We start from the raw sequence: 55,725 nt of genomic DNA, 5'->3' as shown, positions 1-55,725 counted from the left end.
GGACACCTCCTACACCGCCAAGCTGTTCCACCGTGGCACCGCCAAAATCGCCCAGAAGGTGGGCGAGGAAGCGGTGGAGACGGTCATCGAGGCGGTGCGCGGCGACAAGGCGGCGATGGCCTCGGAATCGGCGGACCTGCTCTATCACCTGACGGTGCTGTGGGCCGACGCCGGGCTGGAACCCGCCGAGGTGTGGGAGAAGCTGGCCCAGCGCGAAGGCACCAGCGGCATCGCCGAGAAAAAGGCGCGCAAGGCTTAAATCCGATCAAGGCGGAAGGGGAAACGACGCGATGGCCAAGACCTACGATCCGAACAACGTCTTCGCCCGCATCCTGCGCGGCGAAATCCCGTGCAAGAAAGTTCTGGAGACCGAGCACGCGTTGGCCTTCCACGACATCAACCCGCAAGCCCCGACGCACATCCTGGTGATCCCGAAGGGCGCCTACGTCGATATGGATGATTTCAGCGCCCGCGCGACCGAGGCCGAGATCGCCGGCCTGGTCCGCGCGGTCGGCGAGGTGGCGCGCGGCGCCGGTGCCGCGGAGCCCGGCTACCGCATCCTGTCCAACTGCGGCGAGGACGCGAACCAGGAGGTTCCGCACCTGCACATTCACGTCTTCGCCGGGCGGCGCCTGGGGCCCATGATCACCAAGGGGTGATCGCCCCCGCTGGTGATCCACGTGAAACAAAAGGGCGCCGGGGGAAACCCTCGGCGCCCTTTTGTTTTGGCCCGGCAGCGGGCTCAGGCCATGGCGCGGATCTGGCGCTCCGCCGCCTTGCCGTCGATGCGGCGGTAGACGGCTTCGACGACGCTGAAGGCACCGAAGGCGAACAGCCCGGCTGCCACCACCCCGAGAAGCCAGGGGCCATAGGGCTGCTGCTGCAGGAACTGGAGCGCCTTGAGAAGCCCCCCGGACTCCGACGAGTCCGATTGCCACGCGGCCACCATGAAGAAGCTGCCGACCACCATGAAGACCAGACCCTTTGCGGCGAAGCCGAACCGCCCGATGGGGCAGATGACCTTCATGGTGTCCGGATCGGCGGCGAGATGACGGCGGAAGCTCGCCTTGTAGGCCTTGACGATGTGGGCGATGGCCGCACCGATGATGGCGGCCCCGACCGCGGCGACCAGCACCCGGCCCATGGGCTTGGCGAGCAGCCACGCCGTCCAGTCATGCGCCGCCGTTTCGCCGTCGCCGCTACCCCCACCGCGCCCGGACAGAAGCTTGACGGCGAAGACCGCCAGACCGCCGTGGATCACCCCGGCGACGAAGAACCCGGCACGGACCACCACCCCCTTGGCCGAGGTTCCGTAATGGTCCACGTCGAGCGCCGCCTGCATGACCCGCCACAGCGCGTAGCCCGCCAGACCGAGCGCGGTGAGGGCGAGCAGGACCGAACCGAACGGATTCTGGAACAGTTCGACCAGCGCACCCTTGGTGTCGGTCGGCCGGTTGCTTCCATAGGCCGCCGTGACGGCGAACCAGCCGACGATCAGATAGACGAGGCCCCGCGCGGCGTAACCGAGCCGCGCCAGCCCTTCGATTTCGTTGAGTCTGTCGATTTGGCGTTCGAGCGGGGTCATGGCCCCCTCCCCCCGTGTGTCAACCAGAGCCGCCGTCATCGGCGCTGGTTGACACAACCGAAGCCGCTGCGCTTCGGTTCCTCATCCGGAAGAAGGGCGGCCCCTGCGCCCTCTCAGCTCGCCGGAGCGACGGTCTTCGGCAGCAGGATGTAATATTCCCCGGCGCTCTTCATCACGCCGGCCTTCTCTTCCGCCTCCGGCCCATGGCCCCAGAAGACGTCGCCGCGGACCGGCCCACGGATGGCGCCGCCGGTGTCCTGGGCGATCAGCAGGCGGCGCAGCCGCGTCTGGGCGTCCAGCGGGTCTTCCGCGTCCAGCCAGACCGGCACCCCGTAGGGCAGGAACTTGGAATCGATGGCGAGGCTGCGTCCGGGCGTCAGGGCGACGTTCTGGGCGCCGTTCGGCCCCTCCCCCTTCAGCTCCTGGAAGAAGACGTAGGAGGGGTTCTTGTTCATCAGGGCCGCGGCCTCGCCGGGGTTGGCGCGCAGCCAGGCGCGGATGGTCTGGAGGGAGACCTCCTCCCGTTTCAGGGCGCCGCGCTCGATCAACTCCCGCCCGATGGCGACGTATTTGTGGCCGTTCTGGGCGGCGTAGCCGACGCGCGTTTCCGTCCCGTCCGGGAAGCTCACGCGGCCCGATCCCTGGATGTGAAGGAAGAAGGTGGCGATGGGGTCCTGAAGCCAAACCAGCTCCAGCCCCTTCCCGCCCAGCGCCCCGGCTTCGATGGCCGCGCGGTCCTCGAAGGGCTTCAGGCGGCCCGCGGTGACCCGCCCGGCGATGCGCTCGCCCCGCCAGCGGTCGGCGAATTCGCCCAGATCGACCATCACCAGATCGGCGGGGCGCTTGTAGAGCGGCACCGGGAAGGCCGGGTCCGGGTTGCGGCTGCCCTTCAGCTCCACCTCGTAATAGCCGGTGAAGAGGCCGCGCCGCTCGGCGTTGTTGGCGGCGGCGTAGGGGGTGAACCAGGTCTCGAAATAGGCGCGCGCCGCCGCGTCGTCGCCGGGCGGCAGCTTGGACAGCTCGGCGCAAGGCGCCTGCCAGTCCGCCGCCTTGCCGCCCACCCCGTCGGGGCCGATGGAGCGGTCGGGGGCCAGCGCCTTGACCTTCGCGCAGGAGCGCTGGAAGGCCGGCACCGCTTCCGCCACGCGGTCGGCGCTCCAACCGGGCAGCGCCGTGAAGGCGACGGGGGTGAGGACCAGCTTTTCGGGCGGTGGGGACGGCGGGGTCTTGGCCTCCTCCTCCTTCCGCTCGCAGCCAACGAGAAACGCCGCGGCAAGGACTGCCGCGGCGCTGAGACGAACCACCGGATGAGAGAGCATCAGAACCGATCGGTCATTGAGGGGTGCGGGTTTCGACGAGCGCCCAGTTCGGATCGCTGGCGCGGGTGTTGCGGGCGAAGGTCCAGACGTCCACGGCCTCGACCACGGCGTTCGGATCGCCGTCCACCACGGCGCCGGCGCTGTTGCGCACGACGTTCATCTGCTCCGACACGAACTTCACCGTGACCAGCGCGGTGCGGCCGTCCATGCGGGCCTCCACCACGTCGGCGTCGGTGATGGTGTCGATGCGGGTTTCCAGAACCTCCCCCGCCGACTGGCGCTCGCGCACGGCGCGGGCGAAGTTGTCGTAGACCTCGTCCGACAGCAGCGGGCGCAGCGTCGCCGTGTCGCCCTTGGCGAAGGCCTCCACGATCATCTGGAAGGCGCCGCGGGCGCCCTGCAGGAAATACTTCTCGTCGAAGCTGGGATCGGCGGCCTTGATCTGCTCCAGCGCGGTGGCCAGAGACACCGGCTCGTCCGGCGACGGGGCGGCGTTGGGAAGGGGCCGCTCGCGGCCCGGCATCGGCACCACGTTGTCCGGCTGGTTGTTGGGGCGGGCCGTGAACGGGTTGGGCCGCTGCCGTTCCTCACCGGTGCGGCGGCCGAGAACGCTGCGCAGCCGGTACACGAGAAACGCCGCGATCATCGCGAAGATCAGAATCTCGACGAACACAAACCCATCTCCCATCATCCATCCTTCCGGGTGACTGAAGGCCGGCCCCGAAATCACCGGCCCCGCTTGATCCACTACTGGACCCTCCGGCGGGTGAGCATTAAGTGTACCGAAACGGCACAGCGACCAGAACCCCGCTCAACGACTCCGCCGAGGATTCCACCCGATGACCCGTGCCGGAGCTATTCTTCCAACAAAGATCGGGTGTCGTACCCAGGTGTAGATAGGCCCTTGGGGTTGAAAGAGCAAGGACGGCCATGAATCCACTGTTGCTGTTGTTCCTTCTGCTGCCGATCGCGGAGATCGCGACCTTCATCGAGGTCGGCGACTGGATCGGCGCCGGTCCCACGATCGGGCTGGTGATCCTGTCGGTCATCCTCGGCTCCGTGCTGATCCGCTGGCAGGGCCTGTCCGTCCTGAAACGCGCGCAGGAAGCGGCGGAGCGTGGCGAAAGCCCGGTCGGCGCGGTGTTCGAGGGGTTCTGCGTCGTCGCCGCCGGCCTGCTGCTCATCATCCCCGGATTCCTGACCGACATCGTCGGGCTTCTGCTGTTCGTGCGTCCGGTCCGCAACGCCCTGGGCCGCTGGCTGTTCGAACGTATGAAGGGGGCCGGTTCCTTCCGGATGCATGGCCGCATGGGCGGCCATAGCTGGAGCAGCGGCGATCCCGCCGGCCCGTCCGGTCCCGCGCGCAACCGTCCGCCTCCGGGCGTGATCGACGTCGAATACCAGGAGGTCGATCCCGACGGCAGCCGTCCCGGAACCGCCGGTCCGGCGGACCGCGGCGGGCCGGACGACCCGCCCAAGCTCGGTGACTCCCGCTGGGCGCCGCCCGGTTCGCCCTACCGCAACGACCGCGGGTGAATCGCACCGGTTTCACTTTGTGGAGCCAGCGGTTCCGTGCTAGCCAGCGGGTCTTGAAGACCTTTCCATCGTGATGCCGCCCCGCGGCCAGGAGTTGTTCCATGTCCGATCAGCAGACCAACGGTCAAGACCAGGAAGCCACCTCGTCGCTGCCGATGCATGTGTTGGCGCAGTATGTGAAGGACCTGTCCTTCGAGAACCCCAACGCCCCGCAGAGCCTGCTGCCCGGCCAGCCGCAGCCGCAGGTCAACATCGGCGTGGACGTCCAGGTTCAGCCGATGGGCGAGGATGTCTACGAGGTCGTGCTGAAGCTGCATTGCGAGGCCAAGCAGGCCGAGGCGACCGCCTTCCTGGTCGAGGTCGCCTACGGCGGCCTGTTCCAGCTTCCGGGCCTGCCGCAGGAGCATCACCGCCCGGTTCTGCTGATCGAGGCGCCGCGCATGCTGTTCCCGTTCGCCCGCGCCATCGTGGCCGGCTGCACCCAGGACGGCGGCTTCCCGCCGCTGATGATCAACCCGATCGACTTCGTGGACCTGTACCGCCGCCAGACCGCCGGCCAGCAGCAGGCCGCGTCGGAAGAGGCGCCGCAGTCCCCGTTCTGATGGCGCCGTTCTGATAGGGCCGGCCGCAAGGGCCGAAAAGAAAAGGCGGGAGGCTCCACCGGGGCCTCCCGCCTTTTTTCATGCCACCTCCCCCGCCCTTGGACCGGACGGGGGCTGAGCGGTTCCGAACTGCTGATTTCCAACTACTGATTCATGGATTCGAAGAACTCCGAGTTCGACTTGGTGTGCTTCAGCTTGTCGACCAGGAAGTCCACCGCATCGGTCACGCCCATCGGCATCAGGATGCGGCGCAGAATCCACATCTTGGAGATGGTGCCCTTGTCCACCAGCAGCTCTTCCTTGCGGGTGCCCGACTTGGAGATGTCGATGGCCGGGAAGGTGCGCTTGTCCGAGAGCTTGCGGTCCAGCACGATCTCCGAGTTGCCGGTGCCCTTGAACTCTTCGAAGATCACCTCGTCCATGCGGCTGCCGGTGTCGATCAGCGCGGTCGCGATGATGGTCAGCGAACCGCCTTCCTCGATGTTGCGGGCCGCACCGAAGAAGCGCTTCGGGCGTTGCAGCGCGTTGGCGTCCACACCGCCGGTCAGCACCTTGCCCGAGGAGGGAACGACGGTGTTGTAGGCGCGGGCCAGACGGGTGATGGAGTCCAGAAGGATCACCACGTCGCGCTTGTGCTCGACCAGCCGCTTGGCCTTCTCGATGACCATCTCGGCGACCTGGACGTGGCGCGTCGCCGGCTCGTCGAAGGTGGAGCTGATGACCTCGCCCCGCACGGAGCGGGCCATGTCGGTCACCTCTTCCGGACGCTCGTCGATCAGCAGGACGATCAGATAGGCTTCCGGATGATTCGTGGCGATGGAATGGGCGATGTTCTGGAGCATCACGGTCTTGCCGGTGCGCGGCGGCGCGACGATCAGCCCGCGCTGGCCCTTGCCCAGCGGCGCCACGAGGTCGATGATGCGGCCCGTGAAGTTCTTCTTGGTCGGGTCGTCGACTTCCATGCGCAGCCGCTCTTCCGGATAGAGCGGGGTCAGGTTGTCGAAGTTGATGCGGTGGCGGACCTTGTCCGGCGCATCGAAATTGATGGTGTTGACCTTCAGGAGGGCGAAATAGCGCTCGCCGTCCTTGGGCGCGCGGATCTGGCCTTCCACCGTGTCGCCCGTGCGCAGGCTGAAGCGGCGCACTTGGCTGGGGCTGACGTAGATGTCGTCGGGGCCGGGAAGATAATTGGCTTCCGGCGAGCGCAGGAACCCGAAACCGTCCTGAAGAACCTCGAGCACGCCATCGCCGTAGATCGGAACGTCGTTTTCCGCCAACTGCTTCAGGATGGCGAACATCATGTCCTGCTTGCGCAGCGTGCTGGCGTTCTCGATCTGCAGTTCCTCCGCGAACGCCAGCAGTTCGGCGGGGCTCTTGCACTTCAGCTCTTGGAGATGCATGGGGGTGCCTTAGGGAATCGTCATGCGAGGGGGGAGTGCCAGAGGTCCCGGGCCGGCGCAGGGTGCGTCGGTTGAGCGTCGGACGGCGCTGAAGGCGGGGGAATGCCTGTCGGACGTCGCGCCCAGATCGTTGGGGAGGGACGGAACGGCGGATGTGGGATGGGTGTCCGCGAGGCTTGCCGCCCCGTGGTAAAAAAGATGGTTAGCGGATCGCCGGCTGCAAGTCAAATGAAAGCGAATTCTTGGACACGGACGACTTCCGGCGCGTCTTCCCGCGGGTCATGATGCCGCATCCCCTGTTATCCAGGCAACCGGGGCACGACCTGGACAGTCTGGACAGAAACGGTTTGGTTGAGATCATGAGCCCGCATGACCGTTCCGGAGCCGGAACCATCGTTGCTCCCGAAGCCTCCACCGATGCCCTTCCCTGGCATGCCCAGCCGCCGGACCAGGCCCTCGCCGCCCTGGACAGCCCCGACGACGGCCTGTCGCCGGACGAGGCGGCGGCCCGTCTGACCCGGTACGGTCCCAACCGGCTGACGCCGCCGCCCCGGCGGTCGGCGCTGATGCGCTTCCTGGCGCAGTTCGACAACCTGCTGATCTATGTGCTGATCGCCGCGGGCGTGGTGACGGTGCTGCTGGGCGAGTATGTGGACGCCGCGGTCATCGCCGGCGTGGTGCTCATCAACGCGGCCATCGGCTATGTCCAGGAGGGCAAGGCGGAGCAGGCGCTGGACGCCATCCGCAACATGCTGTCCCCGCACGCGGTGGTGCTGCGCGGCGGGCGGCAGGTGACCGTCCCGGCGGAGGAGCTTGTGCCCGGCGACCGGGTGCTTCTCGCCTCGGGCGACCGGGTGCCGGCGGACCTGCGGCTGGTCCGGGTCAAGGGGCTGCGCGTGCAGGAAGCGGCGCTGACCGGGGAATCCCTGCCGGTCGCCAAGAGCGCCGACGCGGTGGGCGCCGACGCCCCCCTGGCGGAGCGCGGCGGCATGGCCTATTCCGGGACGCTGGTGGCCCAGGGACAGGCCGCGGGCGTCGTGGTGGCCACGGGGGACGCGACGGAGCTGGGCCGCATCGGCACCCTTCTGGCGGGCGTGGAGGAGCTGACCACGCCCCTGCTCGCCCAGATGGCCGTCTTCGGGCGCTGGCTGACCATCGGCATCCTGGCGCTGACCGCTCTGACCTTCCTCTATGGCACGTTGGTCCAGGGGGAACGCTGGTCGGACATGGTCATGGCCGCGGTCGGGCTGGCGGTGGCGGCGATTCCGGAAGGGTTGCCGGCGGTGATGACCATCACGCTGGCCATCGGCGTCACCCGCATGGCCCGGCGCAACGCCATCATCCGCCGCCTGCCGGCGGTGGAGACTCTGGGCTCGGTCGGGATCATCTGCTCCGACAAGACCGGCACGCTGACCCGCAACGAGCTGGTCGTGCAGACCGTGGTCACCGCGGCGGGCGACTGCGTGGTGACCGGCTCGGGCTACCGTCCGGAGGGCGAGTTCCGGCGCGACGGCAAGGCTCTGGACCCCGCCGCCGATCCCGTGCTGACCGAGCTGGCCCGCGCCGCCCTGCTGTGCAACGACGCCCAGCTTCAGCGCGGCGAGGACGAGGGGGACGGCGGTGGCGGCTGGACCGTCGCCGGCGACCCGACCGACGGGGCGCTTCTGGCGCTGGGCATCAAGGCCGGGCTGGACGCGCGGGAGGAATCCGCCCGCCACCCGCGCACCGACGTAATCCCCTTCGAATCCGAACACAAATTCATGGCGACCCTGCACCACGACCACGAAGGCCACGGTCTGCTGTACGTCAAGGGCGCGCCGGAGCGCGTGCTGTCCATGTGCGCACACGTACGGGGACCGGACGGCGCCGCCCCGCTCGACGCCGCCCACTGGTACGCGCGGGTGGAGGAGCTGGCGGTGCAGGGCCAGCGCGTCCTGGCGCTCGCCGTCCGCCCCGCCCTGCACGGCCAGACCGTGCTGGACATGAGCGACGTGCAGGAGGGGCTGACCCTGATCGGCCTGTGCGGCTTCATCGACCCGGCGCGCGAGGAGGCCGTCGCGGCGGTCGCCCAGTGCCAGGCGGCGGGCATCCGGGTGAAGATGATCACCGGCGACCACGCCGGCACCGCCCAGGCCATCGGGCGCCGGTTCAACCTGTCCGGCGATGCCGTGTCCGGGACCGAGCTGGACCGGCTGGACGACGAGGCGCTGGTGGCCGTGGCGCGCGACGCCGACGTCTTCGCCCGCACCACGCCGGAGCACAAGCTGCGCCTCGTCCGCGCGCTCCAGAAGGCCGGCCATACGGTCGCCATGACCGGCGACGGGGTGAACGACGCCCCCGCCCTGAAGCGCGCCGACGTCGGCGTCGCCATGGGCTGCAAGGGCACGGAGGCCGCGAAGGAGGCCGCCAGCATGGTGCTGGCCGACGACAACTTCGCCTCCATCGCCCACGCCGTCGAGGAAGGCCGGACCGTCTACGACAATCTGCGCAAGACGATCCTGTTCATGCTGCCGACCAACGGCGCCCAGGCGCTGGTGATCCTGGTCGCGGTGCTGGCCGGCTACACCCTGCCGATCACGCCGGTCCAGATTCTGTGGGTCAACATGGTGACGGCGGTGACTCTGGGCCTGGCGCTCGCCTTCGAACCCCCGGAGGCGGAGGTGATGAAACGCCCGCCCCGTCCGCAGGACGAGTCGATCCTGCCGGGCTTCCTGATCGGGCGCATGGTGCTGGTCATGGCGCTTCTGGTCTCCACCAGCTTCGGGTTCTTCCTGCTGCACGAAGGGCACCTCGACCCCACCCCGGTCGCCCGCACCATGGCCGTCAACGCGCTGGTGATGGGGGAAATCTTCTTCCTGCTGAACGCTCGGGCGGTCACCGCCTCGGTCATGAACCGGCGGGGCCTGTTCGGCAGCCGCCCGGTCTGGATCTCCATCGGATTGATGCTGGTCTTCCAGTTGGCCTTCACCTACGCCCCACCCTTGCAGGCCCTGTTCGGCACCGCGGCGGTGGACTGGACCCAGTGGGTGGCCATGACGGTGGCGGGTCTGGCGATCTTCCTGGCGGTGGAAGCGGAGAAGGCGGTCACCCGCCGGGTGATGGGGCAGCGGGCACCATCCCCTTGATGGAAAGAAACTTGTTGCTTCGAGCCCCCACCCTGACCCTCCCCCGCGAAGTGGCGGAGGATTAAAGCGGGGACCCGAAGCAACACCTCTCGTGAACTCAGAACGGCTTCACGATCACGAAGATGACGATGCCGATCATCAGCAGGGTCGGCGCCTCGTTCCACATCCGGAAGAAACGTTGCGGGCGGGTGTTCCGGTCCGCCTCGAAGTCCTTGCGCCAGCGCGCCATCATCATGTGCGTGGCGGTCAGGGCCAGGACGAACAGCAGCTTGGCGTGCATCCAGCCCTGTTTCATCCAGGCCGGTTCCATGACGATCATTGCGATGCCGAACAGATAGGCCGCGCCCATCGCCGGATTCATGATGGCGCGCAGCAGTCGGCGCTCCATCACCTTGAACCGTTCCGAGGATTCGGAGCCCGGCGCCGCCTCGCAGTGATAGACGAACAGCCGCGGCAGATAGAGCAGCCCGGCCATCCAGGCGATGATGCTGATGACGTGCAGAGCCTTGACCCAGAGATAAAGCACCGGAGTCCCCTTCCTTCCGTTGTCGGTCGCTGTCTTGGAATCCGCCGGGGCCTCAGCCCCGGTTCGGCCAATCCCGGATCAAACGGGCCAGCTCCGCCACATGCTCCGGCGGGGTGGTCTGGATCACGCCGTGGCCCAGGTTGAAGACGAACGGCTTGCCGGCCAGCGTCTCCAGAATCTCCGACGCGGCGTTGCGCAGGGCCTCGCCACCGGCGGCGAGCATGATCGGGTCCAGGTTGCCCTGCACCGGCAATCTGGATTGCAGATTCCCGGCGGCCCAAGCCACCGGGACGGTGGTGTCGAGCCCGACCGCATCCACCCCACTGCCCGACACGTAAGCCTCATAGGAGAGGCCCGCACCGCGCGGGAAACCGATGATCGGAATCGAGGGGTGCCGGGCCTTGACCCGATCCACGATGCGCCGCGTCGGTTCGATCACCCAGCGGCGGAATTCGCCCGCCGGCAGGACGCCCGCCCAACTGTCGAAAAGCTGCACCACCTCGGCCCCGGCCTCGATCTGGGTGCAGAGATAATCGGCGGTCACCTCGACCAGCAGATCCATCAGCGCCCCGAATCCCGCCGGGTCGCCGTAGGCCCAGCGCTTCACATGCGCGTACTCCTTGGAACCGGCCCCCTCCACCATGTAGCAGGCGATGGTCCAGGGAGCCCCTGCAAAGCCGATCAGCGTGGTGTGCGCCGGAAGCGCGATGGAGAGGCGGCGGACGGTCTCGTAGACCGGCTCCAGCCGCTCGTGGAAGCGGTCGCGCGACAGGCGCTTCAGGTCTTCCACGTTTCTCACAGGGTCCAGCTTCGGCCCCTCCCCTTCCTGGAAGGCCAGCGGTTGGCCCAGCGCGTGCGGCACCACCAGGATGTCGGAGAACAGAATCGCCGCGTCCATGTCATAGCGGCGCAGCGGCTGGAGGGTCACCTCCACCGCGTGGTCGGGGTTGTAGCACATGTCCAGGAAGCTGCCGGCCTTGGCGCGCAATTCCCGATATTCCGGCAGGTAACGGCCGGCCTGGCGCATCAGCCAGAAGGGCGGGCGCTGACGCACCTCGCCGGCAAGGGCTGCGAGCATCGGCTTGGCAATCTTGGACACGGCCTCGGACACGGCGGATCGTTCCCCTGTAAGTGAATCGGGTCTGCGGGTTCTCACCCCCTACTCAGTATTCTTTTTAGGAAGAGAAAGGAAGAAGGGGTGGTGGATGCCTGTGGAAAACGGGAATCCCCGCTTTGCCCGGAATCATCCACAAGCCGGGCGGCGCCCTGTGGACGAAAACGCGATTCTGTGGACGACTCCGGACGCTTCCTCCGGAAATGGCGGAAATGCTATATCGGGAAGCATGGGAATCCCGTGGATAACATGGTCCGCGCGAGTCATTGTTCCCATGTTCCGAAGAGGGCGCGCGGATTGTCCCGAAGGGGGCGCCGGCGGGGGCGACGAGTCCTGCCCTGGGGGACAGAATCCAGGAGATCCCCGTTGTCCACAGAATCGGACCGGGTTCTCCACAACACGTTGGGGACGGATGAGACAGTTCCACCTGCATCTTGTGTCTGACGCGACCGGCGAGACGATCAACAGCGTCGCCCGCGCCTGCGTCATCCAGTTCGACGACGTTCGCCCGGTCGAGCATTTCTGGAATCTCGTGCGGACCGACCGTCAGCTCGACATGGTTCTGGAGGGCGTCCAGGAGAATCGCGGCCTCGTCATGTTCACTCTGGTGGACGAGAAGCTGCGCCGCCGGCTCCAGGACTTCTGCCGCGAGGTGCAGGTGCCCTGCATTCCGGTGCTCGATCCGCTGATCAACGCGCTGGCCGCTTTCCTGGGCGTGGAATCGCAGCGCCAGCCGGGCCGTCAGCACGCCTTGGACGCCGAGTATTTCGGACGCATGGACGCTATGGATTTCGCGCTGGCGCACGATGACGGCCAGTCGAACTGGGACCTGCACGAGGCCGACGTGATCCTGATGGGCGTGTCGCGCACGTCCAAGACACCGACCTGCATCTATCTGGCGAACCGCGGCATCAAGGCGGCGAACATCCCGATCGTCCCCGGATGCCCGATGCCGCCGGAGATCGAGAAGCTGACCCGCCCCCTGATCGTCGGCCTGACCAAGGACCCGGACCGGCTGGTGCAGATCCGCCGCAACCGGCTGAAGCTGCTGAACCAGAACGAATCCTCCACCTACGTCGATCCCGAGGTGGTGCGGGCGGAGGTGACCGACGCGCGGCGCATGTTCACCCGGCGCGGCTGGCCGGTGATCGACGTGTCCCGCCGCTCCATCGAGGAGACGGCGGCCGAGATCATGATGCTGCTCGCCCGTCGCCAGTCCGGCGGGCTTGCGCCCCAGACTCCTCCCTCCCCGGGTCCGGCCCAGGGTCCGGCGGCATGAGCGGCGGGACACCCGCCGTCGTCCTCGCCTCCGGCTCCCGCACGCGGGCGGAGATGCTGGAGCGCGCCGGGGTGCGTGTGACGCTCGCCCCCGCCGCGGTGGACGAGGAGGAGATCAAGCTCGCCGCCCGCGCCGAGGGCGCCCCGGTCGAGGATGTGGCGGAGGCTCTGGCGGAGCTGAAGGCGCAGCGCGTCACCCGCAAGCATCCCGGCGCCCTGGTGATCGGCGCCGACCAGATGCTGGAGTGTGAAGGCCGGTGGTTCGACAAGCCCGCGGACCGGGCGGCGGCGCGGGCGCAGTTGCAGGAGCTGCGCGGCAGGACGCACCGGCTGGTGAGCTGCGCCGTGGTGATCCGCGACGGGGAACGGCTCTGGCACCATGTGGACCGCGCCCGCCTGACCATGCGCCCCTTCAGCGACGCCTTCCTGGACTCCTATCTGGCTGCGTCGGGCGACGACGTGCTGCAGTCCGTCGGCGCCTATCATCTGGAGGGGTTGGGCGCGCAGCTCTTCCATCGGGTGGAAGGCGACTTCTTCACGATCCTGGGGCTGCCGCTTCTGCCGCTGCTCGGGTTCCTGCGGGTGCATGGGGTGATTGCGGAATGACGATCAGCGGCAAGGCGAAACTGGCCGGCGTGATGGGCTGGCCGATCGGGCATTCGCGCTCGCCCCGGCTTCACGGCTATTGGCTTGAGCAGTACGGCATCGACGGCGCCTATGTGCCGCTGGCCGTCCCGCCCGACCGGATCGAGCAGGCCATCCGCGCCCTGCCCGCGCTCGGCTTCCGCGGCTGCAACGTGACGGTGCCGCACAAGGAGGCCGCCTTCCGCACGGTGGACCGGCTGGACGCCACCGCCAAACGGATGGGCGCGGTGAACACCATCGTCGTTGGCGAGGACGGGTCTCTGGAAGGCCGCAACACCGACGGCTTCGGCTTCATCGAGAACCTGAGGAGCGGTGCACCGGGCTGGAAGGCTGCGGACGGTCCGGCGCTGGTCATCGGAGCCGGCGGCGCGGCGCGGGCCGTCGTCTCCTCCCTCCTGGACGAAGGCGCGCCACAGGTTTGGCTGGTGAACCGCACGCGGGCGAGGGCGGAGGAACTGGCGACCGATATCGGCAACGGTGACGGGGGCGGTGCCATCGAAGTGGCCGATTGGGTTTCACGTGAAACGCTTCTCGAAGGGGCGGCGCTGGTGGTGAACACGACCACGCAGGGCATGGCGGGTCAGCCGCCGTTGGAGTTGGACCTCCGCGCCCTGCCCGGCTCCGCCGTCGTCACCGACATCGTCTACACGCCGCTGATGACGCCCCTGCTGGCCGATGCGCAGGCGCGCGGAAACCGCGTGGTGGACGGCGTCGGCATGTTGCTCCACCAGGCCCGTCCCGGTTTCGCCGCTTGGTTCGGGCGGGAACCGGAGGTGACCGAGGGGCTGAAGGCGGCCGTTCTCCAGGGCTGAGGTCTGACCATGATCGTGCTGGGACTGACCGGCTCCATCGGCATGGGCAAGAGCACGGCGGCGCGCATGCTGAAGCGCATGGGCGCGCCGGTCTGCGACAGCGACGCCGTGGTGCACGGCCTGCTGGGGCGTCATGGCGCCGCCGTGCCGGCCATTGACGCGGCCTTCCCCGCCGTGGTGGTGGACGGTGCCGTGGACCGGCGGGCGCTGGGCGCCGCGGTCTTCGGCAACCCGGCGGCGCTGAAGCGGCTGGAGGCGATTCTTCACCCTGCGGTGCAGGCGGCGCAGCGGCGCTTCCTGAAACAGGCGGCGCGGCGCGGCGTGCGCGTGGCGGTTCTGGACATCCCCCTGCTGTTCGAGACGGGCGGGGAGCGGCGGGTGGACCGCACGGTGGTGGTCACCGCACCCTTCCTGGTGCAGAAGTCACGGGTGCTGGCGCGGCCGGGCATGACGTCGGAGAAGTTCGCCGCTATTCTGGCGCGGCAGATGCCCGACGCGGAAAAACGGCGGCGCGCCGATTACGTCGTCAACACGGGCGACGGGCGGCGGGCCACCCGGCGGGCTTTGCGCAACATCGTCGCCGACGTGAAGCGGCGCCGCGGACGGCAATGGCCGCCGCGGGGATACCAGCCCGGACAGGTGGTTCATGCGTGAGATCGTCCTCGATACGGAAACGACCGGCTTCAAGCCCGAGGAAGGGCACCGGCTGATCGAAATCGGCTGTGTCGAGCTGCACAACCATGTCGCCACCGGCAAGACCTTCCACTGCTACGTCAATCCGGAACGCGACGTGCCGCCGGACGCCGTGGCGGTGCACGGGCTGACGACGGAGTTCCTGTCCGACAAGCCGCTGTTCAACGACGTGGTGGCGGAGTTCGTGGCCTTCATCGGCGACGCGCCGCTGGTGATCCACAACGCGGCCTTCGACATGCACTTCCTGAATTGGGAGCTGCGGATCGCCGGCTATCCGGTGATGCCGAAGGACCGGGCCATCGACACGCTTCTCATGGCGCGGCAGAAGTTCCCCGGTGCGCCGGCCACCCTGGACGCGCTCTGCAAGCGCTTCGGCGTGGACAATTCCAGCCGCACCTACCATGGCGCTCTGCTCGACGCCCAGCTTCTGGCCGAGGTGTATCTGGAACTGCGCGGCGGGCGTCAGGCCGGTCTGGCGCTGGCCTCCGGCCCGGCGGCGGGCGGTCCGGCGGCGACCCGCATCGACCGCCCCTACCGCGCCCCGCGCCCCCACGCCCCGAGCGAGGAGGAACTGGTGGCCCACGCGGAGCTTCTGAAGAAGCTGAAGAACCCTCTCTGGGCCGCGGAGTAGGCTGTTCCCTCTCCCGGGGCGGGAGAGGGCCGGAACGCCTTACGGCAGCAACACCGTCGAACCGGTCGTCGCGCGGGACTCCAGCGCCCGGTGGGCCTCCGCCGCGTCACGCAGCGGGAAGGTCTGGCCGACGTTGATGGTCACGCCGCCGGAATGCACCACCTCGAACAGATCGGCGGCGCTGGCCATCAGGTCGTCGCGCTTGGCGACGTAGGTGAACAGCGTCGGGCGCGTGACGTAGAGCGAGCCCTTGGCCGCCAGAACCTGGAGATCCAGCGGCGGAACCGGCCCGGACGCCGCGCCGAACAGCACCATGAATCCGCGGGGCTTGAGGCAGTCCAGGCTGTCCATGAAGGTCGTCTTGCCGACGCCGTCATAGACCACCGGCACGCCCTGCCCGTCCGTCAGGTCCTTCACGCGGTTCACGAAGTTCTCGCGCGTGTAGACGATGGGATGGTCACAGCCGTTGGCGCGGGCCAGCTCCGCCTTCTCGTCGCTGCTGACCGTGCCGATCACGGTGGCGCCGAGATGCTTCGCCCACTGGCAGAGGATCTGGCCGACACCGCCTGCGGCGGCCTGCACCAGGATCGTGTCCCCCGGCTGCACCACATAGGTGGAGCGCAGAAGGAACTGGGCGGTCATGCCCTGGAGCAGCATGGCGGCGGCCTGCCGGTCCTCGATCCAGCTTGGCAGCGGGATCAGCCGGTCGGCGGGGGCGAGGCGGGATTCGGCATAGGCGCCGATCAACGGCGCGTAGCCCACCCGGTCGCCGGGCTTCAGCGTCGTCACGTCCGGCCCCACGGCCTCGACCACGCCGGCGCCCTCGGTTCCGATGACGGCGGGAAGCTGCGGCAGCTTGTAGGCGCCGGAGCGGTGGTAGGTGTCGATGTAGTTCAGCCCGACGGCGGTCTGGCGCAGCCGCACCTGACCGGGGCCGGGCTCGCCCACCTCGATCTCGTCCCAGCGCAGCGCTTCGGGTCCGCCGTAATCGTGGATGCGGATCGCGTGAACCATGGTGGTTGGTCCCTTCCCTTTTTATAGAAGCTGAAGCTCCAGCGTATCGCCGGTCTTCTCATCTGTCATCCGGTGCTGCCGCTCGTGGCGGAGCAGCCAGTCCTTCGTCTGCAAGCCGCCCAGGCCGGAATAGCCACCGGGCGCCCCGCCGCCCCCGACGATGCGGTGACAGGGAATGATGACAGGAATCGGGTTGGCGCCGCAGGCCCCGCCCACGGCCCGTGGCGCGGTGCCCAGCATCCGCGCGACATCGCCGTAGGTCAGCACGCCGCCATAGGGGATGGCACGCATCGCCGCCCAGACCTGTTGCCGGAAAGCCGTCCCGCTGGGGGCCAGCGGCAGGTCGAAGTCCAACCGCGTCCCGGCAAAATAGTCGCGGAGCTGGCGCGCCGCCTCCTCCAGAACGGGGTCCGGCCGGTCGTCCCCCAGCCGTCCCCAGTCGAGAGCCACGATGGCGCCGGAAGCGCTGCTGACGGTCAGCAGGCCCAGCGGGCTGTCGATGGTTAGGCTCCCGACGGTCGGATTGCTGGGCAGCGTCCCCATGGGTCTCATCTCCGGTTCAAGGCGGTGGCCAGGGCCTCGGGCGCGGTGACCGGCGGGGAGCAGGTCATCCCGCTGCAGACATAGGCGGTCGCCACCCCGTCCTGCATGCCCTTTCCGTGGGCCGGATGCTCCGCGGGCAGCTCCGTCCCCGGCGGAAGGACGCTGAGGATGCGGTCGGGAAGCGAGCGGTCCAGCACCGCCCTGCGCAGCGCCGCCGTGTCCGGCGCCTGCGGGTCTCCGACGATGACGATCTGCTGCGCCTTCTGGAGAAGCTCCGCCGCGTTCAGATAGGTCGGCAGCGGGAAGAAATTGCGGCTCAGTTCGCCGGAGAAGGCGGCGGAGAGAGCGTCCGCCCGGTCCCGGTAGGCGTCCTCCCCCGTGCGGTGGTGCAGCGTCGCCAGCACGGCCAGCATGGTGCCGTTGCCGCTGGGCGTCGCCGCGTCGTTGGCCGACTTGGTGCGGACGATCAGGTCGCGCGCGTCGTCCGCCGTGTAGAAATAGCCACCAGCTTTCGCGTCCCAGAAATGCGCGTCGAGCACCCGCACCCAGGCCCGCGCCTGCTCCAGGGCCTCCGCGTCGCCGGTCGCCTCGTGCAGGGCGAGCGCGCCGCGCGCCATGTGGGCGTAGTCGTCCAGCGTCGCCCGGTGCTTGAGCTGCCCGGCCCGCCAACTGTGCAGCAGGCGTCCGTCCTCGGTCATGTGGTCGCGGACGAAGGCGAAGGCGCGACGGGCCGCCTCGATCCAATCCGGCTCGTCGAAGACCATGCCGGCGTGGGCGAGCGCCGCGATCATCAGGCCGTTCCAGTCGGCCAGAACCTTGTCGTCCCAGCCGGGCTTGATCCGTTTCTCGCGCTCCCGCCAAAGGATCGCCCGCTGCTCGGCCAGCGTCGCCTCGGTCTCGGCATCCAGCGCCTCGATCCGGTGCAGCCGGTTGAGGATGGTCGCCCCCTCCCAGTTGCCCTGAGGCTTGACGTCGTAGGCGCGCTTGAAGACCTCCGCGCCGGGGCCGAGGAGGCGGTCGATCTCCTCCTCGTTCCAGACGTAGAAGAGGCCCTCCTCCCCCTCGCTGTCGGCGTCCTGGGTCGCGGCGAAGCCGCCGCCTTCGGCGACCATCTCGCGCAGGACCCAGCCGACCGTTTCACGAATGCGTGCCTCGAACAGCGGTTCCCGCTCCTCCTGCCAGACCAGCGTCAACAGGTCGAGAAGCTGGGCGTTGTCGTAGAGCATCTTCTCGAAATGCGGCACCAGCCACATCTCGTCCACCGAATAGCGGGCGAAGCCGCCGCCCAGATGGTCGTAGATTCCGCCCTGGGACATGTGGGCCAGCGTGTTGGTGACCGCGGCGCGGAACGGCTCCTTCCCCGTGCGCAGCCAGGCCCGCCACAGAAGCTCGAAGATCGGGACCTGCGGGAACTTCGGGGCGTGGCCGATGCCGCCGTGGAAGGGGTCCACCTCGCGCACGAGCCGGTCGGCGATCTGGTCCAGCACGGCGAGGTCGATCTCGCCCGCCGCCCGGTTCTCGGCCAGCTTCTCCAACGCATCCTTCAGCGCCGTGACGTTGCGGGTCACGTTCTCCGGCTTGCTGCGGTAGGTCTCCGCCACGCCGCGCAGCACGTCGGGGAAGCCGGGCCGTCCATAGCGCGCCGCGGGCGGGAAATAGGTGCCGCCCCAGAAGGGCTCGGCGTCCGGCGTCAGGAACATGGTCAGCGGCCAGCCGCCCTGCTGCCCCAGGAGCGACAGGGCCGACTGGTAGATCTGGTCCACGTCGGGCCGCTCCTCCCGGTCCACCTTGATGTTGACGAACAGCTCGTTCATCACCCCGGCGATTTCGGGATTCTCGAAGCTCTCGTGCGCCATGACATGGCACCAATGGCAGGCGGCGTAGCCGACCGACAGAAGCACCGGCTTGTTCTCGCGCTTCGCCCGTTCGAAGGCCTCGGGACCCCAGGCCATCCAATGGACGGGGTTGTCCTTGTGCTGGAGCAGGTAGGGGCTGGTCTCCCGGCCAAGCAGGTTCGCGGGCATGGTGGGCGCTTCCGGTCTGTGGCGTTGGTTTGGTTGGGAATAAACTGGCGCGGCGGTGCCGTTGCGCCAGGGCTTCCTATCTGTATAGTGGGGCATGAGCCGAAGCGGCGCTCAACCCTTAATTTCCTGCGTACCGCGCGCTTACCAAGGGAATGGGGCCATGAAGATCACCATCGATATCGACTGCACACCCGAAGAGGCGCGCCATTTCCTGGGCCTGCCCGATGTGAAGCCCATGCAGGACGCCATGATGCAGGACATCCAGGAGCGGATGCAGGCTTCCCTGCACGCCATGGACCCGGAGACGATGTTGAAGACATGGCTGCCGGCGGGAATTCAGGGGATGGAGCAGCTTCAGAAAATGTTTTGGTCCCAGATGGCCGCCGCCATGGGACAGGATGGACGCAAGTGACCGATCCGAAGCCCTACTTCGAAGCCCATGTTTTCTCCTGCACCAACCGCCGTCCCGATGGCCACAAGCGCGGCTCCTGCGCCGCCCGCGGTTCCGAAAAGCTCCGCGACTACATGAAGGCCCGCGCCCGCGAGCTGGGTTTGGATGGCCGCGTGCGGATCAACGCCGCCGGCTGTCTGGACCGCTGCGAGCTGGGGCCGGTGCTGGTCATCTACCCGGAGGGGGTCTGGTACACCTACCGCTCCTTCGCCGATGTGGACTCGATCCTGGAGACGCACCTGATCGGCGGTGGCCGCGTGGAGCGGCTCATGCTGAAGCCGGAACAAACGGAATTGCTGCCGGAACAGGTCGGTTGATCGTTTCGGACCCGGCACAATGATATTTGGTACGATGATCCCGACGATCTTCGCTCTCGCCACCGCCCCCGGCCGCGCCGGTGTGGCGGTGGTTCGCGTTTCGGGGCCCGCCTCCGGCGACGCCCTGGCGGCTCTGACCGGCAAGCCCTTGCCCGCGCCCCGCATGGCCACCCTCGTCCGGCTGCGCGAACCTAGAACGGGAGAGGCGCTGGACGACGCCCTGGTCCTGCGCTTCACCGCCCCCCGCAGCTTCACCGGAGAGGATGTGGTCGAGCTGCATCTGCATGGCGGGCGCGCCGTGGTGGCCGGTGTGGTCGAGGTTCTGTCCGCCCTGCCTGGCCTGCGCGTGGCCGAACCCGGCGAGTTCACCCGCCGCGCCTTCGAGAACGGCAAGCTCGACCTGACCGAGGCCGAGGCGGTGGCCGATCTGGTGGACGCCGAGACCTCGGCCCAGCGTCGGCAGGCCCTGCGGCAGATGGAGGGCGCGCTTGGCAAGCTTTACGATGGTTGGCGGGAACGGCTGACCCGGTCGCTGGCGCACATCGAAGCGGACATCGACTTCCCCGACGAGGATCTGCCCTCCGGCGTGTCGGACGCCGCCCGCCCGGTGCTGAACGCCCTTGCCGCCGAGATCGACGCCCATCTGGATGACCGGGGCCGGGGCGAACGGCTGCGCGAAGGGCTGCACATCGCCATCGTCGGCGCGCCCAACACCGGCAAGTCGAGCCTGCTGAACGCCCTGGCCCGGCGCGAGGCCGCCATCGTCTCGGCGCGCGCCGGCACGACCCGCGATGTGATCGAGGTTCATCTCGACCTCGGCGGCTATCCGGTGGTTCTGGCCGACACCGCGGGCCTGCGTGAAGCCGCCGCCGACGAGGTGGAGGAGGAAGGCATCCGCCGCGCGCTCGACCGTGCCGCCCGCGCCGACGTGAAGGTGGCCGTGTTCGATGCCACCGCCCTGCCCGCGCTGGACCCGGCCACGGTTGCGCTGGTGGATGGGGACACGGTGGTCGTCCTGAACAAGACCGACCTTGCCGACGCTCCGATCCCGACGGTCGGCGGCCAGGATGCGGTTGCGGTCTCCGCCCGGACCGGTTCCGGCCTGGCGGAGCTGGAGCGGCGTTTAACGGCGTTTACCGCCGACCGGCTGGCCGGCAGCGGTGCGCCCGCTTTGACCCGCGCCCGGCACCGCTCCGCCCTTGAGGAATGCCGCGACGCCCTGCGCCGTGCCCTGACCGCTCCATTGCCGGAACTGATGGCCGAGGATGTGCGTCTGGCGAGCCGCGCCCTGGGACGCATCACCGGGCGGGTGGATGTCGAAGACCTGCTGGACGTGATCTTTCGGGATTTCTGCATCGGCAAATGACCCGGCGTTTTCGTGACAAACGCGCCGCAACGCTCTGTTTCACGTGAAACACGGGCTTTGCGGCGTCGCAGCGCTTGGCGTCCGGCGCTGACTCGGCTATGGTCCGGCCATGCGAACGTTCGACGTCATTGTTGTCGGCGGAGGCCACGCCGGTTGCGAGGCTGCCGCCGCCGCGGCGCGCATGGGTGCGCGCACCCTGCTCCTCACCCACAGGCTGGACACCATCGGTGAGATGTCCTGCAACCCGGCCATCGGCGGGTTGGCGAAAGGGCATCTGGTGCGCGAGATCGACGCGCTGGACGGTGTCATGGCCCGCGCCATCGACCGTGGCGGCATCCAGTTCCGCATCCTGAACCGCAGCAAGGGACCCGCCGTCCGCGGCCCGCGCGCCCAGGCCGACCGCAAGCTCTACCGGCAGGCGGTGCAGGCGATCCTGGGGGAACAGCCGAACCTGTCCATCGAAGCCGGCGGCGCCGAGGACCTGACCATCGGCAGCGATGGCCGGGTGACCGGCGTGGTGACCGGCCATGGGGAGAGCATCGCCGCGGGCACCGTCGTGCTGACGACCGGCACCTTCTTGCGCGGGCTGATCCACATCGGTGAGGAAACCACCCCGGCGGGCCGCGTCGGGGAGGCTCCGTCCATTGGTCTGTCCGACACGCTGGCGCGGCTGGGCTTCCCGCTCGGGCGGTTGAAGACCGGAACGCCGCCGCGTCTGGACGGGAAGACCATTGACTGGGACGCGTTGGAGAAGCAGCCGGGCGACACCCCGCCTCCGCCCTTTTCCTATCTGACGGACCGGATCGAGACGCCGCAGATCGACTGCGCGATCACTTGGACGACGCCGGAGATGCACGCGCTGATCCGTGGCAACCTCCACCGCGCGCCGATGTATTCCGGCCAGATCCAGAGCACCGGTCCGCGCTATTGCCCGTCCATCGAGGACAAGGTGGTCCGCTTCGCCGACAAGGAGCGTCACCAAATCTTCCTGGAGCCGGAGGGGCTGGACGACGACACGGTCTATCCGAACGGCATTTCCACCTCCCTTCCCCGCGACGTTCAGCTCGGCTTCCTGAAGACGATGCCGGGTCTGGAGCGGGCCGTGATGATCCGCCCCGGCTATGCCATCGAATACGATTTCGTGGACCCGCGGGAGCTGAAGCCGACACTGGAGACGCGCCGCACCCCAGGCCTGTTCTTCGCGGGCCAGATCAACGGCACGACCGGCTATGAAGAGGCGGCGGCGCAGGGCTTGATGGCCGGCATCAACGCCGCTCTGGTGGCCGGAGGATCGGCGGAGGGATTCGTGCTCGACCGGGCCGATGCCTACATCGGGGTGCTGGTCGACGACCTCATCACGCGAGGCACCAACGAGCCCTACCGGATGTTCACCTCGCGCGCCGAGTACCGGCTGATCCTGCGCGCGGACAACGCCGACCAGAGGCTGACGCCGAAGGGGCTCGCCATCGGCTGCGTCGGCACGGCGCGGCGCGACGCCTTCACGGCGAAGGCCGAGGCTTTGACCGCCGGCCGTACTCTGGTGCGCGCGCTCCAGGCCACCCCGGCCGAGCTTCAGCGGCAGGGCATCGCGGTCAATCAGGACGGCGTGCGCCGGTCCGCCGCCGACCTCCTGCGTTATCCCGACCTCGACCTCCCTGCCCTCGCCCGGCTGTGGCCGGAGCTGTCGGCCATCCCGGCGGACGTCGCCGAGCAGTTGGAGATCGACGGCAAGTATGCCGGCTACCTCGACCGGCAGGAGGCAGACATCCGCGCCTTCCGCAAGGATGAGGCGCTGGAGCTTCCCGACGATCTCGACCCCGACACCATCGGCAGCCTGTCGGCGGAAATCCGGCAGAAGCTTCGGCAGGCCCGCCCGGCCACTCTGGGCGCCGCGGCCCGTATTCCCGGCATGACCCCGGCGGCGCTGGTCGCCCTGCTCCGCCATGTGAAACGGCGCGACGTGAAGGTGGCCGTCTGATGAGCCTGTTCGATGCTGCGGCGTTCCAGGCGGAAACCGGTGTTTCACGTGAAACGCTGGACCGTCTCGCCGCCTATGAGGCCACGCTGCGCAAGTGGCAGCCGAAGATCAATCTGGTCGGCCCCTCCACCCTGCCCGACGCCTGGCGCCGGCATTTCCTCGATTCGGCCCAGCTCCTCCCGCTCCTGCCGGACGGTGTCCGTGTGCTGGTCGATCTGGGCAGCGGTGCTGGCTTTCCCGGTCTCGTCCTCGCCATCATGGGCGTGCCGGAGGTCCATCTGGTGGAGAGCGATTCCCGCAAATGCGCCTTCTTGCGCGAGGCGGCGCGCGCCGCCGGGGCTTCGGTCACGGTGCACAACAAGCGGATCGAGGCGGTTGCGTCCATCGCCACCGCCATTGCTGCCGATGTGGTGACGGCCCGTGCGCTCGCCCCGTTGAACGACCTGCTGGGATGGGCCCATCCCTTCATCCAGGATCGGGGTGTGGCACTGTTTCCCAAGGGCCAAAATGTGGCGGACGAATTGACCGATACCACCAAATATTGGAAGATGCGGACCGAGCGCTTCGACAGCCGCACCGACCCCACCGGAACCATCCTGCGTGTGAGTGGTATCGCCCGTGTCTAAGACCGCGACCCTGATGCATTCCCGCTCCGAGGCTTCCCGAGAGGCTGCCATGCCCTCTGCCCTTCCTTCCGCCCGCGTCATCGCGATTGCCAACCAGAAAGGTGGTGTGGGAAAGACCACGACCACCATCAATCTGGCAACCGCCCTCGCCGCCATCGGCAAGCGCGTCCTGGTGATCGACCTCGATCCCCAGGGCAACGCCTCCACCGGCCTCGGCATTCCGCGCTCCGACCGCCGTGTCGGCATCTACGACGTGCTGTTCGACGGCATGCCGTTGGAGAACGCCGCGACCGTGTCGTCCGTGCCGAACCTGTCCATCATCACGTCGTCCGTCGATCTGTCGGGCGCGGAGGTGGAGCTGGTCACGTCCGAGCGCCGCGAATTCCGGCTGCGCGAGGCGGTGGACAAGAGCGCGCTGGAATACGACTACGTCCTGATCGATTGCCCGCCGGCGCTCGGCCTGCTGACGCTGAACGCGCTGGTCGCCTCCCACGCCGTGATGGTGCCGCTGCAGTGCGAGTTCTACGCGCTGGAGGGTCTCAGCCATCTGGTCCGGACCATTGAGCGGGTGAAGCGCGCCTTCAACCCCGACCTGGACATCCACGGCGTCGTGCTGACCATGTTCGACAAGCGCAACAACCTGTCCGACATGGTCGCCGCCGACGTGCGCGGCTTCTTCGGAGAGAAGGTCTACGACACCGTCATCCCCCGGAACGTGAAGGTGTCGGAGGCGCCGTCCCACGGAAAGCCGGTGCTGATCTACGACATGCGCTGCCCCGGGTCGCAGGCATACATCCATCTGGCCGGCGAAGTGCTGCGCCGTGAGAAGAGGCTGAGCGCATGATGGAGGATACCAAACGTTCGGATGGCGGTGCCCGCCGCGCCAGCCTGGGCCGTGGCCTGTCCGCGCTGTTCGGCGAGGCGGCGGAGGATTATTCCGCCCTGGACAAGGTGCGCCAGTCCAAGCAGGTGCCCATCGAGTTCATTCACCCCGGCAAGTACCAGCCGCGCCGGACCTTCGACGACGAGGCGCTTCAGGGCTTGGTCGAGTCGATCCGCGACAAGGGCATCCTTCAGCCCCTGCTCGTCCGGCGCGATCCGGAGACGACCAATTCCTACGAGCTGATCGCGGGTGAACGCCGCTGGCGGGCCGCTCAGATCGCCGGCCTGCATGAGGTGCCGGTCGTCATCCGCGAGCTGTCGGACCGTGAAGCGCTGGAAATCGCGCTGATCGAGAACATCCAGCGCCAGGACCTGACGCCCCTCGAAGAGGCAGAGGGCTACAAGCGCCTGATGGAGGAGTTCGAGCACACGCAGGAGGATCTGGCGCGCTCGGTCGGCAAGAGCCGCAGCCACGTTGCCAACATGATGCGCCTGCTCGCCCTGCCCGACCCCGTCAAGAGCATGGTGCAGGACGGTGCGATCAGCGCCGGTCACGCCCGCGCGCTGCTCACCTCCTCCGATCCGGTGTCGGTGGCGCGCGAAGTGGTCAAGCGCGGGCTGAACGTCCGCCAGACCGAAGACCTGATGCGTGGCAGCGCCCCCATCAAGCCGAAGAAGGCCGGCGGGCGCGGTGGTGCCTCCACCGATCCGACCCTGAAGGACGTCGATCTGGTGAACCTGGAGGAGGAGATATCCGCCCGCATCGGGCTGAAGGTCGCCATCACCCCCCAGGGCAAGGGCGGTTCCATCACCATCCACTATCAGACTCTGGACCAGCTCGACGATGTGCTGCGGCGCCTCGGCGGCGAGTAGGGTGTGACGGAACCAAACTGTCACTTTAGTGAAACGGCACTAACATGAACTCCCCCTAAACAGGGTCGTCCGGTCGGCAACGGCGCGGCCGGAACCGACACAGAGGGGGAGACTCATGAAGCCCATTCACCGCTTGTTCCTTGCCGGCCTTGCCGGGACCCTGCTGGCCGGTCCCGCATTTGCGGACCAGAAATTCCCGGCGGAACTGGCCGGGCACGGCATTATCGACGCCGCGACATTCGTCGCCCCGCCCGCGGACGCGCCGGAGCTGTTCCGCACCTCCGGCAAATTCACCGCCACCGACCGCAAGCGCGTCGATCAGCCCCGCAGCATCGAAGGCACGTCCTTCCTGTCCGCGCCCGGCGCCGCGCGCGGAACGGGCATGGCGCTGCCCTTCGAAGGCCAGCCGGTCCAGGGCTTCTCCGGGATCAAGGCGCTGGGCGACGGGACCTTCATGGTGCTGACCGACAACGGTTTCGGCAGCAAGGGCAACTCGCCCGACGCGATGCTGACGGTGCACAAGCTGGCCATCGACTGGCGGACCGGGAAGGCCGCTGTGGCCGAGACGCTGTTTCTGCGCGATCCGGACCGCAAGGCGCCCTTCCCCATCGTCACCGAAGCGACCAAGGAACGTTACCTGACCGGCGCCGACTTCGACGTCGAGAGCATGCAGATCATCGGTGACCGGATGTATTTCGGCGACGAGTTCGGCCCCTACATCCTGGTGACCGACCTGACCGGCAAGCTGCTCGCCATGCATGAAAGCGTCGTGGACGGTAAGACCGTGCGCTCCCCCGACCATTACGCGGTCTCCACCCCGGCGGTGCCCGGCGCCGTCGGCTTCGAGGTGCGCCGGTCGCGCGGCTTTGAGGGGATGGCCGCGTCAAAGGACGGCGCGTTCCTCTATCCGCTGTTCGAGGGGCCGCTGTGGACCGGTGGCGCCTGGGAGACCAAGGACGGGCGGGAGTATCTGCGCATCGCCGAGTTCGACGTTGCCAAGGGCGCCTTCACGGGCCGCAGCTTCAAGTACCTGCTGGAGGCCAACGGCAACAACATCGGCGACTTCAACATGATCGACGCCACCACCGGCCTGATCATCGAGCGCGACAACGGCGAGGGCGACCCGGCCAAGGGCTGCACCGGCCAGCCCGCCGCGGATTGCTTCAACGTCCCGGCCCGGTTCAAGCGCATCTACAAGATCGACTTCGCCCAGGCCGACGCGGAAGGCTTCGTGAAGAAGGTCGGCCACATCGACCTGATGGACATCGGCGATCCGAAGGGCGTCGCCCGCATCGGCGGGGATAAGGGCAAGTTCACCTTTCCGTTCGTGACCATCGAGGATGTCGATGTGGTGGACGCGGAGCACGTCGTCGTCGCCAACGACAACAACCTTCCCTACTCGTCGGGCCGTGCACTGGGCAAGCAGGACCACAACGAGCTGATCCTGCTGCGCGTGCCGCAGTTCCTGTCGGCGAAGTAAGGAAGAAAGCCTAGCGCCGCGCCAGCGAGGCGAGCTGGAACAGGACGCGGGCGCAGAGCGTCTCGTCGGGCATGTTGGTGCGCTTGCAGTCCGCCTCAGCCTCGACGAGCCGCTCCAACGCCTGCCGCACCAGCGGCGCCGGCCAGCGGCGGGCCTGACCGGTCAGCCGCGGCTTCATCTTGAAGAAGACCGGCGGGCGCAGCGATTCCACGGCGGCGTCCACCGATTTGCCCGCCGCCATCTGCCCGGCCACCAGTTGCAGCCGCTGGAAATGGCGCTGCGCGGCGCGCAGGATCGGCACCGGCGACATGCCCTCCGCGAACAGGCGGGCCAGCGAGCGGTCGAGCGTGGCGAAATCGCCCTCAGCGGCGGCCCAGATCGGCTCGTCGAGCGACAGGGCCGCGCTGTCGCCCACGCAGGCCTGGGCGTCCTCCAGCCGCACGCGCGTTTCGGACCCCATGTAGAGCGCCAGCTTTTCCATCTCGCCGCGTGCCACCATGCGGTCCCCGACGAGGTTGCCGGCCAGGAAGGACAGGGCGTCGGGATCGGCGGTCAGCCCGTGGCCGTGCAGGATGTCCGCGATGACCCGGCCGAGAGCCGCCTCCTCCTCGACATAGCAGGGAATGGCGACGGCGCCCTCCGCCCCCTCGAACAGGGTGCGCAGCTTCGACCGGTTGCCGAGATCGCCCGATTCGACGACGACGAGGCTGTCGCCGGGCGTCCGATCGGTCAGGAAGGCGGCGAAGGCGGCGGTGACGTTGTCCTCCGCCTCGCGCACGCGGATCAGGCGGCGGCCCCCGGTGAAGGACAGGGCGGCGGCCTCGTCGGCCAGACGCGCCGGATCGTCGGCGACGGCACGGCCCAGCATCTCCGTCACCCGGAAGGGATCGGAAAGATCCGCGACCACGGTGCGGCCCAGCCCCATGGCGCGGTCGCGCACAAGCCCGGTGTCCGGACCGTAGAGCAGGACCGCGCGGATCTTGGGATCGGGGCTGCGTAGAAAGCCGTCGATCGCCCGGGCTTGCAGCTTCACGAAGACACCGTCGGTGGCGGGGAACCGATCGCCGCTAGGCTGAGCGGATCAGGGCTTGTGGCCGAGATGGGCGGACACGCGGGTGGTGATCTCGTTGGAGATCTCCAACAGCGCGCGGTCGTAGGCGTTCTCGACCGTGGCGAGGGCGCCGTACTGCTGCTCCAGCACGTTGTAGCTGATGTAGGAGCGCGCATTGGCCTGGAACAGGATCTTGCCCGTCGCCGCGTCGGTGAGCTGATAGGGGGCGTTCACGACAAGCTGGGCACGGGTGGCCGTCGCGTCCTTCTGAAGGGCGAGCTTTTGCTCAGACGCGGTTAACACGGTCTCCAGCCGGTAGCGCGGAGCCGCGGGACGGCCATCGGTGTAGAAGCGGTCGATCAGGAGATTGCGCAGCTTCTGGCCATAGCGGTCCTTGATGACGTCGATCTCCACCTGCTGAAGCTCGGCGGCGCCGACGCTGTTCGCCCCGAGATTTCCATACATGGGCTGGAAACCGCAGGCCGCCGTGGCGAGCACCGCCGGAGCCAGCAGGGCGAGGGCCATAAGCCCCCGCCGCCGGACGCCGGCTTGCCGGTCTTGAGGATCAGACGACGACATTGATCACCCGGTTCGGGACGACGATGACCTTGCGCACGGGCTTGCCCTCCAAGGCGCGCTGGACGTTCGCGTCGGCCAGGGCGGCCTGCTCCGCGGCGTCCTTCGCCATGTCGCGCGGCAGTTCCAGCGTGGCGCGCAGCTTGCCGTTGACCTGCACCGCGATGGTGACCGAATCCTCGACCACCAGGACCGCGTCGGCCTGCGGCCAGGGCTGGTCCACCAGCAGCGTGGCGTGGCCGAGCTGCGCCCACAGCTCCTCGGCCAGATGCGGCATCATCGGGGCGATCAGCCGGGCGGTGGTCTCGAACCCTTCGCGCAGGACCCAGGCCTCGCCCTCGCCCTTCCCGTCCAGCTCGGCCAGGGCGTTCGACAGCTCGCGCACGCGGGCCACGGCCTTGTTGAAGCGGAATTTCTCCAGGTCTTCCGAGATGCCGGCGATGGCCTTGTGCACCTGACGCCGGGTGGCCTCGGCCTTGGCGCCGAGGGTGTCCGGCTTCGCGGCGCCGGCGGGCGGCAGCTCCACCGCCGACTCCGTGACCATGCGCCACAGGCGGTTGATGTAGCGCCAGGCACCGTCGATGCCGGCCTCCGTCCATTCCAGATCCCGCTCCGGCGGGCTGTCGGACAGCATGAACAGACGGGCGGCGTCGGCGCCGTAGGTGCCGATGATGTGCGCCGGGTCCACCACATTCTTCTTGGACTTCGACATCTTCTCGACGCGGCCGACCGTCACCGGGCCGTCGTTGTCGTTGCGGATGTAGTCGCCGAGATCGTTCTTCCGGATGTCGGTCGGGGCCAGCCAGGCACCGGTCGCCGCGTCCTTGTAGGTCTCGTGGTTGACCATGCCCTGGGTGAAGAGGCCGGCGAACGGCTCCTCCACGTTCAGGTAGCCGCACTGCTTCATCGCCCGCGTCCAGAAGCGCGAGTAGAGCAGGTGCAGCACGGCATGCTCGATGCCGCCGATGTACTGGTCCACGGCCAGCCAGTAGTCCACCGCCTCGCGCGTGAAGGCGACGTCCTCGGCCTTGGGCGAGCAGAAGCGGGCGAAATACCAGCTCGACTCGATGAAGGTGTCGAAGGTGTCCGTCTCGCGCACCGCCGGTTTGCCGCAGGACGGGCAGGTCGTGTGCTTCCAGGTCGGGTGATGGTCCAGCGGGTTGCCGGGCTTGTCGAAGGTCACGTCCTCCGGCAGAACCACCGGCAGATCCTGTTCCGGGACCGGAACGATGCCGCAGCTTTCGCAGTGGATGACCGGGATCGGGCAGCCCCAGTAGCGCTGACGGGAAACGCCCCAGTCGCGCAGGCGGTACTGGGTGGTGCGCTCGCCCTGCCCCTGCTCCTCCAGACGCTTGCCGACCTCCTGCTTGGCCGGCTCGACCTCCAGCCCGTCGAGGAAGCGGGAGTTGCGCAGCAGACCGGGGCCGGTGTAGGCCTCGCCCCCCACCGTGAAGGCGGCGGGATCGGCGTCGGCAGGCACGACCACCGGCGTGACCGGCAGGCCGTACTTGCGGGCGAAATCCAGGTCGCGCTGGTCATGGGCCGGGCAGCCGAAGATGGCGCCCGTGCCGTATTCCATCAGCACGAAGTTGGCGACGTAGACCGGCAGTTCCCAGGACGGGTCGAAGGGATGGACCACCTTCAGGCCAGTGTCGAAGCCGCGCTTCTCGGCGGTCTCGATCGCTTCCTCGCTGGTGCCCAGGCGGTTGCACTCGGCGATGAACTCGGCCAGTTCCGGATTGCCGGCGGCCAGTTCGGCGGCCAGCGGATGGTTGGCGGAGATCGCGGCGAAGGAGGCGCCGAACAGCGTGTCGGGCCGGGTCGTGAAGACTTCCAGCCTGTCCGTCCGTCCGACGAGGTCGAAGCGGAAGCGCACGCCGGTGGACTTGCCGATCCAGTTCTCCTGCATCAGGCGCACGCGCTCCGGCCAGCGGTCCAGCGTGTCCAGCCCCTTCAGCAGCTCGTCGGCGTAGGCGGTGATCTTCAGGAACCACTGGGACAGCTTGCGCTTCTCCACCAGCGCGCCGGTGCGCCAGCCGCGGCCGTCGATCACCTGCTCGTTGGCGAGAACCGTGTTGTCGACCGGGTCCCAATTGACCCAGGACTCCTTGCGGTAGGCCAGGCCTTCCTTCAGGAAGTCCAGGAACATCTTCTGCTCGTGGCGGTAATATTCCACGTCGCAGGTGGCGATCTCGCGATCCCAGTCGATGGACAGGCCCATCGTCTTCAATTGGGCGCGCATGGCCGCGATGTTCTCGCGGGTCCATTTGGCCGGGTGGGTCTTCTTCTCCAGCGCGGCGTTCTCCGCCGGCAGGCCGAAGGCGTCCCAGCCCATCGGGTGCAGCACGTTGAAGCCGCGGGCGCGTTTGTAGCGCGCGATCACGTCGCCGATGGTGTAGTTGCGGACATGCCCCATGTGGATGCGTCCCGACGGATAGGGGAACATCTCCAGCACGTAGTATTTCTCGCGCGAAGCGTCCTCGCGGGCGGTGAAGCAGCCGTGCCGCTCCCACTCGCCCTGCCACTTCGCTTCGGTTTCCTTGACATTGTAACGCGACATGACCGCAGACGCCGTTCGGTGGATTTCGGGGGACTCATGAAGTAAGGCGCCATCGGCGGAACGACAGGCGGCGGATCGAATCCGTCGCCCGGTCCCGCCCGGACGGCGCCCGTGCTCAGCGCGCCGCGGCCTGCTGGGCGACGCGGAGCTGGCGGGCGCGGGTCAGCACCGCGTCCTCCAGGGTCGTCGCCGTCTCCGGCCCGACCGAGCTGTCGCGCCAGTCCGACCCGGCGCGCGCCTGCTTGAACACCGACACCCGCACGCCGTCGGCGCGGAGCTGGCGGTCCATGATGTAGAGGTTGACCTTGAAACGCTCGTTCGGGGTGTCCGGCGGCGTGTACCAGTCGGTCAGGATGACGCCGCCGAAGGGGTCGGCGGACACGATCGGCATGAAGGACAGCGTATCCAGCGAGGCGCGCCACAGGAAGCTGTTGACGCCGATGCCGTTGGGATCGCCCTGGTCCGCGCCGTTGCGCTTGTTCTTTCCGAACAGGCTGAATCCGCCGTCGGTGCCGAGAAGGCTGCCGAACTTGTATTCCTTCTTGATCTGCTCATCGACGGTTTCCGTCTGGCCGCCCCAGCTGGAGCAGCCGGCCACGGCGAGCGACGCCACGAGCGCGACGGGGGCAAGGCGAAGGACACGGGAACGGCGCATGGTCGGAACCTGGATCAAAAAATTCGGGGTACCGCGCACGATACCGCGGCGGATGCGGGTGAAAAGACCATAAAAGGCCGCCCGCGGCAACAGGCGATGCGGGGCGCAGCCTGTGCCTTCGCTGTGTCCGGCGCGGGCAACGCGGGCCTCTGTACGGGTCCGGCGGCAGGGCGGAATCACGGCCATGGCACGGGACCCGGGTGTGATCCGTCGGACACACTGTTCCTTCATTGCTGCAACTTTTCGATTTCCGGCTTGCTGGCGTCGGTGCATCTGCGTACGACATAGCCAGCCAGGACGTTAACCTGGCTGAAAATTCTGCTGCCAGGATGGAGGCAACAATCATGAACCGTTATCTGCTCGCGGGCTGCGCCGCTGCCGCTCTGGCTCTGGGTGCCGGCGCTGCCAACGCTCAGGCCAAGTTTGAAGTCAAGGTCGGCGGCGACGCCTACTTCGAAGGCGGCTACGTCAACGAGGACCGCGATCAGGGCGCCCGTTCGGTTGACTTCCGCAACCGCTTCCGCGTCATCGTGACCCCGACCGCCAAGGCCGACAACGGCCTGGAGTACGGCGGCCGCATCCGTATGCGCGCCAACAGCGGCGCCGGCAACGCCCGCACGATGGACGCCGACCGCGGCTACATCTTCGCCCAGGGCGCGTTCGGTCAGGTCCAGATGGGCGTGACCAACTCCTTCAACGACGCCACCTACGTCACGGCCCCGCAGGATTACCTGCAGCTCGGCATCTATGACGGCGTCGCGGCCTGGATCGGCCAGACCACCGACATCGCCGGCGGCCTCGCCGGCCTGAACGGTTCGATCCTGAACCAGTCGCTGGTCGTCGAGAACAACGCGACCAAGATCGTGTACTTCTCGCCGCGCTTCGCCGGCCTGCAGGTGGGCGCCAGCTACACCCCGCGCAACGACGACTCGCACGCTTCGGTCAACCGCGCCGACCTGACCCCGGTCACCGCCACCGGCCGCGGCTTCTCGACCACGTTCGAGGACCTCGTCGAAGTCGGCGCCAACTACAGCAACACCTTCGGCGGCGTTTCGCTGAAGGCCAGCGCTGGCTACTACTGGGGCAACGCCGCCGGCACGACCACGGTCGGCGCCAGCGTCGAGGACCTGAACGCCTGGCAGGTTGGCGCCCAGGTTGGCTACGCCGGCTTCACGCTCGGCGGTTCGTACACCGACTTCGGTGAGTCGGGCCAGATCCAGACCGCGACCTCGGACAACGAGAAGAGCCGCCTCTGGGTTGTCGGCGCTCAGTACACCGCCGGCCCGATCGTCGTCGGCGCCAACTACAAGAACGGCAAGGACGCCGGCAGCCTCTACACCGCTGGCGACCGCACCCTGGAAGTCTACGAAGTGGGCGCCGGCTACACCGTCGCTCCGGGCCTGACCCTGCAGGCTCAGTACGACTACTTCAAGGCCGACAGCGACCTGAGCACCGCCGCTCTGGACCTGGACAACGACGGTCACGTCGTTCTGCTCCGCACGGTTCTGGCGTTCTAATCTGCGGTTTCCCGTGGATGAGAAGGGGCGGTGGCTTCGGCCACCGCCCTTTTTCTTTGCCTGCAATTTCTTCGTCCGCTGCGTCTCGGGTGTCCGGCGCCCTCCGCGCTGCGCTCCGTCGTCCTGGACCGCATTTTCTCTGCGCAAAGATTGTTCAACGCGCCCAAAATCTGAACAGCGGGTGTGCTATATTTACGGCAAACGGGAAAAACCGTTTGATTGCATACACTTATACCTGTGTCTTAATGGCAACTGTGTTACAACCGCATATTGATCCTCGTGGAATCGCTCTTGCTGCGTCGGCGAACGGATGGCTTAGTCATTGATGGGAAGCACAACCGCGCGGCCTCATTCTCTTTCGAGGCCCGCCAGAAGGATGGACCATCAATGAAGCGTTCTCTTGTTACGGGCTGCGCAGCCGTCGCGATCATCGCCTGCAGCGGCGTGGCTTCCGCCCAGACCAAGTTCGAGGTCAAGATCGGTGGCGACGCTTTCTTCCAGGGCGCTTATGTCGAGCAGGACCGTGACGAAGGCACCCGCTCCACGGAGTTCGCCAACCGCTTCCGCGTGACCGTCACGCCCGTCGCCACGGCCGACAACGGCCTGGAGTATGGCGGCCGTGTCCGTATGCGCGCCGCCAACGGCCTCAACAACGTCCGTACGATGGACGCCGACCGTGCCTTCATCTTCGTGAACAGCGGCTTCGGCACCCTGCAGGGCGGCACGATCAACGGCCTTTCGGATGAGTTCGGCATCATCGGCCCGAACGTCGAAGGCATCGCCGGCGGTCCGGACAACAACACGGTGGAGTTCCTGGGCGGCTCGCAGACCTACTCGCTGCTGCCGACCACCACCAACAACTTCCGTGCCTTCGCGTCGGGCGACGTGGGCACCAAGATCATCTACCTGACCCCGACCTTCGCCGGCATCCAGGGCGGCATCTCCTACACGCCGCGCACGGGCGACTCGCACACCTCGATCAACCGCCGACAGGACAACGGCGGCTTCCAGGACGTGGTCGAAGTCGGCGGCACCTACACCAACGAGTTCGGCGGCTTCAGCGTCGCGGCCAGCGCCTTCTATCAGTTCGGCGATGCGGTCGATGTCGGCACTGGCGCCGCCGCGAGCCGCTTCGAGGAGCTCAGCTCCGTTCATGCCGGCCTGAACGTCGGCTACGGCGGCTTCAAGATCGGCGGCAGCTACGCCTACAGCGGCGACAGCGGCTACGACAAGTCGCTGACCGTGAAGGAAAAGCAGGACATCTGGATCATCGGCGCCCAGTACGGCACCGGCCCGTTCATCCTGGCCGCCAACTACTCGCAGTCGTGCTCCAACGGCACCAGCCCGAACACCGGCCTCGTGGCCCCGGTCAAGGCCGAGCTGTACCAGGCCGGCGTGACCTACACCATCGCGCCCGGCCTGACCACGGGCCTGGAGTACAGCTACCTCGACCTCGACTCGAAGCTGTCGACGGTGGACAACGGCGGCATCAACCCCGACGACCGCGCGCACATCATCATGATCGACACCCGTCTGGCCTTCTGATCGGCCTTGCGGCACCTCTGACGGAAACGGCGGCGGATACCCATCCGCCGCCGTTTTCCTTTGGGCGACCGGCTTTGGACAGCCGGGATGCGAGCGGTCCTACTTCTTGGTTGCCTGCGCCGCTTCGGTCTCGCACAGCAGAAGGATCGCCGCATCCTCCATCGGGGTCCAGACGGCCAGCAGGCGATGCTTGGCCTTTTCCGCCGTGTAGACGGTGGTGCCCGGATCGCGGATGCTCTTGACCTTCACCTCACCCATCTTCCAGCCGGCCTTGCGGAAGCCACCCAGGGTGGAATCCAGGATCTGGTCCCGGCGGGCGTCGTCGCCCTTCTTGAACTCCCAGCCGTAGCTTTCCAGCTTGGTGCAGCGCCGGTTGATGTCGGCGGCGGTGGCGGTCATGAACTCCTTGTAGGTGCCGTCGTCCTGCAGCGGGAACGGCTGTTCGGCGAAGGGCGCCTGGGCGATGGCCGAACCCGCCGCCGTCTTCGGGGCTTCCTTGGCGGGAGCCGGGGCGGCCTTTCCGGCGTTTTGAGCGAAGGCGCCGCCGCCCACGAACGGCGCGGCCCCCAAAATCAGCGCCGACAGGATCAGAGGACGCATCCAACCACGCATGCCGTGTTCTCCTCGGGGTGCTTGCGTTTCGTCGGCCCGTCCGTTACCACGCCCTCCGGTTCCTGTACAGGCAGGCACCGCAGAGGGAGCCGCAGAAGGGGGAGAACCGGCATGTCCGCTTCGCACACCGATACGACGCCCGGCGCGCCAAACGATACCGTCACGGCCCGGCTGGAGGCGGTGCGCCGCGCGATCCTGGAAAGCTGCACCGCGGGCGGGCGCGACCCCGGCGCGGTGACGCTGGTCGCCGTTTCCAAGACCCATCCGGCGGAAGCGGTGGAGGAGGCCCTGGCCGCCGGCCAGCGCGTCTTCGGCGAAAACCGCGTTCAGGAAGCCAAGGCGAAGTTCCCCGCTCTGCGCGACCGCTTTCCGGATCTGGAACTGCACCTGATCGGTCCGCTCCAGACCAACAAGGTCAAGGACGCGGTTGCCCTGTTCGACGTGATCCAGACGGTGGACCGGCCCAAGCTGGCCGAGGCCCTGGCCGACGAGATGGCGCGCAGCGGGCGCCGCCCGCGCTGCCTGATCGAGGTCAACACGGGCGAGGAACCCCAGAAGGCCGGCATTCCCCCGGCGGAGTTGGAAGCCTTCCTGGCCGCCTGCCGCGGCACCTGGAACCTGCCGGTGACCGGGCTGATGTGCATCCCGCCGGTGGACGAGGAGCCGGCGATGCATTTCGCCCTGCTCGCCGACATGGCCCGCCGCGCCGGCCTGCCGGAGGTCAGCATGGGGATGAGCGGAGACTACGAGACCGCGATCCGCTTCGGCGCCACCCATGTGCGGGTCGGCACGGCCATTTTCGGGGCGCGTCCCTACCCCGCCGCCGGTTGACGCCGGCGGCTGAGGCAGGCGGGGCCGGTCACTCGTCCGCCGGGGCCGGGTGATCGAGGCGGGGAACGACCAGCACCTTGTCGATCCGGCGGCCGTCCATGTCCACGACCTCCACGCGGACGCCGTCCCATTCGAACGCCTCGCCGGCCACCGGGACATGGCCCAGGTGATGCAGCACCAGACCAGCCACCGTGTGGAAGTCGCCGGTTCCGCGCAGACCGCGCAGGCCGATGGTGTCCTCGAACTCGTCCACCGGCATCCAGCCTTCCACGAGCCACGACCCGTCCTCGCGCCGGACCGCGGCATGCTCCACCGCCTCCCCGGCCTCAGGCAGGTCGCCGGCGATGGTCTCCAGGATGTCGGTGAGCGTGACCACCCCCTCGATGCTGCCATACTCGTCCACCACGATCGCGAGGTGGTGTCCGGACGTCTTCATGAGGTCCAGCAGCTTCAGGATGGGCGTTCCGTCATGCACCACCAGCGGCTTCGTGGCGCTCGCCGCGAGGTCGAAGGGGCGCCCGTGGACCGCGTCGTCGAGCAGGTCGCGGGTGTGGACCACACCGACCAGCTCGTCCAGCTCGCCGCGGCAGACCGGGTAGCGCGAATGGGACCCGGACTTGATCTCGGCGAGCAGAAGATCCTGCGGATCGCCGAGGTCGAGCCAGAGGACGTCCGGGCGCGGCGTCATGATCGACCGCACGCTGCGGTCGGCAAGCCGCAGCACGCCGTCGATCATCTCCTTCTCCGCCGGAGCGAAGACCCCCGCCTGCGTGCCCTCCGAGATCATCGAGCGCACCTCCTCCTCGGTGATCGTCTCCTCGCGCTCGCCATGCAGGCCGAGCAGGCGGAGCACCAGATCGGTGGAGGCGCCGAGCAGCCAGACCATGGGGGCTGCGACCCGTGAGAGCATGCGCATCAGCGGGGCCACGAGGGACGCGACGCGCTCCGGGCTCTTCAGCGCGATCCGCTTGGGGATGAGCTCCCCCAGCACGATGGACAGGTAGGTGATGCCCACGAGCACCGTCGCGACGCCGATCGCCCGCCCGTACCCGGTCAGCGCCGGTATGGTGTCGAGCCAGACCCCGAACCGGTCGCCGAGCGTGGCGCCGCCATAGGCGCCCGCCACGACGCCCACCAGCGTGATGCCGATCTGCACGGTGCTGAGGAAGCGGCCGGGGTCGTCGATCAGCCGCAGAGCGGCGCGGGCGCCCCGGTTGCCGGCGTCGGCCATGGTCTGGAGCCGCGCCTTGCGCGACGAGACGACGGCGAGTTCGGACATCGAGAACACGCCGTTCAGAAGCGTCAGCGCGACGACGATGCCAATCTCAAAATACAGCATGATGGGCGCTTCCAGACAAAAGGGACGAACGGCAGCGGTGGCTTCGGAACCGCCGGCACGGCGGCCTTGGCCCCCATGTCGCGGTCGGCCGCCGTTCTGCGTCTGGAATGCCGCCCTGGACGGGCTGCGAAAGGACGCCGCAGGACGTCCGGAAGGCCCGGGCACCCTGCGGCCAGCGTTGGCCGCTCGAAAAGTCGTTCATCGTGTCCCCGGCCAGCCGCCGGAGGCGCTCCGCGTTTGTTGAACCGTCCCACATAATGCGGTCGCGGCGCGACTCCGGCAACCTCTTCGTGGGCCTGTCGGGCACGGCCGATAACGCAATTTTAGCAACCGCCATGCATCAATTTCGGAGTGCTTTTAATCGCCTTAAGGGCAGTTCCCGCCATGCGCAAACTCTTCAAGCTCGCCGCCGGCCTCGCGCTCACCGGGGTGGCCGGCTACATCGTCCTGGCGGAAGGCGTCGCCGTCGTCAGCGCCGATGCGGTCGTCAACGCGCGCGTCGCGGTGATGCGCGCGCCCATCGACGGCCAGCTTTCGCTGCAGCCGCGCGTCATCGGGGAACGGGTCCAGCGCGGCCAGACGCTCGGCAGCCTGACGGACGTCCGCGCGGACGACGCCCGCCTGTTCGACCTGGAACGGGTGGCTGGTGCGCTCGACACCGAGATTGAACGCATCCAGGCGCAGATCGCGAACGCGACGACGAGCGCCGCCGCTCTGCGCGACCGCACCGAAGCGTACCGCGACGGGCGCATCCGCCAATTGAAGGCCCGCATCGACGAGCAGCAGGCCCTGCTGGCCAGCGCCAAGGCGCAATCCATCGAATCCACCGCCTCCCTCAGGCGCGCGGAGGAGTTGAGGAACAACGGCGTCCAGTCGGTGGCGATGCTGGACAAGGCCCAGGCGGCGCACGAGGTGAACAGCCTGAACATCCGCGCGGCGACGGCCCGCCTGGACGTCCTGCGCACCGAACTGGAAGCGGCCTCCAACGGCACGTTCCTCGGCGATTCCTACAACGACACGCCCTATTCCAGCCAGCGGGCGCAGGAACTGGAGCTGCGTCTGGGCGAGCTGTCCGCCGAACTTCAGGAGCGCACCCGGCGCCTGACCAAGATCCGGGAGCAGATCGCGCTCGAACGCCAGCGGGTGTCCAAGCTGCGCGACGCCTTCCTGACCTCTCCGGTGGACGGGCTGGTCTGGGAGGCGCCCCTGGGCAACGACGAATACGCCCGCAAGGGGCAGGACCTGCTGCGGCTGCTCGACTGCTCCACGGTCATCGTCACGGCCAGCGTCACGGAAAGCGACTACAACCGCCTGAAGGTGGGCGATCCGGCCCAGTTCCGGCTGGCCGGCACCAACCGGGTCTTCGGCGGGCAGGTGCTGCGTCTGGCCGGTTCCGGCGCCGCGACGGTCTACAACAACCTCGCCATCGCTCCCGGCCCGGAGCATCTGAAGCGTTTCGACGTGGCGCTCGCCATTCCGGACCTCCTGAAGGACGCGGAGGCCGGCTGCGCGGTCGGGCGGACCGGCAAGGTGGTCTTCTCCGGCACGCCGCGCGACCTGATGCGCACCGTCGGCTCCTGGCTGGGGCTTGTCTGATGGTGCTGTCGCCCTTCGAGGCGAGCTTCGCGCCGGCCCTTCTGGTCTGCGGTGCGGCGCTTGCGGTCCTGCCCTTCTGCCGGCCGGACGACAGCCGGGTGCGGGTGGTGATGTTCGCCATCTGCATCGCGCTGGGGTGGCGCTACATCGTCTGGCGCTTCACCGGGTCGGTCCCGCCGCTGGCCTTCAGCGCCGAGGCGGTCGGCGCCTGGGCGTTCGTGCTGCTGGAGGCGGCGACCATCGCCAGCTCCTCGCTGGCCTTCGTCATGCTGTCCCGCGTCCGGAACCGCAGCGGCGAGGCCGACGAGCACGCCGGCTGGTGGCGGCCGGGGGAGCCGCCACAGGTGGACGTTCTGATCGCCACCTACAACGAGGAGGAGGCGATCCTCGCCCGCACCATCGCCGGCGCGCTCGGCATCGACCATCCGCGCCTGCGGGTGTGGGTGCTGGACGACGGCAAGCGGGACTGGCTGCGGGACCTGTGCGCGCGCAAGGGCTGCCATTATCTCCAGCGGCCGGACAACAGCCACGCCAAGGCCGGCAACATCAACCACGCGCTGAAGCATCTGGCGGCGCTGCCCCGGCAGCCCGATTTCGTGGTGGTGCTCGACGCCGACTTCGTTCCCCACGCCAACTTCGTCACCCGGGCCCTGGCGCTGTTCCACGACCCGTCGGTCGGTCTGGTGCAGACTCCGCAGCATTTCTTCAACCCCGACCCGATCCAGTCGAACCTGCGGATCGGCCGCGCCTATCCGGACGAGCAACGCTTCTTCTTCGACCACATGCTGGCGTCCCGCGACGCCTGGGGCATCGCCTTCTGCTGCGGCACCTCCTCCATGATGCGCTGGAAAGGGCTTCAGGCCATCGGCGGGTTCCCGACCGACAGCGTGACGGAGGACTTCCTGGTCACCATCCGCCTGAAGGAACGCGGCTGGCGGACCGTGTACCTCAACGAACGGCTGAGCGACGGGCTGGCGCCGGAGGGTCTGAAGGAATACATCACCCAGCGCGGCCGCTGGTGCCTCGGCATGATCCAGATCTTCCGCGGTCCGACCGGCCCCTTCGCGAAGAACCGCCTCAGCCTCATCGACCGGGTGGGGCTGATCGACTCCTTTCTCTACTGGGCGGTCACCTTTCCCTTCCGCTTCGCCTGCTTCTTCGCGCCGATCCTCTACTGGTGGTTCGGGATCAGCATCGTGAACGCCACGGCGCCGGACGTCGTTTCCTACTTCGTGCCTTATTTCGTCGCGACGATGATCGCGCTGAATTGGGTCACCCGCGGCCAGATCATCCCGCTGCTGAACGACGTCAGCCAGATGCTGACGATGTTCGAGATCATCCAGGCGGTGGCGGTCGGCCTCGTCAAGCCCAAGGGGCACAAGTTCAAGGTCACGGCCAAGGGTGGGCAGCGCGACCGGGTGACGGTCCAATGGGGCATGATGCGCCGGTTCGGCCTTCTGGCGGCGGCGACCGCCGGGGGCATGATCTACGCCAGTCTGGCGGACTACGCGCCCCAGGGTGGGGCCGGCGACGGCAAGATCATCGTCCTGTTCTGGAGCTTCTACAATCTGGCGGCCTTGGCCCTGGCCATGGTGGTGTGCGTGGAATTGCCCCGCTACCGGCAGGACGAGCGTTTCTGGACCGACGAACAGGCCGACGTCGAGATCGTCGGCCCGGAGATTGTAGGCCCAGGGATTATAGGCCAGGAAGGCGGTCGGACGCACCGCATGCGGGTCCTGGACATCTCGCTCGGCGGGCTGCGGATGTGGGGGACGCTCGACGCGGCGCCAGGGTCCCCGGTTCTCGTCCACATCGGCGAGGTCGGGCCGGTGCAGGCCACGCTGGTGGGGCAGGAGGACGGCGCCTTCACCCTGTGCTTCGCCGAGGACGCCCCCGAGAACGCCGGGGTGCGCGACCGGCTGATCCGCAAGCTCTATTCCGGACGCTACAGCGGCGCCGCGCCGTCGATCAGCCTGGAGAAGATCCTCACGGGGCTGCGGGCTCGCGCGACGCGCTGACCGGCTTCGCCGCAGCACCGCCGGGCGGCGTGCGCGGCCCGCGGGCATCGAGCGCCAGCGAGATCTGGACGAGGCTGGCCGACAGGCTGGTCGCCTCGGCGAAGGCCCGCGTGGGCGGCACCGGTGTGGCGCGGTCGCCCTGGCTGAGGCGGCGCGCGGCCTCGGCCAGCGCCTGCAGCGGGCGTGACAGGCGCCCGGCCCACACCCAGCCGGCCAGCAGGGTGCCGACGGCCATGGCGAGGCTCGCGAACAGGATTCCGTGCTGGAGCGCCGAAACGTCGGCCAGGGCGGCATCGGCGTCGCGGCGCATCAGAACCACCCAGCCGAGGCCGCGGTAATCGCCTTCTCCGCGCGTCGGGGTCACCGCGGTGAAATAGGTCCTTCCGTCCGGCCAGACGTCCAGGCTGGTCTTCGTGACGCCCTGCAGGCCGGCACGCACGCTGGCGAGTTCGAGCTTCCGGCCCTGCAGGTCCTTGGGGCCCATCAGCACCACGCCTTCGCGGCTCAGCACGAAGGCGTCCATCTCCGGCTTGCCGCCGCCGCTGCGCTCCAGGACCGACGCGGCGACCTCGCTGGCCCAGGCCCAACTGAGATGGGCGCCCAGGACGCCGAGCGGCACCCCGTCCTTGCGCACCAGCGGCATCGCGATGTCGACGAAACGCAACGGCTCGCCGTTCGGACCCGGCGGCAGCTTCTGGGCCAGCAGAAGCGCTTCGTGCAGGTCCCCGGCGAAGGGCGCCTGGGTGCCGGCGCGGAACCAGGGGCGGGCGGACACGTCGGCGCCTTCGAGCAGCCGCTGCGAGCTTGCCACCACCCGGCCGCCGGTTTCCGCCGCGCCGATCCATGCGTAGATGGGCACGTTCCGCTTCAGGGTTTCGAGCTGGTCGCGCAGGTCGTCCGTCCGGTCCAGCGAGCCCTGCGCGTTGATCATCGACGCGACCAGCGTCATGTCGCGCCAACGTTCGTGCATACCCAGATCGAGCATGCCGGCGATCTGGGCGCTGGCGTCCAGCAGGTTCTCGCCGGCCTTCGCGCGGACATGCTCTCCGACCTTGCCGCTCGCGTAGAGGCCGATGACGACGCTGGGGGCGATGCACAGTCCAAGAAGCCCCAGACGGAGGGTGCTTCCAAGGGACCTGGGCCGCTTCGTCATGGCATGACCTCTCCTCGGCAGGATATTCCGCGGGCGATCATCGCCGCCAGACGTCTAGATCCGGTTAACCGGGCGGGGTCCCCTCTCCACGCCCGCCTGTTCCATGGCCCTGCTCGCCCGCGCGCTCCCCCCGCCGGCCGTCTTGTCCTGGACAAGCCCGCCCCGCTGGGTCAAAGAGAAAGCATCGAAAGTGGTGGGGCCGGGGCGAGGGCCATCGTCGGTCCGATCTCCGCCCTCCCGTTCACTGCTGAGGACGATCGACCCGCGTGACGAGACGCGCCCATCATCGGTGGTTGGGGACCCTTGCCGCCGCCCTGCTGGCGGTGACGCTTGCCCCGCCGCCGGCGCAGGCGGACCCCCGCTTCGTGCCCGGGCCCTGCTGGTTCTCCGTGCCGGAGGGCGAGGCCGCGCTGTGCGGCACCGTCGGCGTGCCCGACCGGCGCGACCGTCCCGCGACGCGGGCTTTCCGCCTGCCGGTTGTCGTGCTGCTGTCCACCGCCAAGCAGCCCTCCCCCGATCCGGTGCTGTTCCTGGAGGGCGGCCCCGGCGCCTCCCCCTTCGGCAGCGGCGAGGCGGTGGAGGAGCGGATGGAGGTCTGGTGGTCCCTGACCGCGGGATTCCGCCGGACGCGCAACGTGGTCCTGTTCGACCCGCGCGGGGCCGGACGGGCGGAACCGGACACCGATTGCCCGGAACTGGACGTGCTGGGCGCCTCGCCCCGCCCCCGCCCGGTGTCGCGCGACCGCCGCGCCGCTCTGGAGCGCACGGCCCTCGCCGCCTGCCGCGACCGCTTCACCGCCAACGGGCTGGACGGCGCCATGTTCACCACGCCCACCGCCGCCGACGACGCCATGGACGTCGCCGCGGCGCTGGGGGCGCAGCGGGTCAACCTGTTCGCCGTGTCCTACGGCACGCGGGTGGCGCTGGAGATCCTGAGGCGCCACGGCGGGCGGGTGCGCACGGCGGTGATGGATTCCATCTACCCGCCCGACGTGAACGCGACGGAGGAGGCTCCGTGGCTGGTCCATCGGGCCTTCCGGCGCCTGTTCGACGACTGCGCGGCCAACCGCGCCTGCCGCGCCGCCCATCCGGACCTGGAACGCCATCTCCTGGAACTGGTGGAGCGGCTGGGCAAGGCTCCGGTGGACGTTCCCGCCGGCGATCCGGGAATTCCCCGCTGGATCAGGCTGGACAGCGCCGCCGCCCTGTCGGCCCTTCTGGAAGCCATGGCGGAGGGAGAGAGCGTGCCCCGCATTCCCGCCCTGATCGAGCGGGCGTGGGGCGGGCGCTATGACCGCCTGTCCGACTGGGTGCCCGCTCCCTGGCTGGGCGATCCCGACTCGGCGGAAGGCATGGCCTTCTCCATCGAATGCCGCGAGACGGTGAACCCCGCCGATCCGCTGCGGCTGGCCGACAACGCGCGCCGCTTCGCCCCCTACGGCGCCGTCACCGCCGACGACCCGGGGCGGCGCGTCTGCGCCCAATGGCCCGCCGCCGCGCAGGAGCCGTTCGAGCGGCTTCCGGTGGCCAGCCCGGTGCCGGTGCTGCTGCTTTCCGGCGCCTACGACCCGCTGACCCCTCCGGAATGGGCGGAGCGCGCCGCGGCGACCCTGCCGAAAAGCCGGCATCTGGTCTTCCGCAGCGCCGGCCATCTGGTCACGGCGTCCGACGACTGCGCCGTCGCCGCCGCCACCCAGTTCGTGGAATCGGAGACTCTTCCGGCCAACGCCTGCCCGGCGGCGGCGAAGCCGCCGGGGTTCGCGGCGCCATGAAGCGCGCCATGAACGGCGTTATGCCAGCGCGTCCAGCATGAAGGCCGGCAGGGCGAAGCTGGCGGCGTGGATGTCGGGCGTGTAGTAGCGGGTGGTCAGCCCCGCCGCCGCGAATCGCGGACGGATCGCCTCCGCCGTCTGGCGGCGCAGCGCCTCGTCGTCGGTCGCCCAGCCGAAGGCCATGAAGCCGCCGTAATAGCTGGGGACCGGCGCCACGAAGAAGCCGGCGTCCCTGAACAGCCGCCCCAGCCGCCGGTGGCTGTCCTTCAACTCGCCCGGCTGGAGGAAGGGAACGCCGTTCTGGGTGAGCAGCACGCCGCCGGGAGTCAGCCGGGCCTTGCAGTCGGCGTAGAACTCCTCCGTGAACAGGACGGCGCCCGGCCCGTGGGGGTCGGTGGAATCGACGATGATGACGTCGAACCGCTCCGCCGTCTCCTTCACGGCCTCATTCTTGACGAAGGCGCAGCCGTCGGCGATCACCAGATCGGTGCGCGGATCGTCGAAGGCCCCGGCGCTGATGGAGGGCAGGTGGGCGATGGACAGGTCCACGACGGTCCGGTCGATCTCCACCATCGTCACCCGCTCCACCGCCTTGTGCTCCAGGCAGCGGCGCAGCATGCCGCCGTCGCCGCCGCCCACGATCAGCACGCGGCGGACGCGCCCATGCGCCAGGATCGGCACATGGGTCAGCATCTCGTGATAAACGAACTCGTCGCCCTCGGTGGTCTGGATGACGCCGTCCAGCGCCATCACGCGACCCAGGACCGGGTTTTCGAAGATCACCAGATCCTGGAGGCCGGTGCGGTCGCGGTGCAGGACGCGGCCCATGCGCAGGCGCTGGGCCACGTCCGGATACAGCGTCTCGTCGTACCAGCCTTCGGTGGAGTCGCCGCTCATGATTCGGTTTCGCCGCGCAGCAGCTCGTCGCACTTCACGCCGGTCGGCTTGAAGGCGCGCTCCAGCACCGGAATGGCCTTCATGGGCTGGGCGTCGCCGCACATGAAGATGTCGAGCGCGGCGTAACCGCGTTCCGGCCAGGTGTGGATGCTGATGTGCGACTCGGCCAGCACCGCCACGCCGGAGATGCCGCCGTTCGGCGTGAAATGATGCAGGTGGATGTGCAGGAGCGTCGCCCCCGCCACCTCGACCGACTCGATCAGGGTGGAGCGGACATGGTCCAGCTCGTCCAGGCGCTGCGCACCCCACAGATCGACGATCAGGTGCGTGCCGGCGCAGACCTTGCCATCGCGGACGATGAAATGGTCCTTCCGGTCGTCTTGGGATTCCTTCCAAGGACCAGTGGTGATGTTGGTCCGGTCGGAGGTTTGGCCTTCCGTTTGGGCTTTCCTTGGATCGCTTCCCAAGTGCATCCCCAATTGGAAGAGAGAAGCGGTCTTCGCCATCGTTCTCCCCCATCAGCAGATGTTCCGCGCAAGTGTCGCGGAGAAGGGCGCCATATGGGACAAATTGGTATACGAATCAACAGAATTCTTCAAAATTCTTCCCCGCCACCCGCCCTGTGCTTCGCCGCACCCCTCTGGTGCCGCGCGCCGCGGCGGCGCATAATCGGTCCCTCACCACCGTCCGGGCCGGGCCGGCGGTGCCGTCTTCGGGAGTCACCATGGTTCGCAAACCGCTGATCGGCGTTCCCGCCTGCACCCGCATGATGGGCGAACACCCCTTCCACGTTGCGGGCGACAAGTATGTGCGCGCGGTGTCGGACGGGGCCGGCGGCATGCCGCTGCTGATCCCGGCGCTGGGGACGGCGCTGGACATGGAGGACGTGGCCGGGCAGCTCGACGGGCTGCTGGTCACCGGAAGCCCGTCGAACGTGGAGCCGCACCGCTACGGCGGGTCGCCCAGCGAGCCGGGGACCCTGCACGACCCGGAGCGCGACGACACCACCCTGCCGCTGATCCGCGCGGCGCTGGAGATGGGCGTGCCTCTGCTGGGCATCTGCCGCGGCTTCCAGGAGCTGAACGTGGCGCTGGGCGGCACGCTGCACCAGCGGGTGCACGAGCTGCCGGGCTACGCCAACCACCGCGAGGACAAGGAGGCGCCGCTGGCCGTGCAGTACGGGCCGGCCCACGGCGTCCGGCTGACGCCCGGCGGCGTGCTGGAGAGGCTGGCCGGCGGGGCGGCGTCGGTGACCGTCAACTCCCTGCACGGGCAGGGGATCGACCGGCTGGCCGACGGGCTGGCCGTGGAGGCGGTGGCGGAGGATGGGCTGGTCGAGGCGGTCCGGGTGGCGGGGGCGCCGGCCTTCGCGCTGGCCGTGCAGTGGCACCCGGAGTGGCGGTTCTGGGAGAACCCGCTGTCGGCGGCGATCCTGCGCGCCTTCGGAAGCGCCGCCGCCGAGCGGGCGCGGCGGCGCCTTTCCTGAAGGATGGCTTCAGGACAATAGAACAAGTCAACAATCGGCGGATGCCGCGTGCCCGTGGATTGGGCACGCTCCTGCCGTCAGCCGGCCCGCGAGACGCGGCGCAGGAAGTCGATGAGCTGCGCCTGCTCCTCCGGCGAGAGATCCTTCACCATGGCCTTGTCATGGGCCTGGATGCGCGGGATCAGCTCGTCCAGCAGCTTTTCGCCTTCCGGGGACAGACGGAGCGCGTAGGAGCGGCGGTCGTTGGGCGAGGGCGCCCGGATGACCAGACCGCGCGACTCGAGCCGGTCGATGACCGCGACCATGGTCGAACGGTCGATGCCCACCGCCGAGCCCAGATCGGACTGCGACAGGCCCTCGTTCTCCTTGATCATGATCAGCACGCCGAACTGGCCCGGCGTCATGTCGTGGGGCGCCACGGCGTTCTGGAAGCTCTGGAAAACGGCCACCTGCGCCTTGCGCAGATTGTAGCCGACCAGCTCCGGCAGAGGGCCGAGAGCCATCTTGCCGGACTTGCTGGGACGCTGGCGGGTGCGCCGGTCCGCAGGGGTGGGACGGTCGATGTCGGTCAACGTGAAAGCCATCGTTTATTGACTAGTCTATTGGTCGTGTAAAATGCAGGCAGGTGCCGAATTTGTCAGCAAGAACCACACAATCCGCATCATATGCATAGCAGACATTCCTGTTGTGCATTGGTTGCGCCTGAAAGCGGCTCCACCTCTAGCCCTACGAAGTGATCGCGCTCCTGACACACCGGACCCCCCGGAACCAGGCATGCCGGCGCGGTTGCCCGCCGACGGTTCATTCCCCTGCCGCAGGCGGGCTCCAACAACGGAGCTTCCGACGCCCGGTCCCCCCCAGACCGGGCGTCACCGCGCAAGAGCCCCGGCCCAACGGCTGGGGCTTTTTTCCGGTGCTCTTTCCGGTAGGGTGGTTGCCCGAACCGCACCCCATCCGAAAGAAAGGCGCGCCATGGCCTACGCCATCCCCCTGTGGCCCCAGCCCACCGTTCCGGTCGCCGGCGGCGATCCGTTCCCGGTCCGCCGCATCTATTGCGTCGGCCGCAACTACGCCGCCCACGCGCGGGAGATGGGCGCCGATCCGGACCGCGAGCCGCCCTTCTTCTTCATGAAGCCCGCCGACGCCATCGTCGCCGACGGCACCGCCATCCCCTACCCGCCCCGGACGGCCAACCTGCACCATGAGATCGAGCTGGTCGTGGCCATCGGCACCGGCGGGCGCGACATCCCGGTGGAACGCGCGCTGGACCATGTCTACGGTTACGGCGTGGGGCTGGACATGACCCGCCGCGACCTGCAAAACGCGGCCAAGAAGGAAGGCAAGCCCTGGGACATGGGCAAGGGCTTCGACCAGTCCGCCCCCTGCGGCACGCTGCGCCGCGCCGCCGACATCGGCCATCCCGACAAGGGTGCGGTGACGCTGTCGGTCAACGGCGCGCCGCGCCAGAAGGGCGACCTGTCGGACCTGATCTGGTCCGTGTCCGAAACGATCTCCTACCTGTCGGGTCTGGTGGAGCTTCAGCCGGGCGACCTGATCTACACCGGCACGCCGGAGGGCGTCGGCCCGGTGGTGGCCGGGGACCGTCTGGAAGGCGCCGTCGAGGGCGTCGGCACCATCGCCGTCACCATCGCCTGAGGCCGGAAGCACGGGATGCGCATCGCCACCTGGAACATCAACTCCGTCCGCATGCGGATGGACCTGCTGCTGCGCCTGATCGACGAGGCGCAGCCGGACGTCGTCTGCCTTCAGGAAACCAAGGTCGTGGACGCGGACTTCCCCATGGCCCCGCTGGCCGAGAAGGGATACGTCCACGCCCACATCCACGGGATGAAGAGCTACAACGGCGTCGCCATCCTGTCGAAGCTGCCCTTCACGTCGCGCGACGTGCAGCACTGGTGCGGCAAGCAGGACTGCCGCCACGTCTTCGCCGAACTGCCGGGCGGGATCGAGCTGCACAGCGTCTACATCCCGGCGGGCGGAGACATTCCGGACCCGGAACAGAACGACAAGTTCGCCCACAAGCTTCAGTTCGTGGACGAAATGACCGAGTGGTGGACGACCCGGCGCAGCCCGGACCGCCGCATGGTGATGGTGGGCGACCTGAACATCGCGCCGCTGGAGAACGACGTCTGGAGCCACAAGGAGCTTCTGAAGATCGTCTCCCACACCCCGGTGGAGGTGGCGAAGCTGACGGCGATGCAGGCGTCCATCGGCTGGGTGGACGCGGTGCGCCATTTCGTTCCGCCCACGGAAAAGCTCTACACCTGGTGGAGCTACCGCGCGAAGGACTGGGCGGCCTCCGACCGCGGGCGGCGCCTGGACCACATCTGGGTCACCCCGCCGCTGAAGGACGCGCTGAAGGGTCACCGCATCCTGCGCGAGGCCCGCGGCTGGGAGCCGAAGCCGTCGGACCATGTTCCGGTGGTGGTCGATCTGGACGTGTGATCGGAGGGGTCTTGTAGAGGGATAGTATTTACCACGAAGACACAAAGACATTAAGATTTTCACGAAGCAATTATATTCATTCTTCGTGCTTATCTTTGTGTCTTCGTGTCTTTGTGGTGATCCCTTCACACCGCGACCAGCGGCACATTCATCGCAACCACCTCCACCGTCCCATCCTCCTCGACCCGGAAGCGATGGGCGCAGCCGTCGGTCAGCCGGTGGGCGGGCTTGTCCACCATGTCCCAGCCGGTGGCCAGCGCGTAGAGCGCGCGCATCACCCCGTTGTGGGCCACCGCCCCGGTCGGCACGCCCTGCGCCGCCACCTCCGCCAGCCAGGGGATCAGCCGCTTCTGCACGTCGCGCGGGCTTTCCCCGCCCGGCGCCCGGAAGTCGAGGCCCATCCGCTCGCGGTCGGCGGTCAGGGCGCCGCTCGCCCGCAACTCCTCCAGCAGGCGGCCTTCCCACGCGCCCCAGCTCATTTCCACCAGACGGGGTTCCGGCGCGGGGTCCAGGCCCAGCAGTTGGGCCGTCTCCCAGGCCCGCCGCTTCGGGCTGGCGACCCAGCGGTAGCCCAGCACGTCCGCCGGCAGTCTCCAGGCCGCGACTCGGGCGCGGCCCTCGTCGGACAGCGGCTCGTCGATGCCGCCCTGGAGACGGTGCGCGGCGTTCCAGGCGGTCGGTCCGTGGCGCAGGATGATCAGGTCGGTCATGGGCTCCCTTTCCGCGCGGCGCGCCGGACCACCGCGTCCAGCGCCTCCACCGCGATGGACAAATCGTGTTCAGACGCGGTGATGCGGCGCGCGGCCTCGCCGAAGCGGCGGCGCATGCCGGGGTCCCCAAGCAGCATGGCGACCGCGGCGGCGAAGGCGTCCGCGTCGCCCACCGGCGGCAGCAGGCCGGTCACCCCGTCCCGCACCACGTCCGGCACCCCGCCGGTGCGCCCCGCCACGACTGGCAGCCCGGCGGCCTGGGCCTCCAGCAGGGCCATGCCGTAGGCTTCGTTCACCGCCGGCCAGACCATCAGGTCGGCGGCGGCGTAGAGCGCGGCGAGGTCGGATGAATCCTGCTGGCCGAGGAACTTAACTCCCTCCCCCGCCCAGCGGGGGAGGGTCGGGGTGGGGGCAAGTGCGCCTCCACCGAACAGCGCTTCGATCCGGGGACGAGCGGGGCCGTCGCCGACGATGAGCAGGTGGTGAGTGGGCAAGGCGCTTGCCCCCACCCCGGCCCTCCCCCGCAAAGCAGGGGAGGGAGATAAAGCCTGCGCCAGAATCTCGTACGAGCGTTCCTTGTCGCCGCCGCGCATCATGCCGACGGCCAGCAGCCAGGGCACGTCCGGGTTCAGGCCGTAACGCTCCGCCATCGCCGCCCGGTGCCGGTCGCGCTCGTCCGCCGCCACCGCGAAGGGGCGGGTGTCCAGGAAGGGCCGCAGCCGCACCAGCCGGTCCGGCGAGCCGAGCAGCGGCAGCACCCCCTCCGCATCGTGGCCGGCGAGGTTGACCACGGCGGCGGCCTGCCGGATCGCCGCCTCCGCGGCGCGATGGCCGGCGGCGAAGGGGCCGGTGGCGCGCTTGGGCGCGAAGGACGCCTCCGCCGCCACATAGGGGATGCCGAAGCGGCGGCTGACCGCCGGGCCGATCCAGTCCGGCGCCTTGTGGTACAGGTGGTAGGTGAACCAGAGGTCCGGCGGATCGTCCCGCCAGCGCGCCGTCAGGCGGTCGGCGCAGCGCGCGCCCAGCGCCGCCAGACGCTCCGCCCGGCCCGGTCGGCTCCCGTCGTCCCAGCTTCGCAGGGTGCAGGCGAGGGTCACCGTGTGACCGGCGCCCTCCAGCGCGGCCATCAGCAGCCGGGCCATGCGCCGGTCGCCCGAGGGCACCGGGTGGGTGGGGGCCTTCAGCGGGGCGTAGAAGGCGATGCGCATGCCGGCCCCGGCGACGGGAAGGAAAGGGACGTCAGAAGGGAGTCGGTTCCAGCGCGCAGATGACGCGGTTCCGCCCGGCGGCCTTGGCGCGGTACAGCGCCTCGTCGGCGTTGGACAGCATGGCGTCCACGCCGCGCGACCCGGCGGCGCAGCAGGCCACGCCGATCGACACGGTGAAGCGGACCGTCTCCGCCCCCGCCGCCACGGTCAGTTCCGCCGTGCGGCGGCGGATGCGCTCCGCCACCATGCGCGCCCCGGCGATGTCGGTCTCCGGCAGAAGGATGGCGAACTCCTCCCCGCCCGTGCGGCCCAGCAGGTCGTTCTCCCGCAGCAGCGACCGGCAGGCGGTGGTGAAGGTCCGCAGCGCCTCGTCCCCCACCGCGTGGCCGTGGGTGTCGTTGATGCTTTTGAAGTGGTCGATGTCGAGCATCAGCAGGCTGGCCGCGCGGCCATAGCGGCGGGCGCGGGCCAGTTCCTGTTCCGCCGCCTCGACGAAATGGCGGCGGTTGGACACGCCGGTCAGGGAGTCGGTGATCGAGAGATGGCGCAGCCGCTCCTCCGATTCCTTCAGCGCCGTCACGTCGTTGATGAGGACGTAGATGACCGGCAGCCCTTCCCAGGGCAGGGGCGACATGCTGACCTGGACGAAGGTCCGCCGCCCGTCCGTGGACACCATCACCCCGTCCTTCGACCGCACCAGCTCCCGCCCGCGCAGGCAGCGCAGGAAGGCGTCCCGCTGGTCTTCGATGCCCGATTCCTCCACGAAATCCAGGAAATGGCGCCCGACCAGGGCGTCGCCGCTCTGGCCCAGGATGCGCGTGGCCTCCTGGTTGGCGAAGACGATGCCCATTTCCTGGTGAATCAGCAGGCCGGCGGGCAGCAGGTCGAGCAGGTCGCCCAGCTTGCTGCGCGCCACGGACAGCTCGTGGCTGGTCGCCACGGCGTCCGTGTCGTCGTCCAATTCGAAAAAGGAAAGGAGATCCGGGGCAGCCGGTTCGGAAAGGATCGACATGACGTCGCAAGAGTGGAGCAAAGCCGCACTCTATCCCGTCATCGACCGCCGTGCAATGCACAGCATCCCCCGAATGGTATAAGAGACGTCTGGCTATTTTCGGTTGTGAAACGTCCGTGCAGCCGGTCGATGCCAAAATCGCTGCCGAAATCGCGCCGCACCCGCGCGGCCCCCGCCGCCCCCAGCGCCGCGCGGCGGGCCGGGTCGCGGATCAGCGACTCCAGCGCGGCGGCCAGAGCCGACGGGTCCTCCGGCTCCACCAGCGTGCCGGTGATCCCATCCCCGATCAGCTCCGCCACCGCCGCGGCGCGTGTGGACAGGCAGGCCAGCCCCTGGCTTTGCGCCTCCATCAGCACGTTGGGCAGCCCGTCGCGGTCGCCGTCGCGCGCCGTGCGGCAGGGCAGGACGAACAGGTCGGCGCGGCGGTACTGGGCGATCACCGCGTCCTGGGCCTTCGCCCCCAGCCAGTCGATCCGCCCGTCCAGACCCAGCGCCGCCGCCTGCGCCTTCAGCGCCGCCAGCCGATCGCCGCCGCCGATGTGGGTCCAGCGCCAGTGCAGCCCGGCGGGCAGGCGCGCCAGAGCGTCCAGCAGAAGGTCGAACCCCTTCTTCTCCACCGCCCGCCCGACCGACAGCAGCCGGACGGGGTCGGCGGGATCGCCGCCGTCCCGCGCCGGGCGGGTGTCCGGCGGGTTGGGGAAGCGGCTGAAGTCCAGCCCGTGATAGAGCAGTTCCACCCGCTCCGGCTCCGGCGCCAGAGCGCGCAGCCGGGCGAGGCCGAGCGCCGTACAGGTGACGCCCCAGCGCGCCTCCGCCAGCTTGTCCCGCAAGTCCCAGTCGGGGGAGGTCCAGATGTCCTTGGCGTGGGCGGAGAAGCTCCAGGGCAGCCCGGTCAGCAGCGCTGCGTAGCGCGCCACGCTGGCCGGGGTGTGCAGGAAATGGGTGTGCAGCCAGGTGACGTCCGCCGGAAGCTCCGCCGCCAGCACGCAGGCCTGTCCGAAGCGGCGGACGCGGTTGCGGCTGGGGTCACGCCGCAGGTCGGCCATCCAGGCGGCCCGCGCCGCCCGCCAGCCGGGGCGCCGCCGCGCCGCGGCCAGCGCGCGCATCAGCCGGGCCGGCTCGTCGTGCAGATATTCGGGCAGATGGGCGACCGGGGCGGCGACGCGGCGGTTCAGCTCGTGCACCGCCTTGTCGGTCGGTTGACGCAGGCTGACGATCAGTTGACGCAACCCCCGCCGCTCCAGCCCCAGGATCTCCTGCGCGATGAAGGTCTCGGACAGGCGGGGCCAGCCCTTGACGATGACGGCGACGGTCACGCCATGCCCCCTGCGGCCAACGGGCGTTCGAGGATGCCGGGTTCGGCCGCGGGCTTCGGCAGGTAGCGCGCCGACAGGCGGTTGACGCTCTCCAGACCGCCCAGAAGGCCCGGCACCACGACGGAGGAGGGGGGCGCCTGCCAGGGCAGCCGGCGCAGCGCCGCCGCCATCGCCGCGGCGTCGCGCACCCCGTCGTCCATCAGGACGGAGACCAGACCCAGTTCCTGCGCGCGGGCGGCGCGGATGGTCTGCTCGCGCCGCGGCACCTCGCGCGGGACGATCAGCGCCTTCTTGTCGAAGGACAGGATCTCGCAGAAGGTGTTGTAGCCGCCCATGGCGACCACCCCCACCGCGCCTTGCATCAGCCGCTCGATCCGCGCCTCGAAGGCGGTGGCCTCGACGTTGGGCAGGGCGTCGGCGCGGGCCAGGAACTCGGCCTGGAGGTCCGGCTGCATGAAGGGGCCGAACACCAGGACCGCACGGTAGGGGATGCCCGGATCGCTCTCGTAGGCGCGCAGCACCCAGTCCACCAGCGCTTCCCCGTCGCCGCCGCCGCCGGGGGTGACCAGGATGTAGGGCTCGTCCGGAAGGCCCGGCCCGTGGGGAACCGCCGCCGGCACGGTGCGGTGCAGGTAGCCGGTGTAGACCATCTTGTCGCGCACCGACTGCGGGACCTCGATTCCCTCCAGCGGGTCGCAGATCTGCGGCAGGCCATAGGCCCAGATCTCGTCGTAGAGGGTCTCCAGCGCGGGCAGCACCTTCTTGCGCTCCCACTCCGGGGCGAGCAGGGCGGGCTCGTCCATCACGTCGCGCAGCCCCAGCACCAGCGGCACGCCGCGGCTCTTCAGAAGCTCCAGCGTCTCCCGCACCTCGCCGCGCAGGCCCAGCGGCTCCTTGTCCACGATGAACAGGTCGGGCTGGTAGATCTCCGCCGTGTGGCGGATCAGCGAGGCCCGCATGGACAGGATCTCGTCGATGTCCAGATGCAGGTTCAGCGCCGTGTATTCCCCGTTGCGCAGCTTGATGACGCCGGGAATGCGCACGAAGTCCACCCGCGTGCGGAAGTCGAAGCTGCCGACGATGGGCGATCCGGACAGGATCAGAACGGACAGGTTGCTGTAGCGCTCGACCAGCGCGTGGGCGATGGCCCGGCAACGGCGGAGATGGCCGAGGCCGAACGTGTCGTGGCTGTAGATGAGCACGCGGCCCGAGGTCGGACGTTCACTCATGGAGTTCCTACCTCTCCCGATTGGCCTCTTGTGTCCGGCCGCGGCTTGGCCGATGAACGGGTGTGCGTCATGCCGCCGTCACGATGGCGGCAGACCGCGTGCAGGCGAACCATATCCTCAACGGTCACGCGGCAGAGGGGGTAAGGTTTCCGCCTGCTCCCGGAACCGGCGTCCCCCTGCGTAGAATGGCGCTATGGAATCCAGCATTTTCCGATTCATCCTTCGGCACAGCGTCCGTCAGCAGATCGTGCTGACCCTGATGACCCTGGCGTCCTTCCCGTTTCTCTACGCCTCGCTCGACCTGCCGAAGCGGATCGTCAACGAGGCGATCGCCGGGAAGAAGCTGCCCGAATCATTTCTTGGCTTCCAACTCGACCAGGTCAGTTATCTGTTCGTCCTGTGCGGGCTGTTCCTGACTTTGGTGCTGGTCAACGGCGGCTTCAAGTACGTCATCAACACCTACAAGGGCCGCCTAGGCGAGCGGATGCTGCGCCGCCTGCGGTACGAGTTGTACGTGCGCGTCCTGCGCTTTCCCCTGCCCCGCTTCCGGAAGATGTCGCCGGGGGAGATCATCCCGATGATCACGGCGGAGGTGGAGCCGTTGGGCGGCTTCATCGGCGACGCCATCGCCATCCCGGTGTTCCAGGGCGGCACCCTTCTGGTCTACATCGCCTTCATCTTCATCCAGGACCCGGTGCTGGGGGCGGCGGCGGTGTCGCTGTACCCGTTCCAGGGCTGGCTCATTCCGCGGCTTCAGCGCAAGGTCAATCAACTCGGCAAACAGCGCGTGCGTGCCATGCGCCAGATCTCCGACCGCATCGGCGAAACGGTGTCGGGCATCCAGGAAGTGCACACCCACAACACGGCCTCCTGGCATCTGGCCGATATCAGCCACCGCCTGGGCGACGTGTACCGCATCCGGTTCGAGATTTACCAACGAAAGTTTTTTGTCAAATTCTTGAACAATTTCATCAATCAGTTGACGCCCTTCTTCTTCTATTCCATCGGTGGTTATCTGGTGATTCACGGCCAGCTCTCCTTCGGCGCGCTGGTCGCGGTGCTTGCCGCCTACAAGGATCTGGCCGCCCCCTGGAAGGAGCTTCTCGACTGGTACCAGCAGAAGGAGGACAACCGGATCAAGTACGAGCAGGTGGTGGAGCAGTTCCACGTCCCCGACCTGCTGGCCGAACGCCTGCTGCGCGAGGAGGAGGACGTGCCCTTCACCGGCAGCCTGTCCTTCCGCAACGTCGGGTTCGGGGAGGACGGCGGGTCGCCGATCCTGGAGGGCGTCACCTGCGAGATTCCGCTGGACGGCCACACCGCGCTGATCGGCGTCGGCTCCGGGCGGGACGAGCT

General features: G+C 68.6%; 52 protein-coding genes (2 of these 52 cut by a window edge). 28 read left to right on the top strand and 24 right to left on the bottom strand.

Annotated features, from left to right (window positions below; all coding sequences use genetic code 11):
• On the top strand, nt 1–259 hold the 3' portion of the coding sequence (locus tag DS843_RS05595; RefSeq protein ID WP_149467894.1) for a phosphoribosyl-ATP diphosphatase. 83 nt of this gene lie to the left of the window's left edge; only the last 259 of its 342 coding nucleotides appear in the window; the start codon falls outside the window, past its left edge; it ends in the stop codon at nt 257–259.
• A gap of 31 nt (nt 260–290) precedes the next feature.
• Nucleotides 291–659 (top strand): histidine triad nucleotide-binding protein, encoded by a 369-nt coding sequence (locus DS843_RS05590; protein WP_149467893.1) that lies wholly within the window; start codon nt 291–293, stop codon nt 657–659.
• Nucleotides 660–742: 83 nt separating this feature from the next.
• On the opposite strand, the gene DS843_RS05585 is transcribed toward DS843_RS05590, so the two are convergent.
• The 3 genes from DS843_RS05585 to DS843_RS05575 form a co-directional block, all read right to left on the bottom strand.
• Nucleotides 743–1,585: a DUF1206 domain-containing protein gene (locus tag DS843_RS05585; RefSeq protein WP_149467892.1), complete on the bottom strand. Its 843-nt coding sequence runs from the start codon at nt 1,583–1,585 to the stop codon at nt 743–745.
• A 113-nt stretch (nt 1,586–1,698) separates the two neighbouring features.
• Nucleotides 1,699–2,904, bottom strand: coding sequence for a murein transglycosylase A (mltA, locus tag DS843_RS05580; RefSeq protein WP_149467891.1), 1,206 nt, complete (start codon nt 2,902–2,904; stop codon nt 1,699–1,701).
• A 13-nt stretch (nt 2,905–2,917) separates the two neighbouring features.
• The gene (locus DS843_RS05575) at nt 2,918–3,577 is read right to left on the bottom strand and encodes a Tim44/TimA family putative adaptor protein (protein WP_149467890.1); all 660 of its coding nucleotides are present in this window, start codon (nt 3,575–3,577) and stop codon (nt 2,918–2,920) included.
• Nucleotides 3,578–3,834: 257 nt separating this feature from the next.
• Here DS843_RS05575 and DS843_RS05570 point away from each other — a divergent pair, with 257 nt between their 5' ends.
• A complete protein-coding gene (locus DS843_RS05570) occupies nt 3,835–4,440 on the top strand; it encodes an FxsA family protein (RefSeq protein WP_149467889.1) in 606 nt (201 codons plus the stop codon).
• A gap of 101 nt (nt 4,441–4,541) precedes the next feature.
• Nucleotides 4,542–5,042 (top strand): protein-export chaperone SecB, encoded by a 501-nt coding sequence (gene secB, locus DS843_RS05565; protein WP_149467888.1) that lies wholly within the window; start codon nt 4,542–4,544, stop codon nt 5,040–5,042.
• A 143-nt stretch (nt 5,043–5,185) separates the two neighbouring features.
• On the opposite strand, the gene rho is transcribed toward secB, so the two are convergent.
• Nucleotides 5,186–6,442 (bottom strand): transcription termination factor Rho, encoded by a 1,257-nt coding sequence (gene rho, locus DS843_RS05560; RefSeq protein WP_149467887.1) that lies wholly within the window; start codon nt 6,440–6,442, stop codon nt 5,186–5,188.
• Between the two features lie 359 nt (nt 6,443–6,801).
• Between rho and DS843_RS05555 the strand changes: the two genes are divergently transcribed.
• Complete coding sequence (locus DS843_RS05555; RefSeq protein ID WP_149467886.1) at nt 6,802–9,567, top strand: cation-translocating P-type ATPase; 2,766 nt, start codon at nt 6,802–6,804, stop codon at nt 9,565–9,567.
• Nucleotides 9,568–9,664: 97 nt separating this feature from the next.
• On the opposite strand, the gene hemJ is transcribed toward DS843_RS05555, so the two are convergent.
• Together hemJ and hemE are read right to left on the bottom strand one after the other, a co-directional pair.
• Nucleotides 9,665–10,042: a protoporphyrinogen oxidase HemJ gene (gene hemJ, locus DS843_RS05550; protein WP_475849054.1), complete on the bottom strand. Its 378-nt coding sequence runs from the start codon at nt 10,040–10,042 to the stop codon at nt 9,665–9,667.
• A 103-nt stretch (nt 10,043–10,145) separates the two neighbouring features.
• A complete protein-coding gene (gene hemE, locus DS843_RS05545; protein WP_149468083.1) occupies nt 10,146–11,171 on the bottom strand; it encodes a uroporphyrinogen decarboxylase in 1,026 nt (341 codons plus the stop codon).
• A gap of 448 nt (nt 11,172–11,619) precedes the next feature.
• On the opposite strand from hemE, the gene DS843_RS05540 reads away from it, so the two are divergent.
• Genes DS843_RS05540 through dnaQ form a run of 5 tightly spaced genes read left to right on the top strand, consistent with a single transcriptional unit; the run spans nt 11,620 to nt 15,266 of the window.
• Entirely contained in the window at nt 11,620–12,486 is an 867-nt protein-coding gene (locus DS843_RS05540) for a pyruvate, water dikinase regulatory protein (RefSeq protein WP_149467884.1), read from the top strand.
• Nucleotides 12,483–13,091, top strand: coding sequence for a Maf family protein (locus DS843_RS05535; protein ID WP_149467883.1), 609 nt, complete (start codon nt 12,483–12,485; stop codon nt 13,089–13,091). The genes DS843_RS05540 and DS843_RS05535 overlap by 4 nt, the downstream gene beginning before the upstream one ends.
• Nucleotides 13,088–13,942, top strand: coding sequence for a shikimate dehydrogenase (locus DS843_RS05530; RefSeq protein ID WP_149467882.1), 855 nt, complete (start codon nt 13,088–13,090; stop codon nt 13,940–13,942). The genes DS843_RS05535 and DS843_RS05530 overlap by 4 nt, the downstream gene beginning before the upstream one ends.
• A gap of 9 nt (nt 13,943–13,951) precedes the next feature.
• Nucleotides 13,952–14,596 carry a dephospho-CoA kinase gene (gene coaE / locus DS843_RS05525; RefSeq protein ID WP_149467881.1) on the top strand — a complete coding sequence of 215 codons (645 nt, stop codon included), beginning with the start codon at nt 13,952–13,954 and terminating at the stop codon, nt 14,594–14,596.
• Complete coding sequence (gene dnaQ / locus DS843_RS05520) at nt 14,589–15,266, top strand: DNA polymerase III subunit epsilon (RefSeq protein ID WP_149467880.1); 678 nt, start codon at nt 14,589–14,591, stop codon at nt 15,264–15,266. The genes coaE and dnaQ overlap by 8 nt, the downstream gene beginning before the upstream one ends.
• A gap of 39 nt (nt 15,267–15,305) precedes the next feature.
• On the opposite strand, the gene DS843_RS05515 is transcribed toward dnaQ, so the two are convergent.
• From DS843_RS05515 to DS843_RS05505, 3 genes are read right to left on the bottom strand one after another with little or no spacing between them, the layout of a single operon-like run.
• Nucleotides 15,306–16,280, bottom strand: coding sequence for a quinone oxidoreductase family protein (locus DS843_RS05515; RefSeq protein WP_149467879.1), 975 nt, complete (start codon nt 16,278–16,280; stop codon nt 15,306–15,308).
• A 21-nt stretch (nt 16,281–16,301) separates the two neighbouring features.
• Entirely contained in the window at nt 16,302–16,823 is a 522-nt protein-coding gene (locus DS843_RS05510) for a methylated-DNA--[protein]-cysteine S-methyltransferase (RefSeq protein ID WP_149467878.1), read from the bottom strand.
• 5 nt (nt 16,824–16,828) lie between these two features.
• On the bottom strand, nt 16,829–18,847 hold the full coding sequence (locus DS843_RS05505; protein ID WP_149467877.1) for a thioredoxin domain-containing protein: 2,019 nt from the start codon (nt 18,845–18,847) through the stop codon (nt 16,829–16,831).
• Nucleotides 18,848–19,007: 160 nt separating this feature from the next.
• Between DS843_RS05505 and DS843_RS05500 the strand changes: the two genes are divergently transcribed.
• The 8 genes from DS843_RS05500 to DS843_RS05465 all read left to right on the top strand — a co-directional run bounded on the left by DS843_RS05500 (nt 19,008) and on the right by DS843_RS05465 (nt 26,820).
• Complete coding sequence (locus DS843_RS05500) at nt 19,008–19,259, top strand: DUF6489 family protein (RefSeq protein ID WP_149467876.1); 252 nt, start codon at nt 19,008–19,010, stop codon at nt 19,257–19,259.
• The gene (locus tag DS843_RS05495; RefSeq protein ID WP_149467875.1) at nt 19,256–19,615 is read left to right on the top strand and encodes a (2Fe-2S) ferredoxin domain-containing protein; all 360 of its coding nucleotides are present in this window, start codon (nt 19,256–19,258) and stop codon (nt 19,613–19,615) included. The genes DS843_RS05500 and DS843_RS05495 overlap by 4 nt, the downstream gene beginning before the upstream one ends.
• A 37-nt stretch (nt 19,616–19,652) precedes the next feature.
• Entirely contained in the window at nt 19,653–20,981 is a 1,329-nt protein-coding gene (mnmE, locus tag DS843_RS05490) for a tRNA uridine-5-carboxymethylaminomethyl(34) synthesis GTPase MnmE (RefSeq protein WP_475849053.1), read from the top strand.
• 109 nt (nt 20,982–21,090) lie between these two features.
• Nucleotides 21,091–22,959 (top strand): tRNA uridine-5-carboxymethylaminomethyl(34) synthesis enzyme MnmG, encoded by a 1,869-nt coding sequence (gene mnmG / locus DS843_RS05485; protein ID WP_149467873.1) that lies wholly within the window; start codon nt 21,091–21,093, stop codon nt 22,957–22,959.
• Nucleotides 22,959–23,585: a 16S rRNA (guanine(527)-N(7))-methyltransferase RsmG gene (gene rsmG, locus DS843_RS05480; protein WP_149467872.1), complete on the top strand. Its 627-nt coding sequence runs from the start codon at nt 22,959–22,961 to the stop codon at nt 23,583–23,585. Before mnmG ends, rsmG begins: the two co-directional genes overlap by 1 nt.
• A gap of 49 nt (nt 23,586–23,634) precedes the next feature.
• Complete coding sequence (locus tag DS843_RS05475) at nt 23,635–24,429, top strand: ParA family protein (RefSeq protein WP_149467871.1); 795 nt, start codon at nt 23,635–23,637, stop codon at nt 24,427–24,429.
• On the top strand, nt 24,426–25,340 hold the full coding sequence (locus DS843_RS05470; protein WP_149467870.1) for a ParB/RepB/Spo0J family partition protein: 915 nt from the start codon (nt 24,426–24,428) through the stop codon (nt 25,338–25,340). Before DS843_RS05475 ends, DS843_RS05470 begins: the two co-directional genes overlap by 4 nt.
• A 115-nt stretch (nt 25,341–25,455) precedes the next feature.
• Nucleotides 25,456–26,820: an esterase-like activity of phytase family protein gene (locus DS843_RS05465; RefSeq protein ID WP_149467869.1), complete on the top strand. Its 1,365-nt coding sequence runs from the start codon at nt 25,456–25,458 to the stop codon at nt 26,818–26,820.
• A 10-nt stretch (nt 26,821–26,830) separates the two neighbouring features.
• Here the strand turns inward: DS843_RS05465 and holA are convergent, their stop codons facing one another.
• From holA to DS843_RS05445, 4 genes are all read right to left on the bottom strand, one after another.
• Nucleotides 26,831–27,853: a DNA polymerase III subunit delta gene (gene holA, locus DS843_RS05460; RefSeq protein ID WP_149467868.1), complete on the bottom strand. Its 1,023-nt coding sequence runs from the start codon at nt 27,851–27,853 to the stop codon at nt 26,831–26,833.
• 48 nt (nt 27,854–27,901) lie between these two features.
• Nucleotides 27,902–28,396, bottom strand: coding sequence for an LPS assembly lipoprotein LptE (lptE, locus tag DS843_RS05455; protein ID WP_286191953.1), 495 nt, complete (start codon nt 28,394–28,396; stop codon nt 27,902–27,904).
• 40 nt (nt 28,397–28,436) lie between these two features.
• Complete coding sequence (leuS, locus tag DS843_RS05450; protein ID WP_149467866.1) at nt 28,437–31,007, bottom strand: leucine--tRNA ligase; 2,571 nt, start codon at nt 31,005–31,007, stop codon at nt 28,437–28,439.
• Nucleotides 31,008–31,122: 115 nt separating this feature from the next.
• Complete coding sequence (locus DS843_RS05445) at nt 31,123–31,662, bottom strand: DUF3576 domain-containing protein (protein WP_149467865.1); 540 nt, start codon at nt 31,660–31,662, stop codon at nt 31,123–31,125.
• A 344-nt stretch (nt 31,663–32,006) separates the two neighbouring features.
• Here DS843_RS05445 and DS843_RS05440 point away from each other — a divergent pair, with 344 nt between their 5' ends.
• Nucleotides 32,007–33,179, top strand: coding sequence for a porin (locus DS843_RS05440; protein ID WP_149467864.1), 1,173 nt, complete (start codon nt 32,007–32,009; stop codon nt 33,177–33,179).
• Nucleotides 33,180–33,566: 387 nt separating this feature from the next.
• Nucleotides 33,567–34,724, top strand: a complete 1,158-nt coding sequence (locus DS843_RS05435) for a porin (RefSeq protein WP_149467863.1) — start codon at nt 33,567–33,569, stop codon at nt 34,722–34,724.
• A gap of 99 nt (nt 34,725–34,823) precedes the next feature.
• On the opposite strand, the gene DS843_RS05430 is transcribed toward DS843_RS05435, so the two are convergent.
• Nucleotides 34,824–35,336 carry a hypothetical protein gene (locus DS843_RS05430; protein ID WP_149467862.1) on the bottom strand — a complete coding sequence of 171 codons (513 nt, stop codon included), beginning with the start codon at nt 35,334–35,336 and terminating at the stop codon, nt 34,824–34,826.
• 111 nt (nt 35,337–35,447) lie between these two features.
• On the opposite strand from DS843_RS05430, the gene DS843_RS05425 reads away from it, so the two are divergent.
• Entirely contained in the window at nt 35,448–36,167 is a 720-nt protein-coding gene (locus tag DS843_RS05425; RefSeq protein ID WP_149467861.1) for a YggS family pyridoxal phosphate-dependent enzyme, read from the top strand.
• A 28-nt stretch (nt 36,168–36,195) separates the two neighbouring features.
• Here the strand turns inward: DS843_RS05425 and DS843_RS05420 are convergent, their stop codons facing one another.
• Entirely contained in the window at nt 36,196–37,506 is a 1,311-nt protein-coding gene (locus tag DS843_RS05420) for a hemolysin family protein (RefSeq protein WP_149467860.1), read from the bottom strand.
• A gap of 384 nt (nt 37,507–37,890) precedes the next feature.
• Between DS843_RS05420 and DS843_RS05415 the strand changes: the two genes are divergently transcribed.
• Both DS843_RS05415 and DS843_RS05410 read left to right on the top strand, forming a co-directional pair.
• Complete coding sequence (locus tag DS843_RS05415) at nt 37,891–39,102, top strand: HlyD family secretion protein (protein WP_149467859.1); 1,212 nt, start codon at nt 37,891–37,893, stop codon at nt 39,100–39,102.
• Nucleotides 39,102–41,120: a glycosyltransferase family 2 protein gene (locus DS843_RS05410; RefSeq protein ID WP_149467858.1), complete on the top strand. Its 2,019-nt coding sequence runs from the start codon at nt 39,102–39,104 to the stop codon at nt 41,118–41,120. Before DS843_RS05415 ends, DS843_RS05410 begins: the two co-directional genes overlap by 1 nt.
• Here the strand turns inward: DS843_RS05410 and DS843_RS05405 are convergent.
• On the bottom strand, nt 41,089–42,273 hold the full coding sequence (locus DS843_RS05405; RefSeq protein WP_286191952.1) for a cache domain-containing protein: 1,185 nt from the start codon (nt 42,271–42,273) through the stop codon (nt 41,089–41,091). The two genes, DS843_RS05410 and DS843_RS05405, sit on opposite strands and share 32 nt — an antisense overlap.
• A gap of 266 nt (nt 42,274–42,539) precedes the next feature.
• Here DS843_RS05405 and DS843_RS05400 point away from each other — a divergent pair, with 266 nt between their 5' ends.
• Nucleotides 42,540–44,045, top strand: a complete 1,506-nt coding sequence (locus tag DS843_RS05400) for an alpha/beta hydrolase (protein WP_286191951.1) — start codon at nt 42,540–42,542, stop codon at nt 44,043–44,045.
• Nucleotides 44,046–44,063: 18 nt separating this feature from the next.
• On the opposite strand, the gene speE is transcribed toward DS843_RS05400, so the two are convergent.
• Both speE and speD read right to left on the bottom strand, forming a co-directional pair.
• The gene (gene speE, locus DS843_RS05395; protein WP_149467857.1) at nt 44,064–44,942 is read right to left on the bottom strand and encodes a polyamine aminopropyltransferase; all 879 of its coding nucleotides are present in this window, start codon (nt 44,940–44,942) and stop codon (nt 44,064–44,066) included.
• A complete protein-coding gene (gene speD / locus DS843_RS05390) occupies nt 44,939–45,448 on the bottom strand; it encodes an adenosylmethionine decarboxylase (protein WP_149467856.1) in 510 nt (169 codons plus the stop codon). Before speD ends, speE begins: the two co-directional genes overlap by 4 nt.
• 218 nt (nt 45,449–45,666) lie before the next feature.
• Between speD and DS843_RS05385 the strand changes: the two genes are divergently transcribed.
• Entirely contained in the window at nt 45,667–46,428 is a 762-nt protein-coding gene (locus tag DS843_RS05385; RefSeq protein ID WP_149467855.1) for a gamma-glutamyl-gamma-aminobutyrate hydrolase family protein, read from the top strand.
• Between the two features lie 77 nt (nt 46,429–46,505).
• Here DS843_RS05385 and DS843_RS05380 read toward each other — a convergent pair whose 3' ends face one another.
• Entirely contained in the window at nt 46,506–47,012 is a 507-nt protein-coding gene (locus DS843_RS05380; protein WP_149467854.1) for a MarR family winged helix-turn-helix transcriptional regulator, read from the bottom strand.
• Between the two features lie 388 nt (nt 47,013–47,400).
• On the opposite strand from DS843_RS05380, the gene DS843_RS05375 reads away from it, so the two are divergent.
• Together DS843_RS05375 and xth are read left to right on the top strand one after the other, a co-directional pair.
• Nucleotides 47,401–48,084 (top strand): fumarylacetoacetate hydrolase family protein, encoded by a 684-nt coding sequence (locus tag DS843_RS05375; protein ID WP_149467853.1) that lies wholly within the window; start codon nt 47,401–47,403, stop codon nt 48,082–48,084.
• Between the two features lie 15 nt (nt 48,085–48,099).
• Entirely contained in the window at nt 48,100–48,894 is a 795-nt protein-coding gene (gene xth, locus DS843_RS05370) for an exodeoxyribonuclease III (protein ID WP_149467852.1), read from the top strand.
• Between the two features lie 125 nt (nt 48,895–49,019).
• Here the strand turns inward: xth and DS843_RS05365 are convergent, their stop codons facing one another.
• From DS843_RS05365 to DS843_RS05345, 5 genes are read right to left on the bottom strand one after another with little or no spacing between them, the layout of a single operon-like run.
• Nucleotides 49,020–49,604, bottom strand: a complete 585-nt coding sequence (locus tag DS843_RS05365) for a histidine phosphatase family protein (RefSeq protein WP_149467851.1) — start codon at nt 49,602–49,604, stop codon at nt 49,020–49,022.
• A complete protein-coding gene (locus DS843_RS05360; protein ID WP_149467850.1) occupies nt 49,601–50,812 on the bottom strand; it encodes a glycosyltransferase family 4 protein in 1,212 nt (403 codons plus the stop codon). Before DS843_RS05360 ends, DS843_RS05365 begins: the two co-directional genes overlap by 4 nt.
• Nucleotides 50,813–50,843: 31 nt before the next feature.
• Nucleotides 50,844–51,824, bottom strand: coding sequence for a sensor domain-containing diguanylate cyclase (locus DS843_RS05355; protein ID WP_149467849.1), 981 nt, complete (start codon nt 51,822–51,824; stop codon nt 50,844–50,846).
• A gap of 38 nt (nt 51,825–51,862) precedes the next feature.
• Nucleotides 51,863–53,140, bottom strand: coding sequence for a glycosyltransferase family 4 protein (locus tag DS843_RS05350; protein WP_149467848.1), 1,278 nt, complete (start codon nt 53,138–53,140; stop codon nt 51,863–51,865).
• Nucleotides 53,137–54,369, bottom strand: coding sequence for a glycosyltransferase family protein (locus DS843_RS05345; protein ID WP_149467847.1), 1,233 nt, complete (start codon nt 54,367–54,369; stop codon nt 53,137–53,139). Before DS843_RS05345 ends, DS843_RS05350 begins: the two co-directional genes overlap by 4 nt.
• 193 nt (nt 54,370–54,562) lie before the next feature.
• Between DS843_RS05345 and DS843_RS05340 the strand changes: the two genes are divergently transcribed.
• Nucleotides 54,563–55,725, top strand: the 5' end (the start) of a protein-coding gene (locus tag DS843_RS05340; RefSeq protein ID WP_149467846.1) for an ABC transporter ATP-binding protein. It continues 1,477 nt past the right edge of the window; the window shows 1,163 of its 2,640 coding nt (coding positions 1–1,163); it begins with the start codon at nt 54,563–54,565; its stop codon lies beyond the right edge, outside the window.

It is taken from the genome of Roseomonas genomospecies 6 (genome assembly GCF_008365375.1).
Lineage (GTDB): Bacteria > Pseudomonadota > Alphaproteobacteria > Azospirillales > Azospirillaceae > Azospirillum.
Note: the sequence above shows the minus strand (reverse complement) of the source record. Positions and strands in the feature narration are given on the sequence as shown.

Excerpts from the sequence above, each read along its gene's own strand:
- DS843_RS05590 (WP_149467893.1), top strand. The coding sequence starts at position 291 with ATGGCCAAGACCTACGATCCGAACAACGTCTTCGCCCGCATCCTGCGC.
- DS843_RS05585 (WP_149467892.1), bottom strand. The coding sequence starts at position 1,585 with ATGACCCCGCTCGAACGCCAAATCGACAGACTCAACGAAATCGAAGGG.
- mltA (WP_149467891.1), bottom strand. The coding sequence starts at position 2,904 with ATGCTCTCTCATCCGGTGGTTCGTCTCAGCGCCGCGGCAGTCCTTGCC.
- DS843_RS05570 (WP_149467889.1), top strand. The coding sequence starts at position 3,835 with ATGAATCCACTGTTGCTGTTGTTCCTTCTGCTGCCGATCGCGGAGATC.
- secB (WP_149467888.1), top strand. The coding sequence starts at position 4,542 with ATGTCCGATCAGCAGACCAACGGTCAAGACCAGGAAGCCACCTCGTCG.
- rho (WP_149467887.1), bottom strand. The coding sequence starts at position 6,442 with ATGCATCTCCAAGAGCTGAAGTGCAAGAGCCCCGCCGAACTGCTGGCG.
- DS843_RS05555 (WP_149467886.1), top strand. The coding sequence starts at position 6,802 with ATGAGCCCGCATGACCGTTCCGGAGCCGGAACCATCGTTGCTCCCGAA.
- hemJ (WP_475849054.1), bottom strand. The coding sequence starts at position 10,042 with ATGGCCGGGCTGCTCTATCTGCCGCGGCTGTTCGTCTATCACTGCGAG.
- hemE (WP_149468083.1), bottom strand. The coding sequence starts at position 11,171 with ATGCTCGCAGCCCTTGCCGGCGAGGTGCGTCAGCGCCCGCCCTTCTGG.
- DS843_RS05540 (WP_149467884.1), top strand. The coding sequence starts at position 11,620 with ATGAGACAGTTCCACCTGCATCTTGTGTCTGACGCGACCGGCGAGACG.
- DS843_RS05535 (WP_149467883.1), top strand. The coding sequence starts at position 12,483 with ATGAGCGGCGGGACACCCGCCGTCGTCCTCGCCTCCGGCTCCCGCACG.
- DS843_RS05530 (WP_149467882.1), top strand. The coding sequence starts at position 13,088 with ATGACGATCAGCGGCAAGGCGAAACTGGCCGGCGTGATGGGCTGGCCG.
- coaE (WP_149467881.1), top strand. The coding sequence starts at position 13,952 with ATGATCGTGCTGGGACTGACCGGCTCCATCGGCATGGGCAAGAGCACG.
- dnaQ (WP_149467880.1), top strand. The coding sequence starts at position 14,589 with ATGCGTGAGATCGTCCTCGATACGGAAACGACCGGCTTCAAGCCCGAG.
- DS843_RS05515 (WP_149467879.1), bottom strand. The coding sequence starts at position 16,280 with ATGGTTCACGCGATCCGCATCCACGATTACGGCGGACCCGAAGCGCTG.
- DS843_RS05510 (WP_149467878.1), bottom strand. The coding sequence starts at position 16,823 with ATGGGGACGCTGCCCAGCAATCCGACCGTCGGGAGCCTAACCATCGAC.
- DS843_RS05505 (WP_149467877.1), bottom strand. The coding sequence starts at position 18,847 with ATGCCCGCGAACCTGCTTGGCCGGGAGACCAGCCCCTACCTGCTCCAG.
- DS843_RS05500 (WP_149467876.1), top strand. The coding sequence starts at position 19,008 with ATGAAGATCACCATCGATATCGACTGCACACCCGAAGAGGCGCGCCAT.
- mnmG (WP_149467873.1), top strand. The coding sequence starts at position 21,091 with ATGCGAACGTTCGACGTCATTGTTGTCGGCGGAGGCCACGCCGGTTGC.
- rsmG (WP_149467872.1), top strand. The coding sequence starts at position 22,959 with ATGAGCCTGTTCGATGCTGCGGCGTTCCAGGCGGAAACCGGTGTTTCA.
- DS843_RS05475 (WP_149467871.1), top strand. The coding sequence starts at position 23,635 with ATGCCCTCTGCCCTTCCTTCCGCCCGCGTCATCGCGATTGCCAACCAG.
- DS843_RS05470 (WP_149467870.1), top strand. The coding sequence starts at position 24,426 with ATGATGGAGGATACCAAACGTTCGGATGGCGGTGCCCGCCGCGCCAGC.
- DS843_RS05465 (WP_149467869.1), top strand. The coding sequence starts at position 25,456 with ATGAAGCCCATTCACCGCTTGTTCCTTGCCGGCCTTGCCGGGACCCTG.
- lptE (WP_286191953.1), bottom strand. The coding sequence starts at position 28,396 with ATGGCCCTCGCCCTGCTGGCTCCGGCGGTGCTCGCCACGGCGGCCTGC.
- leuS (WP_149467866.1), bottom strand. The coding sequence starts at position 31,007 with ATGTCGCGTTACAATGTCAAGGAAACCGAAGCGAAGTGGCAGGGCGAG.
- DS843_RS05445 (WP_149467865.1), bottom strand. The coding sequence starts at position 31,662 with ATGCGCCGTTCCCGTGTCCTTCGCCTTGCCCCCGTCGCGCTCGTGGCG.
- DS843_RS05440 (WP_149467864.1), top strand. The coding sequence starts at position 32,007 with ATGAACCGTTATCTGCTCGCGGGCTGCGCCGCTGCCGCTCTGGCTCTG.
- DS843_RS05435 (WP_149467863.1), top strand. The coding sequence starts at position 33,567 with ATGAAGCGTTCTCTTGTTACGGGCTGCGCAGCCGTCGCGATCATCGCC.
- DS843_RS05430 (WP_149467862.1), bottom strand. The coding sequence starts at position 35,336 with ATGCGTGGTTGGATGCGTCCTCTGATCCTGTCGGCGCTGATTTTGGGG.
- DS843_RS05425 (WP_149467861.1), top strand. The coding sequence starts at position 35,448 with ATGTCCGCTTCGCACACCGATACGACGCCCGGCGCGCCAAACGATACC.
- DS843_RS05420 (WP_149467860.1), bottom strand. The coding sequence starts at position 37,506 with ATGCTGTATTTTGAGATTGGCATCGTCGTCGCGCTGACGCTTCTGAAC.
- DS843_RS05415 (WP_149467859.1), top strand. The coding sequence starts at position 37,891 with ATGCGCAAACTCTTCAAGCTCGCCGCCGGCCTCGCGCTCACCGGGGTG.
- DS843_RS05410 (WP_149467858.1), top strand. The coding sequence starts at position 39,102 with ATGGTGCTGTCGCCCTTCGAGGCGAGCTTCGCGCCGGCCCTTCTGGTC.
- DS843_RS05405 (WP_286191952.1), bottom strand. The coding sequence starts at position 42,273 with ATGACGAAGCGGCCCAGGTCCCTTGGAAGCACCCTCCGTCTGGGGCTT.
- speE (WP_149467857.1), bottom strand. The coding sequence starts at position 44,942 with ATGAGCGGCGACTCCACCGAAGGCTGGTACGACGAGACGCTGTATCCG.
- speD (WP_149467856.1), bottom strand. The coding sequence starts at position 45,448 with ATGGCGAAGACCGCTTCTCTCTTCCAATTGGGGATGCACTTGGGAAGC.
- DS843_RS05385 (WP_149467855.1), top strand. The coding sequence starts at position 45,667 with ATGGTTCGCAAACCGCTGATCGGCGTTCCCGCCTGCACCCGCATGATG.
- DS843_RS05380 (WP_149467854.1), bottom strand. The coding sequence starts at position 47,012 with ATGGCTTTCACGTTGACCGACATCGACCGTCCCACCCCTGCGGACCGG.
- DS843_RS05375 (WP_149467853.1), top strand. The coding sequence starts at position 47,401 with ATGGCCTACGCCATCCCCCTGTGGCCCCAGCCCACCGTTCCGGTCGCC.
- xth (WP_149467852.1), top strand. The coding sequence starts at position 48,100 with ATGCGCATCGCCACCTGGAACATCAACTCCGTCCGCATGCGGATGGAC.
- DS843_RS05365 (WP_149467851.1), bottom strand. The coding sequence starts at position 49,604 with ATGACCGACCTGATCATCCTGCGCCACGGACCGACCGCCTGGAACGCC.
- DS843_RS05360 (WP_149467850.1), bottom strand. The coding sequence starts at position 50,812 with ATGCGCATCGCCTTCTACGCCCCGCTGAAGGCCCCCACCCACCCGGTG.
- DS843_RS05355 (WP_149467849.1), bottom strand. The coding sequence starts at position 51,824 with ATGTCGATCCTTTCCGAACCGGCTGCCCCGGATCTCCTTTCCTTTTTC.
- DS843_RS05345 (WP_149467847.1), bottom strand. The coding sequence starts at position 54,369 with ATGAGTGAACGTCCGACCTCGGGCCGCGTGCTCATCTACAGCCACGAC.